This window comes from Hyphomonas sp., from assembly GCF_041398465.1.
In the GTDB taxonomy this organism is placed as follows: Bacteria; Pseudomonadota; Alphaproteobacteria; order Caulobacterales; family Hyphomonadaceae; genus Hyphomonas.
Map to the genome: position 1 here is coordinate 453,773 of NZ_JAWKUS010000003.1, position 50,538 is coordinate 504,310.

The following is a 50,538-nucleotide window of genomic DNA, read 5'->3' on the forward strand; positions in this document are numbered from 1 at the left end:
CTGGCACGTCGGCTCTATTCAGATGCAGAGCAGAGCGTCACCCATCTCTCGACACTGGAAGCCCGCCTGCGCGATCTGCCCCAGCAGACGGTTCGGTTTCATTGCGCCCCCGACGTTCTGGTTCACGGGATCGCTCCGGACCTGAGCCGCGTACGCCGGAAGTCTGCGACTTTGACCTTCAGTTTCACCGATACCGCTGAAGACAGCGACATTGCCTATTTGTCGGAAGGCTGCGTTCCGGGCAATCATACGTTCATTCCCCTGGCTGAAGAACCCTTCTGCGTCGCTGTCGCGCGGTTCCACCCGCTCGCCTCCCTGTCCCGGTTACACCTGGACGATCTGCGGGAGTATCCTCTGATACACCGCCCCTATTGTCCGAATGCGGATCATATGCAGCTGACCCCCTCTCTCGTTTCCCCCGTCGCGCAGGCCATGAATGATACACAACTTCTGGAGCTGGTGGCTGCCGGGCTTGGGATCGCTTTTGTGCCACGCTCCCATGGTGATGGACGTGACGACATCACGATTTTGCCTCTGCGCGACGTGGAGACAGGGACACGCAGAATCGGCATTTCGCATCGCAAGACAGCCTTCGCGAAGGAACTGGCCCAGGAGCTGACACTTACCCGTCCAACGAACTGATGGCGCCAGCCGTAAGGCGCTGGCCCCGAAAGTGCCCTCAGCTGCCAAATTTTGTGTCCTGCCGGGCACATACTGACCTGAAACGTCCCTGACGGGATTGGCTTTTCCTGTCGGCACCCCATCTCTCCCGTATCCCGAAATCCGAGAGTGAGGCGGCCCGTTTGGCGCTATTCCTGTTCCTTTGCAGCCTGGTCGTCTTTACCAGCTTTGCCATGATGCCGCTGGCGCGCCGTGCGGGTGCACCTTTCCTGCTCCTGGCCCTGCTCATCGGCATGCTGCTCGGAGAGGATGGTCCCGGCGGGATACAGTTCAGCAATTTCAGCCTGGCCTTTGACCTGGGCAGCGTGGCACTCGCGGTCATCCTGTTTGCCGGCGGGCTGGAGGCCGAGCGCTCGGTCTTCCGCACAGCGGGCATTCCGGCTGTCAGCCTGGCCACACTCGGTGTGCTGATCACAGGCGCTGTGACCGGGATCGCCGCCACCTTCATCCTGAACCTGCCCTGGCTGCAGGGCCTGCTGCTGGGCGCCGCCGTTGCCTCGACCGATGCCGCAGCGACGTTCCTGCTGGTCCAGCAGAGCGGCGTGAACCTGCGCCAGAAACTGCGGGACACGCTAATGCTGGAATCCGGGATCAACGACCCGATGGCCATCTTCCTCACCGTCTCCCTCACCATGCTGGTCGCGGCCCAGCCTGCGGGCGCGGCAACGGACCTTGCGGGCTTTGCCCTCTTCCTTGCCCAGCAGGCCGGGATCGGCCTTGTGGCCGGGCTTGGTGGCGGACGACTGCTCGCCTGGCTGACGGACCGGCTGAGCCTGCCCATGGGCACTTATCCGGCGATGACCCTTTCCGGCGCGCTGACCATCTATGCGGGCACCACACTTCTGGGCGGCAGCGGCTTCCTGGCGGTCTATCTCGCCGGGTTCATGCTGAAGGCCTATCTGCGCCGTCCGATCGACCGGATCGAGGATTTCAACGAGGCTTTCCAGTGGCTGTGCCAGATGGTGCTCTTCCTGATGCTGGGCCTTTTGGTGACGCCGAGCGCACTGCTGAAGGATTTCTGGCCGGCGATTGCCTGCGCTGGGGTTCTCATGCTGGTTGCCCGCCCGCTGGCCGTGTTCGCCAGCGTGGGCTGGATGGGCTTTTCGCTGAAGGAAAACATTTTCCTCAGCTGGGTCGGCCTGCGCGGGGCCGTTCCCGTGCTGCTGGCCATCTACCCCGTCATTGCGCCCGGGCCGGTGACAGTCGGCTTTTTCAACATCGTCTTCGTCATCGTCACGGTGTCCCTGATTGCGCAGGGCTGGACGATTTCACAGGCGGCGCGCTGGCTGAAGCTCGGCGATGTACCGGAGCCCCAGACAGCACAGGCTGAGCCTGCCCGGACCTAGCCGATCCGCGCTTCGAGATCTTCCAGGAAGAGTTTCACCCGCTTGGCATTGGCGCCAAGATCCGACAGGCCGACGCGGCTGACGGAGCGGACGTCGATGCGGGATCCGCTTTCACCTTCTGGCAGCACACGGATCATGATGTCATCCTTGAACTCGAACCAGAAGGAGGTTTCCGTCGCCTCGATACGGCCTTCTTCAGGTTCGGCGGTGACAATCGTCCAGCCTTTGGCATTCACCGTATCGAGCGCGGCCTGGTAAGCCATATCGAATGGAACGGATGGCAGGACCAGCGTTTCCAGATGCGGATACGGCGCGGAGACTTCCTTCTTCTGGCGCTCCGGATTGAACTCCGCCTCTTCCTGCACTTCGGAAACGAGGCGGCCTTCCATGCCGGGCCAGCTGCCCTTGGCCCGGTCGCTGATCACCGGGGCTTCCTCGATCTCATTCCCGGCATCTGTCGACGCACGGGCGGAGAGGAGCGCCGCGGTGGGCATGATCGGATGGGTCCAGTCGGTCTGGATATCGTGCAGCGGCGGCAGGCGTTTCGCATTTTCCTTCGTCGCATAGAGCCGCCCCATGGAGAGGCCCGAGACGAGCAAGGCTGCCAGCGCCAGCATGAAGGGCCTTTTGCGCGGGGCCATCACCAGCGACACGATGATCGCGAGCGCCGAAATGGCCAGTGCCGACATGACGATCTTCGGGCCCCAGCCCATGGCCAGCTTGCTGAAGCCGACCCGCCACCCCCAGAGGCCGAGCTTTGTGCCCCCGGCGGCGATGAAGAACCACAAGGCGCCGAAGACCGCAAAGGCCAGCGCAAAAGCCGAAAACCGGCCGCGCCAGCCGCCATTCTCGTCCGTATTGGTCATGGGGGACCCTCCCTGCTATTGTGCTGAGGCATAGCCTGCCCCGGCCCGCTTGTCGCCCCTTCAGGATCAAGAGTGCGTGATCCGGCCGTAACGCTTTGAGCAGCAGTTTTGCCCGGAAACGCCCCTGGCGCTCCGGCAAATGAACCTGATTGTGGGTGAGGTCAGCTGGAATCCGGCCAGCTTTTCAGCGCCTCGATCAGCTGCGCGGTCAGCCCGCCGGAAACGAGGGCGATGGCCGCGGGCATGCGGTGCGTATTCGGGATGGGCGGCACATGCGGCCGGGCTTCACCGGCGGCCTGCCAGCGCTGGATGGTGCGGGCGAGGCAGCGCGCGCGGCGCTTATGGTGTTTCATCGTGTCCAACATGGCCTGCCAGCGGGCGATCAGCGGCGCGGCGGGCACAGGTCCGCGCATAGGGGCAACCACCGGCCCTTTCAGGAAATGCGGGCACGGGCGTGATGGCGCGGGCACCATGGTGAAGACATAGCGGTAGTCCGCATCCGGTTTCTTCGGCTCGTAATAATTGCTGCCGATGCGCGGCTTCAGAGGTGCCAGCTCCATCCGCAGTGCCACCAGGAAGATCAGACGGCGGAGCAGCACAGCGAGGCGCTTCAGCTCCGCCCGCACCTTCCGGTTCACCGATTTCGCAATCGTCTCAGGCGTCTTGAACAGATCCACGTTCACGCCCGCTTCCGCAATGGCGCGGGCGATCGTGTAAAAGGCCTGAGAGAAGAAATCAGTGCGGTCTGTCATGGCGCGGAGCGTGCCATGGGGACCTATCCGGGAGGATAGAGGCAGCCGTTTTCCGCGTGCTGTGTAATAGGTCCGGGCGCGAGATGGTGGGTATCGCGCCGCTCAATCCACCCTGCCTTGCTGTTAGCTGTGAGAATTTTTCGCCGCCAACTCAAGCTCAGATATTCACAAATCGAGAAGGGTAATCGTGGCGAAGATGTCGAGTTTGATTATGTTCGACCAGTGCTCAACCGGAACCGCGTTTATCTGGCTTCCTTGAATATAGGGTTTATGAATACTTTGTATCCCCTGATAAAAGAGCGAACCAATAACCATATCATCGACGTTTATTCTCCGCACGCTCGTCGGATCGTCCGAGTTGAGGAGTTCAACACTTATCGCCGGCGGAACGGGCGGTTGATTGGGAAAATTCTCTTCGCTTTGTCCCAGATCCAGAGCAAATTTCAGTAGAACGTCGGTTCCCTCAATCTTCCTGGAAAGAGGTGACTTGCCACTAAGCAGCATTTCCCCCCCCGGCTTGAATCCCATCCGCTGACCGATCTCCTTTATGTAATGGCCCATCTCTTTTTTCTTGAAGACGATGCCCACGTCCGTCTCTGGAAGCAGATGAAGTTCCGAAAGTTTTTGCTCTTCAATCGGCCCGTAGAGGCGTTTATGCGTTTCTTGCCATCCAAGAGAGCGTTCTCTCCGACGAAACTGAAACAGGTAATCATAATAAGGTTGAGTGGCGGGGACGCTGGGTTTTTGGTCAATCCAATTTGCAATTCTTGCGATAGCTCTAGAGTCGGATTCTTTCAGAAATTCCTCCGCGCTAAACGCGTTCTCGCAAAGCTCGCTCGCAATCTGGGCATGAAGATCTATCACGCCAAATCCCATGTTCCTGAACTTCGCGCGCAGCAAATCGGGACGTTTCCAAAATCTTAAATCAATAAAACTGCTCAACCCTATGCCTCCATATCTCTAACCAAATTTCGGAATTTTTTTGCCCCCCAGGGATGGGAATAGGGACAGGTACATCGTTTTTGGGATTTATGTATTTATCCAAAGGATTTGGAGCGGGGACATAGAACGGGTTTCGATATTGAGGACGGACAACGTCATAGACGATGACTCCACCTCTAGAATAGGAGAACGTGTAAGCAAGCGTAGGGTGGGTTGAGGCGAAGCCGATACCCACCAGCTGTGCCGGCATCCTAAAACATGTTTGTGGTGCGCCCCGCATGACTTGCCATGACCATACCGGACTATACCGGATCATGAGCGGTTTACGGCAGGGCGGAAGCTGAACTCCCCGCCCCCGCCCCCGCCCCGTAAATCTCCGGAATTGCGGGAAGGGCATTTCTCTGAGACATTGAAAGAAACAGAGGAGGTATTATTATGCGCAAACTGAGTATCATTCTCATTCCGCTGGCCCTTGCCGGGTGTGAGGGGATGGAAGTCCGGGAGTCACAAAAGGCCCCGCTGTCGCAGCAAATCTCGGAAGGGCGCGGTGTCGCCTCTGCCGTCTGCGCCAATTGCCATGGCCTCGACCAGCAGGATGCCCTGCGCGCCGATACGCCGGCCCTGCGTCATGTGCTGAACAATTACGATGCCGACACGCTGCATGAGAATTTCGAGGAAGGCCTGAAAGTGGGCCACCCGGACATGCCGCAATTCCATTTCGGCCCGCTGGGCGCAGATGTGCTGCTGACCTACCTGAAGAGCATTCAGGAGCCGCAGCCGGCCGAAGGCTGATGCCCTGACCGCAAGGTGCCCTGCGTAATTTTCACCGATTGCGCACAGGGCCGCATCGGGTGATCATCAGGGCCATGTTCCGAAAAGGAGAGCGCCATGCGCCGCCTGATGATTGCCCTTGTGCCCCTCGCCCTGGCGGCCTGCGCCCAGACCCCGCCGGGCGTGACCGAAGAGATTGAAGGGATCGAAGTCTCGCCGGAAGAAAATCTCGGCCTGACTGGCCTGCCCCTGGCCGAGGAAATCGAGCTTGGCCGCCAGATCGCGTCATCCCAGTGCGCCGACTGCCATGGCCTCGACAAGGAAGACTCCCGGCGGCCGGAAGCCCCGGCGCTGCGCCACGTGCTGGCCGACTATGATGGCGACGCCCTGGCAGAAGATTTCCGCGACGGACTGAAAGTCGGCCACCCGGAAATGCCGCAATTCCAGTTCGGGCCGAAAAGCACCGACCTGTTGCTGAGCTACCTGATCAGCATTCAGGAAGCAGACCCAGCTATTCACGTCTCCGACGAGGGCTGAGACCAGCGCGGCGGTACGCCTTACCTCGTCTGGCCGCCATCCACTGGCAGCACGGCGCCGGCGATGAAACTGGCAAGCGGACTCAGCAGGTAGGCGGCGGCGGAGCCGATTTCGTCCGGCCGGCCGAAACGCTGCAGCGGCACTTCACGGCGGATCCAGCGGGTCCACGCATCGCCGCGCGGCCCGGTGGAACGCTCTTCCCAATCCCCGCCCGGGAAGATGATGTTGCCGGGGGCAATCGCGTTGACGCGCACGCCGGAGGGGCCTGCGATACGGGCCAGTTCCTTGGCGAGATGGTTCATCGCCGCCTTCGACGTGCCATAGGTGACCGGCGTGCCAAGCGCGCCGAGCCCGGCAATGGACGAGATCATCAGGATCGAGCCTTCGCCGCGCGGCTCCATCTTGCGCAGGCTGGAGCGGGCGAGGCGGAAGGCGCTGTCGAGATTCTGCTGCAGGCCCGCCGTCCAGGTATCGTCGTCCACCTCATATCCGGGCGGACACGGATGAAGCCCGACATTGGCCACCGCGCCCCAGAGGGGATCGAACTCATGCTCGATCGCCTCGACCATGTCGTCGATGGTGCGGCTGTCGCGCAGATCCCCTGCCCGGGCCCAGACGCGATGCTCGCCATATTCGGCCGCGAGGCGGGCACGCTGGGTTTCCAGCGCCTCTTCCCCGCGTGCCGCCATGGCAACCTTTGCGCCTTCGGCCAGCAGGGCCTCGACGATGCCAAGGCCGATGCCGCGGCTCGCGCCGGCGACAAAGACCACTTTATCCTTCAGGCCGAGATCCATCGCGCTTACGCCGTCGGCAGCTTGTAGTCCTTGAACGACTCGCGCAGGGCCAGCTTGTTGATCTTGCCCGTAGCGCCCAGCGGAATGGCATCGACGAAGGCGATATCATCCGGGGTCCACCATTTGGCGATCTTGCCTTCCAGCGCCGCGAAGATTTCTTCCTTGGTCGGATTTTCACCTTCGGCCGGCTGGATGATCAGCAGCGGGCGCTCATCCCATTTCGGGTGATAGACACCGATGGCCGCAGCGTTCGCCACTTTCGGGTGGCCGACAGCGATGTTCTCGATGTCGATGGAGGAGATCCACTCCCCGCCGGACTTGATGACGTCCTTGGCGCGGTCAGTGATCTGCATGGTGCCGTACTGGTCCATGTTCGCCACGTCCCCGGTGTCGAACCAGTCGTTCTCGTCCACCACGGTGCCACCGGCGCCCTTGAAATAGGCCCGGGCAATACCGGGGCCGCGCACGAGGAGACGGCCGGAGGTTTCACCATCCCAGGCAACGTCCTGATGCTCGTCATCGACGATCTTCAGTTCGACGCCGAAAGGCGGTCGGCCCTGCTTCAGCTTCTGCTTCATGCGGGTGTCGATGTCTGCATTCACCATGTGCGGCGGCAGGGTTCCCAGCGTGCCGAGCGGCGAGGTTTCCGTCATGCCCCAAGCGTGGACGACGTCGACTTCATAGTCTTCCTCGAAGGCGCGCAGGATCCGCTCCGGCACGGCCGAACCGCCGATGATGACCTTTTTCAGGTGCGGCAGTTTCAGATCGTTCTGCTGAAGGTGGGTCAGCAGCATCAGCCACACGGTCGGCACGGCGGCGGTGATCGTCACCTTCTCCGTGTCGAGCAGTTCGTAGATCGAGGCGCCATCCATCTGCGCGCCCGGCATCACCATGTTCGCGCCGGTCGCCGGGCAGCTGAAGGTCAGCCCCCAGGCATTGGCGTGGAACATCGGCACCACGGGCAGAACCACATCGTTCGCACCCATGCCGATGGCATCTTTCTGCATGGTGATGAACGTGTGCAGCACGTTGGAACGGTGCGAATAGAGCACGCCTTTCGGGTTGCCCGTCGTGCCGGACGTGTAGCAGAGGCCGCAGGCGGTATCTTCCGGGAAGTCGCCCCAGCGCACATTGGTAGAGCGGCCGTCGATCCAGATGTCGAACGGCACGGCGCCCAGCGTGTTTTCCGGCATCGTGTCGGCACCGGCATAGATGACGAAGGACTTCACCGTCGGGATCTCGTCCTTGATGGTTTCGACAACCGGCAGGAAGCTCTTGTCGAAGATCAGAACCTTGTCTTCGGCATGGTTGATGATCCAGGCGATCTGTTCCGGGTGGAGGCGCGGGTTGACCGTGTGCAGCACGGCACCGATGCCCATGGCGCCATACCAGGAGGCCATGTGACGCTCGGAGTTCCAGCCGAGGGTGGCAACGCGGTCACCAAAGCCGATGCCCTCATCCTTCAGCGCCGTGGAAACCTGTTTCGACATGTCGAACAGGTCAGCATAGGTGATCCGTTCGATGTTGCCTTCCACGCGGCGGGTGATGATTTCGCGGGTCGGGTTGATCCGTTTGGCATGCTCCAGAATCTTGTTCGTGGTAAGTTGCCAGTCCTGCATCAGGCCTTTCATGCCGTATCCTCCTCTTCCGCCGCTTTGGCGTCATTGTCCTGTAACCGAAGTGTGTGTATTCGCGCGGGTGACGCTAGGCAAGGAATTGAGGGTCGCACCATGAAAAGATTTGCATTTTCTGTGATATCTCTTGCAGTTACGGCTTGTGGAGCGCCTCAGGCAAGTGGGCCGGAAGCCGCCGCAGATGCCGCAAGCATTGCCCCCTCTGCGCTCCCTCTACCGGAATATTTTGACTGCCTTCGCGAGAATAAGGGCATGGTCATTGCCGCACACCGCGGCGGGCCGGACACAGGCTTCCCCGAGAATGCCATCGAGACTTTCCAGCATGGCTTCGACCGCGGCATCCGCGTCTTCGAAATCGACATCGCCGAAACCAAAGACGGCGTGCTGACCCTGATGCATGACGACCGCCTGAACCGCACCACGACCGGCAGTGGCTATGTCTCCGACACCGACTGGGAGACGATGAGTGGCCTGGAACTGGAAGACAATGACGGGCGCCGCACCGGCTTCCATCCGCCGAAATTCACCGATGCGCTGCTCTGGGCGAAGAAGACCGGCGCCGTGCTGGAGCTGGACAAGAAGCCGACCACCAGCTTCCGCAACATCGCCGCCGCCGTGAGGGCCGCAGGCGCGGAAGAGAATGTGATCTTCATCTCCTATAATGACGACCAGGCCGCCGAAATTGCCGCCATCGACCCGGGCGTCATGATGACCGCCTCCGCTTTTGGCGACCGCGATGTAGCGAAACTGGAAGACCGGGGCGTCGATGCCACGCGCCTCATCGGCTGGACCGGAACGAATGAACCGAAACCAGCCGCCTGGGCCCGGCTGGAGCAAGTGGGCGTGGAGCCGGCCTTCGGCACGCTGGGCCGGGCTGGCGAACGGCTTGACGATGTCTATCTCGCCGATGGCGACGGCTCGGAATATGACGCCCTCGCCGCCGATGGCCTTGTCCTTCTGGCAACGGACGAGCCCTATCGTGTGGCAGACCTGATCGAAGCCGACGATATCGGCCGCGAGGCCTGCGGGCGCTAGCCCCCCTCCGTCAGCCGGCTTCGCCGTCTGCCACCTCCCCCGCTTCGCAGGGGAGGATAGGCCTGACGCATGCACTGCACTTCATCCTCCACCGCTTGCGGGGGAGGTGCTGAGCGCAGCGAAGCGGAGGGGGCCTGCTGACTCTCTCTGGCGCTAGGCCTTCGCCGCCACCGCGCGCTGCCACAGGACGAAGATCACCGGCACGACAAGCTCAATGCCCATGCCGACGACGAGGTCCTGCGAGGGCGCGCCCAGCGTCATGTAGGAAACGACACGGCCGAGACCGCCAATGAAGATGGCCGCGCTGACCAGCAGCATCGTGTGGCCATGCTTTTCAATGGCCGGAATGATGGACCAGATCATGAAGCTGACAACCAGGTACATGCCCGAAAAGTACCGGTACTGATTGTCGAGATCGACGGTGACACCCTCCGGCGACAGGCGCCCTGCCCCGGCCAGGAACCCAAGCAGCGCAAACGCCACGGGAATGAGTGAAAAGACGCCGAGCGCGATCTGCAAGCCACGTTTCATGAAATACCTCCCCTGATGCGCGGCCAGGTATTGCCACGCGACATGCCAATAGATAGCCGCCACTACACCCGCATGGCAATGATTGACGTTGCGTCCCGGAAGGATTATGTGACGCGCAGGTTCAGGACACCTGCCGCTCGCGAGACACCTGTCTTACGGTGAAGATCCTCCGGTGCAAAAGCACCGCGACATGCGAAAGACGGAACACCGGTCCATCCGGCAGTCCCGCGGCAAGGCGAGCCCCGCTGAAAAGCGACTGCCCGGACAAGGATGATTCCGATGTCTTACATATCGATCTCAAATCGCGACCAGGCCAAGGCCCGTGCGCGTGAATTGCGGGCGGAACTGGCAGCAGCCGGTGCGCCCATCTCTCATTCCGAAGCGCTGGAACATGTCGCGAAGGAACTTGGCTACCGCGACTGGAACACGGCTTCAGCCCGCCTGTCGAACATGCCGGAAGTGTTGCTGCAGGTCGGCGACCAGGTGGCGGGCCGTTACCTGAAGCAGGCCTTCGATGGCCGCGTGCTGGCGGTGCGCGAAATGGCGGGCGGCTCGGCTTTCGAGGTGACGCTGGAGTTCGACGCCCCGGTCGACGTGGTCGAGTTCGAGAGCTTCTCGGCCTTCCGTAAACGGGTCACGGCGACGGTCTCCTCGGCTGGCGTTTCGTTCTCGAAGACAAGCGATGGCGTGCCACATCTCGTGGTGGAACGCACTTCGATCGGTCTGGTCTGATGGTTTATCTGGCTCCGACACAGGAACTCGGCCGGCGCTTCGTGATGCGGGGACTGACCGGGAATGTCATCATGCTGAACCTGATCCGCCTGCGGACAGTGGCTGATTATTCGGACTTTCCGGACCTCGCGCCGGAAAATCCGGTCAGCGGGCGGGCGGCGTATGATCTCTATATCGAACATACGCTGCCCTACCTTGAGAAAAGCGGCGGCCGGCTGGACTTCCTCGCCGAAGGCGGCAGCTGGCTGATCGGCCCGGAAGACGAACGCTGGGACCTTGCCCTGCTGGTACGCCAGAAGGACATGGAAACCTTCTTCGGCTTCGAACAGGACCCGGATTACATGAAGATCCTGGGTCACCGCACCGCGGCGGTCGAGGATTCACGGTTGCTGCCGCTGGCGGAACGTCCGCCGGACCAGTGCTGATGCTTCAGTCCTGATACGTCAGGGGTAAAGACGCCCGGTTTCCCAGCCCTCGCCTTTCCGCGTGAATTTCAGGCGGTCATGCATGCGGAAGGCCTGGTCCTGCCAGAACTCGATCTCGGTCGGGGTCAGGCGGAAGCCGCCCCAGAATTCGGGACGCGGAATGTCCGGCCCGTCGCCATAGATTTCCGAGAGCTCAGCAATGCGCTGCTCGAAGGCGGCGCGGTCGGCCAGCGGGCGTGACTGGTCTGACGCGATGGCGCTGATACGGCTCTGCGCGGCGCGGGTGCCGAAATATTCGTCGGCCTCGGCATCGGTCACACGGGAAACCGTGCCCCGGATGCGGACCTGACGGCGCAGGCTTTTCCAGTGGAAGCCGAGCGCGGCGACCGGGTTTGCCTTCAGCTGCTGACCCTTGTTGCTCTCCAGATTGGTGAAGAAGACGAAGCCCGCAGGCGTCACTTCCTTCAGCAGAACGATGCGCACATCCGGCATGCCGCCGGCATCGACCGTGGCGAGCGACATGGCGTTGGAGTCATTCAGCTCCTTCGCGCGGGCCTCGGCCATCCAGTCATTGAACAGGGCGAACGGGTCCGCCGCGTTCGGGATCAGCGGCTTGCCCGTCGGGTCAGTCGCATAATCGGCAGCTGTCGGGCTGGGCGGAATGATGGCCTTGTCGGTGGGGCTGGTCATGCGGGAATATCCCTTTGTGGCGGCCTTTTACGGTCTGAATCTGTCGCCGATATAGGCCATCCGGGACGGAATGCCCACTGTGACACCTACGTATATGGGTGCTTCCCGATCCTGCCACCTGCGGCATCGGCGCAGCACGGCTTGCCCTCGGGCAACAAATTCGCCATGTGGAGGCCACAGAATTCAGCTCTGCAAGAAGGACCTCCCTCGTGAAACAGCCTGTCAAAGTTGCCGTCACCGGTGCCGCTGGCCAGATCGGTTACGCCCTCCTCTTCCGTATCGCTGCTGGCGACATGCTGGGGCCAGACCAGCCGGTTGACCTTCACCTGCTGGAAATCACCCCGGCGCTCGGCGCCCTGAACGGCGTCGTGATGGAACTCAACGACTGCGCCTTCCCGCTGCTGAACAACATCGTCGCCACCGACGATCCGAATGTTGCCTTCAAGGACGCGGACTTCTGCCTCCTCGTCGGCGCCATGCCGCGCAAAGAGGGCATGGAACGCAAGGACCTCCTGTCGGCAAACGGCGGCATCTTCGGCCCGCAGGGCAAGGCGATCAACGATCACGCCTCCCGCGATGTGAAAGTGCTCGTCGTCGGCAACCCGGCGAACACCAACGCCCTGATCGCCCAGCAGAACGCCCCGGATCTTGATCCGAAATGCTTCACCGCCATGGTCCGCCTGGACCACAACCGCGCGATGAGCCAGCTGGCCGAGAAGACCGGCACGCACAACACCGACGTCAAGAACATCGTGATCTGGGGCAACCACTCGGCCACCCAGTATCCGGACATCCATCACGCCACCGTCAAAGGCGAAGCCGCCAAGCCGATGGTCGACGATGCCTGGTACACCGGCACCTTCATCCCCGACGTTCAGCAGCGCGGCGCGGCGATCATCAAGGCGCGCGGCGCCTCCTCTGCTGCTTCGGCTGCCTCGGCCGCCATCGACCACATGCGCAGCTGGGCCCTCGGCACGCCGGAAGGCGAATGGGTGTCCATGGGCATCCCGTCGGACGGCTCCTACGGCATCAAACCGGGCGTGATCTACGGCTATCCGTGCACCTGCAAGGACGGCAAGTACGAGATCGTGCAGGGCCTCGAGATCAACGACTTCTCGCGCGCCAAGATGGACGCCACCGACGCCGAACTGCGTGAAGAACGCGCCGCCGTCGAGCACCTGTTCAGCTAAGCGCTGACAGGCCTTCAAGGGCAGCCATGTCTCACAACACGTTCGGCCACCTTTTCCGTGTGACGACCTGGGGCGAAAGCCACGGGCCGGCCCTCGGATGCGTGGTCGATGGCTGCCCGCCCGGCCTGCCGCTGGATGAAGCCTTCATCCAGCAATTCCTGGACAAACGCCGCCCCGGCACGTCGCGCTTCGTCACGCAGCGCCAGGAGCCGGACGCGGTGAAAATCCTCTCCGGTGTCTTCGAAGACGACCGCACAGGTGGGCCCGTCACCACGGGCACGCCCATCTCGCTGATGATCGAGAACACCGACCAGCGCTCAAAAGACTATGGCGAGATCCGCGACCGGTACCGCCCGGGCCATGCCGACTATCCCTATGACGCCAAATATGGCGTGCGCGACTATCGCGGCGGCGGACGGTCCTCGGCGCGTGAAACCGCTGCACGCGTCGCGGCTGGCGCCGTGGCGCGGCGCGCGCTGGGTGACGGCATCGTGATCCGCGGCGCTGTCGTGCAGATCGGCCCGCATGCCATCAACCGGGACAACTGGAACTGGGACATTGTCGAGGAGAATCCCTTCTGGTGCCCGGACGCGGACATGGTGCCCAAATGGGAAGAGTTCCTGGACGCCACCCGCAAGGCAGGCAGCTCAACAGGCGCCGTGGTTGAGGTGCAGGCCAGCGGCGTGCCCGCTGGCTGGGGCGCGCCCATCTATGGCAAGCTGGACGGTGAACTCGCGGGCGCGATGATGAGCATCAATGCCGTCAAAGGCGTCGAGATCGGCGCGGGCTTCGGCGCGGCCAGCCTCTCCGGCGAGGAAAACGCCGATCAGATGCGCGCAGGCAATGACGGCCCCCTCTTCCTGTCGAACAATAATGGCGGTGTGGCTGGCGGCATTTCCACCGGCCAGGACGTAATCGTGCGCATCGCAATCAAGCCGACATCCTCCATCCTGAACGAAGTCCAGTCCGTCACCCGCGACGGCGAGAATGTGGACGTGCGCACCAAGGGCCGCCACGATCCGTGCGTCGGCATCCGCGCCGTGCCCGTGGCTGAAGCCATGATGGCCTGCGTGCTGGCCGACCAGAAACTGCGCCACCGCGGCCAGACCGGGCGCTGAATCCCCTCCTCCCCAAAAAAAGTCCCCGGCGCCGCAGCACCGGGGACAGTGTATTCCCGTTGGAGAGGTGGGAAGCTTAGAATTTCATGACGCCGCCGACGGAGATCACGTCGGCATCGGTGTCGTCGCCTTCGTAACGAGTGACATCGGCGCGCAGGCCGAACTTGTCGTTCAGGAAGACCTTGCCGCCAACGCCATAGGCGAAGCCGTCATCGTCACCCGACGCACCGCCCACACCCGGGACGTCGACATTGTACTCACTGGTGGCGTAACCGGCGCGGGCGAACAGGTCGACACGCTCGGCAACCGGCATCTGGACAACACCGAAGGCTGCCAGCGAATTGTCGAGTTCGACATTGGCAGCGCCGACATCGTCGTCACCGATACCGATCGAGGCTTCACCTTCCACACCGACATGCGGGTTGAAGAAATAGGTACCGCGGGCGGTCAGGGCGTCGAGGTTCGCGCTGTCGGCGTCGAAGTGTGAGTAAGCAGCGCCAAGTTCCACATTACCTTCAGCAAAGGCGGGGGCCACAACGGCGATGGCGGCGAGCGAAGCGAGTGCAAGTTTCATGTTTTTACTCCATTGTCCGCAAGATTGCGTGGCCCTGAATTAGGTCTGCCGCATCCGGAAAACAGCTTACGGAAACACAATCTTCGCATGCTGTGATCTACCTGTGGCTGCGCCACAACACTTTGTGAAACCTCAGTAATTTACTGAATTTTGAGTGGCAGAAACGCGGCGCACGCCTATGCCGCAAGCCTGCCACAATCCGGTCACGCATCAATCACAGGGCTTAATTGCAGGCCTTGTCAGAGAGGGCGCCGCCAGGTGGTGACTTTGGTCAGGAATGCAAGGATTTCGCGCTCTTTGGCAAAGCCCTGCCCTATCGCGGCCGCATCCACATCCCAGGAAAGGTAGGAATTGTAATACGGCTCATGAAAGCCATGCGGGAAATATTCCAGCACGCCGTCAATGCCCTCATAGTCACCGAACTGAACGCTGTCGGCCAGAACGAACAGGCCGCCCGGCTTCAGCACACGGAATACTTCCGCCAGAATGGCCGGGCGCACTTCCGGCGGCAATTCGTGAAACAGGAAGATGGAGACAACAATGTCCCGCGAGTCATCCGGCAACGGCATCGCTTCTGCCGCTTCATGGAAGACCTCTACTTGCGGCCAAGGCGCAAGACGTTTCCGCGCGGCGTCGGTATAGTTCGGGGACAGATCAAGCCCGGCAGCCTGCAGGCGGGGCCAGACATTCATCACCCTCTTTAGGAACCGTCCATTGCCGCAGGCAACGTCCAGCAGGGACACGCCGCGTTGATCCCGCCCTTTCAGTTCGCGCGCGATTTCCGCCAGCGCCGCGCGGCGCATCGCGTCCGCCGTCCCGGTGAAAAGAGCTTCGACCTGCGTGTCATAAAGCTCCGCGCTCTCATCGCTGAACCATCCGCCGGACTGGTAATGGAAATTCTGGCGGTAATAGTCGGGGTAGCGGTTGGAGCCTTCCGGCAGCGTCGCCTGGACTTCGGTGGCATTGCGGGCCTGACGCCGCCGCTCAACCGCCTCGACATCCGCCTGGAACGCGCGGGCAGATTTCAAGGCATTGGGAAGGTGAGCGATGCTCACATCGCGCGGCGGCGGATAGAGCCCTGCCTCCACATTGCGCCGGTCCTGCAGGAAAAGGTCGAAATAGGCCTTGCGGAGCTGCGCCATGTCCGGCTTGCCGCGTGTGGGAGTGAAATCCGGGTCATCCGGCCGGTAAAAGCCGGTCGTGCGCGACTTGGCCGCCCGCATCTGCGCGGCATACCAGGCCGAGCGCATGCCCTGCGCCGCCGCGTAACGGGCGCGTCCTGCTGCAAGGGCGGCACGGTCGAAAAGTCCCATGGCATGAATATGTGACCACTGCAGGCGCACGTCCAGACTTTGGGCCGCCTTCAGGTCCGGTTCAGGTTGGCTTTGCCACTCTGCCGCTCAGACTGGTGGTTCTGCGGCCACCGGAATAGGAGAAAACGAGATGGTGAAGTCTCTTCTGATTGGCGGAATCGCCCTGACGGCCATGGTTGCCGCCCCGCTTGCCGCTTCTGCGCAGGCCTATGGCTATGGCACGCCCTACAATTCGGCCTGCGAACGCCAGAACAAGGACAACAAGACAGCCGGCACGGTGATCGGCGCCATTGTCGGCGCAGCAGCTGGTGGCGCGATCGGCAACAATGTCGGCGATAATGACAGCCGCTGGCACTATAACCGCTATGGCCGTCATGGCCGCTACGGCTATTGGGACAAGGGCAACAATGACGGCGAAGTGGTCGCCGGTGCCCTGCTCGGCGCAATCGTCGGCGGCGTGGCGGGCAATGCAATGGCCTCCAACAGCGCCACACCCTGCCAGACGGCAACGCCCTATGGCGGCAGCTTCCGCGCAGACTACGGGGCTTACCCCTATGTCTCATCGCAATATTCCGGCAGCTCGATCCCGCAGACCACGCAGGGCCTTTATGGCAGCCCGCAGGACCTGCGCAGCCATCCGGGCCGCGCGGCAACGCCCGCTCCGGTCAGCTATCCGGCCTATCCAAGCTATCCGGAAACCCCTGCCCCGCGCGCGTCCGCCCCGGCCCCTCAGCCTGAGGAATGCCGCACCGTTTGGCGCGAAGTCACCCTGCCGGACGGACAAGTGGTCCGCGATCCGGCCACGGCCTGCCGCGAGGGCTATAATGGGGCGTGGGAAATCGTCGGCGAAGACGAGCTCTACGGCGGCTATTAAGCCTTCACCGCATGGAACAGGCGTTCGGCATTGCCGTCGCCGCCGGAAATCGGGCTGGCCGTCCAGGCATGGATGGGCCAGCCTTTTTCTTTCATCCAGGCTTCAAACCGCACCGCCGCAGCATCGGCGGCGGCAAGGTCGGTGACGATACCGCCCTTGCCGACATGATCGCGGCCGACCTGGAACTGCGGCTTGAACAGACCAACGAAATCCGCCCCCGGTGCAGCGAGCGACAGCGGCACCTCCAGCAACTTCTCCAGCGAGATGAAACTCGCATCACAAACCAGAAGCGTCGGGGCCTCCGGCAGTCTGTCTGGGGTCAGGCTGCGCGCGTCGGTGGCTTCCAGATTGGTGACACGCGGGTCGGCCGCGATCCGCGGATGCAGCTGCCCGCGCCCGACATCCACGGCGGTCACATGCCGGGCGCCGTTCAGCAGAAGCACTTCAGTGAAGCCGCCGGTCGAGGCACCGATGTCCAGACATGCCTGCCCTGCAGGGTCGATACCGAATGCCTCCAGCCCGTGCGCCAGTTTCAACCCGCCCCGCGAAACATAAGGGTGCGCCGGGTCGGCCTCGATCACGGCATCGGCCGAGATGTCCTGCGCGGGCTTGGTCACCTGCACGCCATCTGCGCGCACAAGGCCCGCTTCAATGGCAGCGCGGGCACTGGCGCGGCTTTCGAACAGGCCAAGTGTCACAAGGAGGCGATCTGCACGATCTTTCATGGAACGGGCTTTCCTGACACGCGTTGCAAACATGCTATAGCAAAGACCCGCAAAGAGGAGACTCCCCATGATCAGCCGCATAGCCCTACTCGGATCTGCCATCGCCCTCGGCGCCTGCGCCAGCGTTGCACAAGCCACACCTCAGGAAGCAGCCCCGCCTGCAACCACGGAAGACGCATCTCCAGCCATGCCGATGGACATGCCGGGTCATGAAGGCATGATGGACCATCAGGGCATGATGCCGGATATGCCCGGCCCGGACGAAGGCGTCTTCCCGAGCATGGCGCACGGCACGGCCGACATGATCGGTCTCGAAGGCCAGAGCATCGGGTCCGCCAACCTGCTTGACGGCCCGAACGGGCTGATGATCCGCGTCGAACTGGCGCCCGGAAGCCTGACACCCGGCTGGCACGGTATCCACCTCCACGCGACCGGCGACTGTTCAGACATCGGCATGTACAAGATGTCCGGCGGCCATGTCGGCAAGATGGAAGGCGGCCACGGCCTGCTGAACCCCAAGGGCCCGGAAAATGGCGACCTGCCGAACATCTGGGCCGCCGCCGATGGCTCGGCCGGTTATGAGGCCTTCACCACGCTCGACACGCTGGGTGCCCTCGTCGATGAAGACGGCTCTGCCATCATCATCCATGAAGGCGAAGACGATCACATGACCCAGCCGATCGGCGGCGCCGGTGCCCGGGTTGCCTGCGGCGTGATCAAGTAAGGTCCGCGCTCAATCTGCGGAGCGTGTCGGCGCCCATCTTCGCATGACGGGGATGATCGCGCCGGCCCGTCTCCAGCAGGAGGACCCCATACATGACGGCCCAGCCCCGCGCCCGGGCGAGTGTCGCCTCGCTCATGCCATAGGCGTCGATAGCCGCACGCCGGGCGTCGGCAGATTCGAACAGGCCCCAGATGGAGGCGAGGTCACTCGCTGGATCGCCCGCGCAGATGTCCCCCCAATCGATGAACGCGGCAAGTTTCCCATTCCGGACAAGGACGTTTCTTGCATGCACATCGCCCGCCACCCAGAGGCGCGGCAAGTCAATCGGCGCGGCAAGTCCCGCGCCCCATGCCTGCCGGATCTCCGGTGTGATCGCATGCGTTTCCTCGGCAAGCAGAGCCATGCGCCGCTCTATGTCCTCAAGCTTGTTACTGAGCGGACATCCCCGCACATCGCTGGAGGGTGCGTCATCCGGCGCCAGCCGGTGCAAGGCTTTCAGGAAGCCGGCCAGAACCGGGGCCTCTGACACATCTGGCGGGGTAAGATCGGCCGTCTCCCCTTCGATCCATCGCAGTACGCTCCATACATAAGGATATGCGTCCTGCGGCTGGCCCGTGCGCAGAGGCACCGGCACTGGCAACGGTAACCGGGGCGCCAGCTGCGGCAGCCAGCGCTGTTCGTTGCGCAGCAGCTGGTCGGCCACTGTCCGGCGCGGCAGGCGCAGGACGAGATCGTCGCCGAGGCGTACCATCACATTGTCCCACCCCTCCCCGGCGAACCGGACCGGCAGCCCGACAAGGTCAGGGTGCTGCGTCTGCAACAGGTCGCAGACCAGGTCTTCAGTGATGTCGACCTCGGCGGCCGGGGACCCTTGTGTCATTTGTCTGTGCCCTTGCGCTGCCGCCCGCTCCGTTCCACTTTGCCCGGCCATAAAGCAAAAAGAGAATCGGAGCGAAACAAATGGCACGGATTACAAGACGGGGCGTCTTGCTTGGTGGCGCGGCAATGAGCGCTTTGGCCGCCTGCGGCCAGACCGGAACCCAGACGGCACCGGAAGCCGCTGTTGGCACCGCAGCGACACCGGCCGCAGCCCCTGTCTCGCCCGCTTCTTCCGCCCCGGCCGGCTGGATCGACGGCACGGAAATGGCGGCGCGCATTGCCAGCGGAGAAACCACCTCGCTGGCCGAGGTCAACGCTGCCATCGCGCGTACCAATGCCGTGAATGGCCAGCTGAATGCCATTGCTTCCGAAATCTTCGACACCGCCCGCGCCGAAGCGGGCCATACGCCTGCCGGACCGTTCCAGGGCGTCCCGACCTTCATCAAGGACCTGCACAACTGGAATGGCGCTGAGACCTGGTATGGCAGCCGGGCCTTCAAGGGCTACAACCCTGGCAAGGACGATCCCCTGCCCGCCAAATGGCGCGCCGAAGGCGTGGTCGTGCTGGGCAAGTCCACCTCCCCGGAAATGGGCCTGATGGCGTCCAGCGAGGCGCTGGTGACCGGCGAGACCTGCAATCCGTGGGATACGACCCGCATCGTCGGCGGCTCGTCCGGCGGTGCTGCGGCGCTTGTTGCCGCACGCGTGGTACCGTTTGCCCATGCCAGCGATGGCGGCGGCTCCATCCGTATCCCGGCCAGCACCTGCGGCGTCTTCGGCCTGAAGCCGTCCCGCGGCCAGCTGCCCGCCCATGGGCCGGAAGCCCCACCAGTGGACATTTCCGTCCAGCACGCCGTCACGATTTCCGTGCGCGACTCCATCAACCTGTTCCGGGACACGCAGGTGAATGATGGCACCTATGCGCCGCTCGCCGCAGACCTGAAGCCTGTCGGCCGCCGCCTGAAAATCGGGTTCACTACCGACGCCTATGCCGGCACGCCGGTTGCGCCGGAGACGAAAGCCGCGCTGGAAGATGTGGCCAAACTCTGCACCGATCTCGGACATGAAGTCGTCGCCTGGAAAGCGCCTTTCTCCGGTGCCGAATTCATCGATCACTTCCTGCTCTACTGGGCAGCCGGCGCTGCCGAATTCGCCCAGCAGGCGAGCGATTTTTCCGGCAAGCCCGTCGGCCCGGACATTGTCGAACCCTGGACGCTGGGCCTGACGAACATGTTCCTGTCCCGCAAGGACGAGATGGACGAGACCGTTGCCTGGCTGAAGAATTTCGAGTCCGTGTACGACAGCGGTTTCGCAGACGTCGATGTCCTGCTGACCCCGACGACCGGCAGCCCGGCCGTCAAACTTGGTGAGCAGGCCCCGACAGTCGATTACGAAATCCTGTATGACCGCATCATCACCTTTGCGGCCTTTACCGCACCGATGAACGTGGCGGGTGCCGCCTCGATGAGTGTGCCGCTGGCATGGACCGAGGGCGGCCTCCCGGTCGGTGCCATGTTCTCCGGCAAGCGCGGCGACGACCAGCTGCTGTTCGAACTGGCGCTGGAACTTGAGCAGGCTCGTCCGTGGGCTGGCAAAGTTCCCCCGGTGTCCGCGTTCTAAAGGGAGACAGCGGTGGAGCCCGGAAACAATGAACCGCTTCTGTTCGGCTTCGGTTTCAACGAGGCCGGGCTCCCGACGCCCCTGACCTGGGACGATGTGCTGGAGGGCAAGCTGGCTGCGTTCAAGCGCGCCTGGCTCCACCTCGACCGGCAGTCCGCCCAGGCTCAGGGCTGGCTTTACCGCAAGAGCGGCCTGGACAGGGTGACGGTTCAGGCCCTTTTGCAGGAAGAAACCCGCCCGCGGGCCGCACGCCATGGGCACGGCTACCTGATCAATCTGCGCGGGCCCAACCTCAATGAAGGCGCCGATGTCGAGGACCTCGTCACGCTGCGGATGTGGGCGGGCGAAAATCTGCTTATCACCTTGCGGGCACGGCCTGTCCGGTCCGCCAGCGATGTCCGCAAACTGGTGGAAGACGGCGACATTCCGACCTCGACCGGCGCGCTTGTGGCCAGTATCGCCGACCGGCTGACCGACCGTATGGAAACCGTGCTGGACGAATTCGATGACGAAGCCGACCGGTATGAAGATGAACTGCTGGACCCGAGGGTCAACCTCGACCGCTCCGTCCTGCCGGAGTTCCGCCGCCGCATCCTGCAGGTGCGCCGCCACATCACGCCGCAGCGGGAAGCCCTGAACACGCTGGTGCGCGATGGCGGCCAGTCTGGCCTGTTCTCCGACACGGACCTTCTCTATCTGCGCGAAGCCGCCGACCGCATGACCCGCCTGACAGAATTGCTGGAAACCATCCGGGATCGTTCCAGTGTTCTGTATGAAGAGGCGGCTCAGGAGGGTACGGAAGAAACCAATCGCCGCCTGTTCGTGCTGGCGATCCTGTCCGCGATCTTCCTTCCGATCAGTTTTGTGACCGGTCTATTTGGCGTCAATCTGGGCGGTATTCCGGGCTCCGGCAGCCCTGTCGCCTTCCTTACGCTGGTGGCTGCCCTGGCTGCTTCGGTTGTTGTCACACTGGTCCTATTGCGTTGGCAACGCTGGATTTAATCCGCGACGGATTTCCTTTTTCCTTACGTTAGAGATTAACCAACGCTTGCAGCTTGTTGGTAAACTGATCCCGTCTGTTTGCCGTATGGCAAGATGGGGGGTGTTAAGGAAATTTGCGCGCGGCGGTTCTTCATGCGACCTGCCGCCCTATATCTGCTATTCGTCCGCGGGAAGGACATCCTGACGTGAACCGTTCGACTATCATCGCCGCAACGATCCTCGTTGTCATTGTCGCCTATTTCGGGCTGCGCAGCGTGATGCGTGGAAGCATTTCCTCGCACAAGGAAGAAGCCGTGGCGGAACGCACGGATGATATACCGTCTGCCGTGATCCAGGTCCTCAATGCTGAGCCGCACCTGATGCAGATCACCGCCAAGGGCCGGACCGAACCGGACAAGAGCGTCACGGTAAAAGCCGGAACGACCGGCACGGTCGTGTCGACGCCCGCCAAGGAAGGCAGCTTCGTCAAGGCCGGCACCCTGCTTTGCGGCCTCGATGTGGAAGCCCGCTCCGCCCGTGTCAAAGAGGCTGAAGCCCAGCGCGCTTCGGCTGAAGTGAGCTACGAAGCCGCCGCCAGCCTTGCCGAAAAAGGTCTCGGCCCGGTCAATCAGGCAACCGCCGCGAAAGCCCAGCTCGATGCTGCCGAAGCCGCGGTGAACGCAGCGAAAGTGGAACTTGGCAAAACTCAGATCCGCGCGCCGTTCGATGGCATTTTCGAAACACGCCTTGCCGAGGCCGGTGACTTCCTGTCCCCCGGTCAGGCCTGCGGCGTCCTGGTGGACATGGATCCGGTTATCGTCTCGGTGCAGGTTTCCGAAGCCGAAGCGGGCAAACTGAAAACCGGCATGACCGGTGAAACCCTTCTGGCCGATGGCCGCCGCTTCCCGGCTACGCTGCGCTATGTCGCGCGGACTGCCTCCGACACGACGCGGACCTTCCTCGTCGAAGCCAAACTCGACACGGGCGATGAGATCGTGGCGGCAGGTGTGACGTCCCAGCTGGTCCTCCCGGTCGGCGATGTTCAGGCCACGAAGATTTCGGCCGGCCTGCTTACCCTCTCCGATGCCGGCCAACTGGGCGTGCGCTATGTCGATGACACCGACACCGTTCGCTTTGCCCCCGTCAATGTGATCGACGAGACACCGAATGGCACCTGGGTCACCGGCCTGCCGGAGCGGACCAGCATCATTTCACTTGGACAGGATTATCTGTCTGAAGGCGCAAGTGTGAAACCTGTACCCGCCGGCGGGGCCCAGCCATGACGAGCATCGTTGACGGCGCCATCGGCCGGGCACGCATGGTGCTCGCCATCCTGATCTGCGCGGTCATCGCAGGCACCGTCACCTATGTGAAACTGCCGAAAGAAGCGGACCCGGACATTCCGATCCCGTTCGTGGTCATTACCGTGCCGCTGGCCGGTGTGACGCCGGAGGATGCCGAGCGGCTTCTGGTGCGCCCGATCGAGCAGGAAATCCAGTCCATCGAAGGCCTGAAGACCTTCAATGGGTACGGCTCCGAAGGTGCCGGCACGTTGCTGCTGGAATTCGAGATTGATGTCGATGTCGACCAGGCCGTGCTGGACGTCAAAGACAAGGTCGACCTCGCAAAACGCTTCTTCCCGCAGGATGCGCGCGAGCCGGTCATTCAGGAATTCAACGCCTCGCAGTTCCCCGTGATGGTGGTGAACCTCTACGGCGAGGCGCCGGTGCGCGGCCTGAACGACATTGCCGAAAAGCTGCAGGACAAGCTGGAGCGCAATGCCGGCATCCTCGAAGCGCGGATCCAGGGCCAGCGCGAGGATGTGCTGGAGATCGTCATCGATCCGGCAATGCTCGAGACCTACAACATCTCCTATCAGGAGATTTACAACATTGTTTCGTCGAACAATCAGCTGGTTCCGGCTGGTGAAATCGACACGGGCGACGGCAGCTTCGCCGTCAAGGTGCCGGGCCTGATCCGCACCGCCGAAGACGCGCTGAACCTGCCGATCAAGCGCACGGAAAATGCCGTCGTCACGCTGCAGGACGTCGCTGAAATCCGCCGTACCTACAAGGACGCAACGGGCTATGCGACCTTCAACGGCAAACCGGCCATGCTGATTGAAGTGGTCAAACGCTCCGGCGCGAACGTTCTGGATACGGCGAATTTCGTCCGCGACACGATCGCCGAGGAACAGAAGTCCTGGCCCGCAACCGTGCGGGCAACAATCACATCGGATACGTCCGAACAGATCGGCAACCAGCTGGGCCAGCTGCAAAGTTCGATCGTGACAGCGGTGCTGCTGGTGATGATTATTGTCGTCGCCGCGCTCGGCTGGCGCTCTGCCCTTCTGGTCGGCATCTCGATCCCGGCCTCTTTCGTGATGGCCTTCCTGCTGCTCGGCACGTTCGGTTTCACGATCAACATGATGGTCATGTTCGGCATGGTCATCGCCGTCGGTATTCTTGTCGACGGCGCCATCGTCGTCACCGAATATGCCGACCGCAAGATGGCTGAAGGCCTGGAGCGCAAGGACGCCTACGCCATGGCGGGCAAGCGCATGTTCTGGCCGGTCGTCTCCTCCACGCTGACGACGCTGGCGGCTTTCGTGCCGTTCCTGTTCTGGAACTCCATGCCCGGCAAGTTCATGGCCTACCTGCCGCTCACGCTGATCTGCGTTCTGACGGCGTCACTGGTCATGGCGCTGATCTTCCTGCCGGTGCTTGGCTCCGTGATGGGCGCACGCCCGGAAGGTACCGACGCTGACCTTGCTGCCCTTGCCGCTGACGCTGACCCGGAACAGGCCACTGGCTGGCTCGGCACCTATGTGCGGCTGGTCAAGTCGCTGATCGCCCGTCCGTGGATGGTGTCGGGCGTCGCCATCGGTTCGGTGATCCTGATCTTCATGTGGTTCGGCTCGTCCGGCCACCGGTCTGAATTCTTCCTCGACATCGAGCCGGAACAGGCTTTCGTCTTCGTTCAGGCGCAGGGTGCGCTCTCCGCGGAAGAAGAGAAAGAACTTGTGCAGCGCGCCGAACGGGCCGTCGCAGACATTGACGGGGTCGAATCCATTTCGTCACGTTCGGGGTCTTCCGGCGGTAGTGGCGGCGTCAGCTTCGATGGCGCAAACGACCAGCCGCTGGATACAATCGGGCGCCTGCTGCTCGATCTCGCCACCGCCGACGGCACCCATGACGGACGCAAGACACTGGAAGCCGTGCGCGCCCGCTTGCTGCAGGTGCCGGGACTGAAATTCCAGATCCAGGCGCGCGAACAGGGCCCGCCGGCCGGCAAGGACCTGCAGATCGCGCTCCTCTCCGACAATCAGGCAGAGCTGGACGATGCCACCGCCCGTCTTCGCGCCTATATCGATGAGCGCGGCGACCTGCGCGAGATTGACGACACACGGCCCCTGCCCGGCATCGAATACCGCCTTCAGGTCGACCGCGCGGAAGCTGGCAAATACGGCCTCGATGTCGCCCAGATCGGTGCAGCGGTGCAGCTTGTGACGAACGGTATTCTGGTCGGCCGCTACCGTCCGGACGATGCCGATGATGAAGTCGACATTCGGGTCCGTTTCCCGAAAGATGATCGCAGTGCCTCCGCCATCGACACGCTGCGTGTCGCCACCCCGAACGGCAATGTTCCGCTGAACCTGTTTGTGGACCGCATTCCGGCACCACGCGTCAGCCAGATCGAACGCCTGGACGGCAAGCGCGTCTACTATGTGCGCGGCAACGCCAGGGAACAGGGCGCCGGCGCTGCCATCGTTGAAGATGTTCGCAACTGGATCGCTCAGGCCGGTTTCAGCTCCGACGTGGAAGTGCGCTTCGAAGGTGCAGACGAGGACACAAAGGAAGCCAATGCCTTCTTCAGCGGCGCCGCCATGGCTGCCCTGTTCATGATGGCCGTGATCCTCCTATGGGAGTTCAACAATTTCTGGCAGGTCATCCTCACGCTGTCGGCGGTCATCATTTCCACATCCGGCGTTCTGGTCGGCATCCAGCTGGTGCTGCCCTATATGTCGATCCTGATGATCGGTACCGGGATCGTTGCCCTCGCCGGGATCGTGGTGAACAACAATATCGTTCTCATCGACACCTACAACCGGCTTCGCAAGGATGGCCGGACACCAGAAGAAGCCTCCATTGCGACGGCGGCCCAGCGGATCCGCCCTATCCTTCTGACCACCGGCACGACGATTTGCGGCCTGCTGCCGATGGTGTTCGAGATGAGCGTGAATTTCGGTGAAGGCGCCATCAATTTCGGCGGCTCGGAAGCCGAGTGGTGGGTGCAGCTGGCCACAGCGGTTGTCTTCGGCCTCGCCTTCTCAACGATCATGATCCTGCTGGTCACGCCGGTCTGGCTTCTGGTGCCACACCGGACGGGCAAAATGATCCGCCGGATTTCGGCTCGCATTCGCGGCCAGCGCCCAGCAGACGAAGTCCGTCTCCTGCAAAATGGCGAACCGGCCAATGACAAGGCCGAGGACGATAAGTCAGACAGCGCCCTGCCAGCGGCGGAATAGGCCACTTCACAAGCTGAGCGGAAGATGAACGCGCCATTCGGTATGCGTTCGGCGCTGGCGTGTCACACAGGACCTTGCAGCGCCGGGGCCTTCGCGTTCCCTCCCTGACGCCCCGCCTGGTCCTCCCCTGACAGGCCGCCCGGCGCTGCCCTCCTATTCCCGGTTCAGGCTTGAGAGACGAAGGTCGCGATGACTTTCTTGCGGCCGGACTTCTCGAAATCGACGGTCAGCTTGTTACCCTCGCTGAAGGCGACGCGGCCATAGCCGAACTTGTCGTGGAAGACGCGCTGGCCTTTGCGGAACGCTTCCGGCCCGCCGCTCGTCGCGGTGAGGTTCGACGCATCGCGCGGGGCGCCCGTCGTTGGGTACTTGCCAGCGTTTTCCTTCAGCCGTTTCCAGCCGGGGCTGGAATAGTCGCTGCGTTCACCAAGGTCTTCGATAGAGCCGCTGAAGGCATCCTCCCCGCCCGGCATGCCGGAATAACCGGTTTCCGAAATCACCTCGACATTCTCGTGCGGCAGTTCGTCGACAAAGCGGGACGGCATGACGCTCTGCCAGCGGCCATATATCTGCCGGTTGGCGACGAAGGAGATGTAAGCCAGTTCCCGCGCCCGGGTGATGCCGACATAGGCGAGGCGCCGCTCTTCCTCGAGGCCTTTCAGGCCGCTCTCATCAAGGCTGCGGCGGGAGGGAAAAACTTCCTCCTCCCAGCCTGGCAGGAAGACAACCGGCCATTCGAGGCCCTTGGCGGCGTGCAGGGTGAGGATCTGCACCTGATCCTCATCTGCCCCGCCTGTGGACGCATCCATGACCAGTTCCACATGCTCCAGAAAGCCCGCCAACGAGTCGAATTCGCCCATCGCGCGGACCAGTTCCTTGAGGTTGTCGAGCCGTGTCTGCGCCTGCGGGCTGCGGTCCTTCTGCAGCATGTCGGTATAGCCGGACTCTTCGAGGATCACCTCCGCCAGCTCCGTATGCGGCATGCCATTGTTCAGCCGGTCCCGCCACATATTGATCTGGTCGATAAACTGGGTGAGGCCGCGCTTGGCCGCGCCTTTCACTTCATCGGTCTGCAGGACCATGGGCGTCAGCACAAACAGGCTGCGCCCGTCGGCCCGCGCATAAGCTTGCAGTTTCGCCAGCGTCGTGTTGCCGACCCCGCGCTTCGGCTGGTTCACGACGCGCTCGAAAGCAAGATCGTCGTCCGGTGAGCGGATCAGGCGCAGATAGGCCATCGCATCGCGAATCTCGGCGCGCTCAAAGAAGCGCGGGCCACCGATCACACGGTACGGAATGCCCAGCAGGATGAAACGTTCCTCGAAGGCCCGCATCTGCCAGGAGGCGCGTACCAGCACGGCGCAATCCTCATGCTTGCCGCCGCCACGCACCCAGCTTTCAATATCGTCCGCGATCAGACGGCTCTCGGCCTCACCATCCCAGAGGCCGCGCACTTTTACCTTGGCGGCGTCGATATTCTCAACCGCATTGTCATCGCCGACATAAAGCGTCTTGCCGAGGCGGCCGCGATTGTGTGCGATGACGGATGAGGCCGCCGCGAGGATGTGTTTGGTAGAGCGATAATTCCGCTCCAGCCGGATCACTTTCGCGCCAGGGAAGTCCTTCTCGAAGCGCAGGATGTTGTCCACTTCCGCCCCGCGCCAGCCATAGATGGACTGGTCGTCATCTCCCACGCAGCAGATGTTCTGCGAACCCTGCGCCAGCAGGCGCAGCCAGAGATACTGCGCCACGTTCGTATCCTGATACTCGTCCACCAGGATGTAACGGAATTTCGACTGGAAATCCTTCAGCAGGTCCGGGTTCTGCTGGAAGATCGTGATGTTGTGGATCAGCAGGTCACCGAAATCGCAGGCATTCAGAACTTTCAGGCGCGCCTGATAGATTTCATAGCATTTGATGCCCTTGCCATCGGCAAACTGGAAGGCCTCGTCGGCGGGCACCCGGTCCGGCGTCAGGGCGCGGTTCTTCCAGCCATCGATCAGGCCAGCCAGGAAGCGCGGCGTCCAGCGCTTCGGGTCGATGTCCTCGGCCACGATGATCTGCTTGCACAGGCGCACCTGGTCGTCCGTATCAAGAATGGTGAAGGAGGATTTCAGCCCCACAAGTTCGGCATGCTGGCGCAGGATCTGCGCGCTGATCGAGTGGAACGTGCCGAGCCAGCGCAGCCCCTCCCCTGCATCGCCGATCAGGCGCAGCGCCCGCTCGCGCATCTCCCGCGCGGCCTTGTTGGTAAAAGTCACCGTCAGGGTCTGCGACGGCCAGGCAAGGCGCGAGCCGATGATGTGCGCAAGCCGAGCCGTCAGCACGCGGGTCTTGCCCGTGCCGGCACCGGCAAGCACCAGCAGCGGGCCCTCCGTAGTCATCACGGCGTCGCGCTGTTCGGGATTCAGGCCATTCAGATACGAGGCATCGCCCTGCGCGGCCGGTGGGCGCGGCGCAGCCATCTGACTGATCGAGAGACGATTCGGATTGGAACTCATCAGGAACATATAGCAAGGGATTGGCGCGATGGGCAGGGCTTCAGGCAGGCTGGAATACCGCACCGCCAATCGGACCGCCGGTTGCAGCGGATGTGAGCTTATGGCTTACTCCCTTTGATTAAAACGGAGGCGCTTAAGGGTGAAGCTCATCATCTGTTCGCTGTTACTTGGATTGTCGTCCCAGCTCATTCCCGGGATAGCTTGGTGCGACACACCCCTGACCGAAGAATTCCTCCTCCGGTATGGAGAAACGGCCACTGTATTTTCCAGCTCCCATGAAGGTGCCGCAGACACATTTCCTGTCTTCAGGATCTGCAACACAACATCCGCAGAAGCGGGACAGACAACAATTGAAGTGGTTCTTTCACCGCAGCAATCAGTTGGCGCCACTCATCCTCAAGTCAAACACATCAAACTGGAGCGCTTTGACTGTGTGTTTGCACAAGCCGGGCAGATTGACCTCCAAACCGATCCGGTATTTGCACACGACAGCCTCAGGGTCGCGATAGACGGCCCGCATGCTGCCTCACTCATCGCCTCCGTAACACTGGTAAGCCAATGATGTCGCGCCACCTACAGGTCTCTCTAGTTGCCCTTGCCTTCATGCCACAGCTTGCGTGGGCGGCAGCCACGAATGGCGCGGGCAAACAGGCTGGGCACCCTAAGGAAAATATATGTGTGGTCATCGATGACAGATCCGCCCTTGCTTGCGCAGGCGGAGATCCTGAAGTGGCGGACAAAGCCAGGGCATGGATGGAAGAGCGCGCCGCAAGCCTCCGGGCCAAACCCGACCCGAGTGCAGAAGATGAGGCCCTTCTGCAGGATTACGAGGCTTACTTATCCGGCCCGGACAACATCGTCACGATAAAACCCCTGCCCCATTGATCTGCTGACTCTCATGGAGGCATAGCAACGCTATGACCAAAAAACTAAACCCTATCGCGCGGCTGGATGAGCTGCCGCTGGAGCCTTTCGAACAGGGCGAGCATTACCGTTCACTCGACGCCGATATTTCGGATCGCGTGGGCCTCACGCAAATCGGCGCGGCGCTCTGCATCGTGCCGCCGGGCAAGTCCGCCTGCCCTTTCCATAACCACCACGCCGAGGACGAGATGTTCGTCATACTGGAAGGCGAAGATACCTATCGCTTCGGGGCGGACAGCTATGGTGTGCAGGCAGGCGATGTGCTCGGCGCCCCACGAGGCGGCCCCGCCCATGCCCACAAGCTGACGAACACAGGCAGCATTCCGCTGAAATACGTCGCCATTTCCAGCAAGTCAGATACGGAGATCTGCGAGTATCCGGACAGTGGCAAGTTCCTCGCGACGACCCGCCTGCCCGGCAAGCGCGAACGGATGTTCCGTTATGTCGGAAGACAGGAAAGCGAAGTCGACTATTGGGAGGGGGAAACCTCCGCCGACTAGGCTCTCTTCCAAAAAAAAGGCCCCGCCACCGCGCAAGAGAGTGAGATTGCGCAATCGCGGAGCCAGATTGGGAACGCCGGTGTGTAAGCGTCCTGAGGGAGGCAATGCTTCAGCCTGCAATCATGTCCCTGAGGTGGGGTATCCAAAGCCCGAAGCAACTGTTTGCTGCACCGGCAAGAAAGCCACATTTTCCCTCATTCGGCAAGTACTTATTCCCCCTTTAGTAGAGCGTCGCCAGCGCAGCGGCATCATAGTCGCTGATTTCGCCGGTCCGGCCGTCCTTGACCTTGGTCACCCAATGCGGGTCCTGCAGCAGGGCCCGGCCAACCGCGACGAGGTCAAACTCCCCGCGCGACAGGCGTTCTTCCAGATCTTCCAGAGAGCGCTGGCCGGAGCCCTGCCCCTGGAACGCACCGATGAAGTCACCCGAAAGGCCTACGGAACCAACGGTGATGGTCGGCAGGCCGGTCAGTTTCTTGGCCCAGCCGGCGCCATTCAGGCCATTCTCGCCGTCGATTTCCGGGAATTCCGGCTCCCAATAGCGGCGTTGGGAAACGTGCAGGCAATCGACGCCGGCATCGACGAAGACTTTCAGGAACTCTTCCAGCGCCTGCGGCGTGGTGGCGAGGCGCGCGGTGTATTCCTGCTGTTTCCACTGCGAATAACGCAGAATGATCGCCATGTCCGGACCAACCTTCTTTCGCACTTCGCGGATGATGTCGCCGGCAAAGGTCGCGCGTTCCGGCAGCGAGCCACCATACCGGTCGGAGCGCCTGTTCATCACATCCCAGAAGAATTCATCGATCAGGTAGCCATGCGCGCCGTGCAGCTCGATACAGTCGAAGCCAACTTTCTGCGCATCCGCGGCCGCCTCGGCAAAGGCCATGACCATATCATCAACGTCCGCGCTGGTCGGTTCAGGCAGCACCTGCTTGCCAGTGTGGGTGACGCCCGACGGGCCATCGGTCGGCGCATCGGGGTCCGGTCCGGTGCCCGGTTTGCGCATCATGCCCTGGTGCCAGATCTGCGGCGCGATCTTGCCGTGATTGGCATGGACCTTCTCGACAACATTCTTCCAGCCGGCCAGCGCGTCGGCCTTGTAGATGTTCGGGACGTTCGGGTCGTTGGAGGCCCCGCCCCGGCGCACTGTCGTGCCTTCGGTGACGATCAGGCCGACATCGGAAGCGGCACGGCGGGCATAATAATCCGCCACATCTTCGCCCGGCACACCGCCCGGGGATTTCGAGCGCGTCATGGGCGCCATAACGACCCGGTTGGGCAGTTCCATGTTTTTCAGTTTGAACGGGGTGAACAGCGGACTCGTCATTGGGCTACAGCCTCCTCAGCAGGACAGCCGGACAGTTGGCGGCGGATGACGCTTCCGTCAAGAAGCGCGCTGGATGGGAGGGGTAAAGGGTCGCTTGAGCGAATGTTAACAGTGTACGCTTTGGCGCTCAGGCTGCGTCCCCGCGGCAGCTGCGTGAACGCCACAGGCGCGCCTCCTTAAGGTAGGACCAGCCAAACGCCTCTTCCGAATCCCCGAACCGGTTCAGGTGATCCAGCTTTTCCAGCGCCTCGTCCAGCGTCGGCTTGTGACCCGGCTCGATCCACCACATGACGAAGTGCATCTTGTCCATGACTTCGAACCACTCCTGGCGGCGCTCATAGAACTGGCGGTGCACCGTGTTCCAGACGAAGTTCTCCAGCGTCTCCACCGATTCCCACACGGTCAGGTTCGAGACGAACTGCGGATCGCCGCCGATCTTGGTCTCGGTATTGCCGGTGCCCGGTTCGCCCGATCCTTCCATCATCCAGACAAAGCCCGGCATGCGCTTGCCCATGCCGTTGATCAGGTCCAGTGCGTTCATGAATTCCGCCACGCGCGGATCGTCCGTGGGGGCCAGAAGCCGGCCGATATTCAGCTCTGCGAGGTGACGGGTCATACAGGTCTCCTGTGTCGGGCTCGCTGATATTGGCCCGCTCGTCTTCCACTGCCAGCAGAAATCCGGCCGGAAGCGGGTTTTTCGCCTCCCTGCTGCAATGTTAATCTGAGGTTCAGTCCGAAGCCGCAGGAATACGCCAGATATTTCAAGGATCACCCGCATGTGCCGTTTCTTCTCTGCCTGCCTGCTGCTCGCCCTGCCCCTGATGGCGGCCTGCACAACGCCCGGATACGACTATCGCGCCCGCATGGTGCCGACCTTCCCCGAAGCGGCGGCCTATCGCGATGTCCAGGTCGGCCAGTTCCGCGGACCGGCGGGCAATGTCGCCGGGGAAGAATTTGCCCGGATGCTGGACGATGTGGTTCTGGACGGCAGCTACTGGTTCGGCATTGGCGGCCCGGGCCAGCCGCAAGGCATCTATGAAGGCTATGTCGAGATCGAGAATTGGGAAGGCGAAACCCGGTTCGAGCGTGACCGTAAGTGCGTCGAATATGACGCGCCATTCGACTGCGAACACCGCGCCATCGTCGAAACCGAATGTACCGAGGAAACCGTGGAAGTGATCGTCACCGCCCGGCTGGTGGATCTGGAAACGGGCCGGGTGGTTTTCAGCCACAATCAGGGCGGCGGCGCCAATCAGGAATCCTGTGTCGACATCCGCGAATATGAAGATGATGGCCGCGAACTCGGCGTCTGGCGCGATCCGATCCGCTCGAGCTACGATCCACGCGACGCGCCCTATGGCATGATCGCGGATGCCACGGTCGAAGCCGTGCGCCGGTTCCGGACGGACATCGCCCCTTATGACGCGACCGTTCGCGCCGAAATCATGACCGAAGGCCTGATCCCGGAGGAGCAGAACGATCCCCGCTTTGCTGCCGCGGTGAAAGCGACCAAGCGCGGCGAAATGCTGGGCGCGTGCGCGCAATGGGATGAGCTCGGGCGGGAATGGCCGGACGCCCCGGCAGTCCTGCACAATCTGGGCGCCTGCGCTGAGGCGCGCGGCGACATGGAAACGGCCCAGCTGCGTTACGCCCGCGCCGCAGACCTCGCAAGCCGCATTCCCCTGCTGAAAGACAAGAAGGCCCGCCCGATCTTCGATGCGCTGGAACGCGTCTCAGGCCGCCGGATGGATGACACATTCCTGGACAATGTCACCCACGAACCGGACTGGCCCATGAAAGAAGAAGACGAACAAGAGCCCGGCAGCTGAGCCTTAGTGGCCGAGGAGCATGTAGGACAGAGAGCCCTGGTATTCCGCGGCTTCCGCGATCAGGCCCCATGCGATGCCGGCACCGAATGATGCGGCACAGAAGACGAGTTTCTTAGCGATCCCAGCCATTTGGGTCCTCCCGGATTGGAACAGCGTTTCCGGGAGCGCTGCAAGGTGCGGGCCGGGTTGAGGCGGCCTGCTTATTGTATTGGCAGGGTCAGCCTTCGCCCTCGGGCGCATCTTTCAGGCGATGCCCCTCGGTCAGCTTCGACAGCTTGTCGGCTCGGGCCTTATCCAGCTGTCTGTCGGCTTTCGGGCGGCCGAATTTGGCGCGGTTTTCCTTTGCCTTCTGTTCCTTTTCGGCTTTGGCTTTGGCCTTGCGGAACTTGTTCAGATTGACCGGGTCGCTCATCCTTTGTCCCCTATTCGAACACTGCCAGGCGGGCATCCAGCCCTGCTTTTACCGCCGGCCACTCACTGGCCAGAATGGAAAAGACAACGGTGGAACGCAACACACCGTTCGGCAGGATGCGATTGTCGCGCAAAACGCCCTCATGCACCCCACCGAGCTTTTTCACAGCCGCCTGCGAGCGTGTATTGCGCTGGTCGACATTGAACTGCACGCGCAAGGCGCCGGACTCAAAGGCATGGGCCAGAAGCAGGCGCTTGGTAGCGGGGTTCACCTCCGTGCCCTGAGTATCCGCCGTATACATCGTCATGCCGATTTCGACATTCCGTGAAATGGCATCCGGGCTGAGATAGGTGGAGATCCCGGCAAAGGTCCCGTCAGGCCGTGAGACACGAAACGGGATCAGTTTGCCGTCAGCCGTGCGCGCCTCGATATTGGCGAGCCAGGCGCCGATCCAGTCCGATGGCGGATTGTAGTAGGGCCAGGTCTCGATCCGCTCGCCGAGCGTTTCCGCCATGTCCCGCAAGGCGGGGCCATCGCGGGCGACGTCGAACGACACGAGGGTGACGTGCCGGTCCGACAATTCACCGGCCCGCAGGTCCATCGCCTAGTCCTTGTGGGCGTCGCGCCACTGTTCCATGGCCAGCGAGATCGCGAAGGTTTCGCGGTATTTCGGGCTGGAGGCCGGACGCGGCGGCTTGGCGGCCGTCAGCGCCATGATCTCGGCCAGCTTGTTGTGCGCCGCGCCAGACTGGCCAGCGCCAATATAGGCATGCAGCTCGACCAGCGCCGAAGACAGCGGGTCATGTGCGCGGATGACGAAATAGGGCTCATCCTCGCCCAGCTTGTCCAGGACATCGAATTGGGAAGGATTGGATTTCGAGCCTACGGGAGGGGTCGCCATGGGTCAGCCTTTCTGGGCAGAAGTGATTCTCTGCCGGAAGAATAGCCTTCCCGCCCGTCCCCGTCAGCTGCGGAACGTGCGTAGATCAGTGCCCGCCGCCGAAGGCGCCGGTGCGGACGGAGTAATCCACGGCCAGCTCATAGTCCGGGTCATCGTCGGAATCGACCATCAGCTGCCCGGCCTTGGCCAGCAGCTTGTGGCAATCGCGCGAGAGGTGGCGCAGGCGCAGTGTTTTGCCGAGCGCTTCATATTTCGCCGCCAGATCCTCAATCGCCTGCAAGGCCGATTGATCGACCACGCGCGAGCGCATGAAGTCCACGATCACGACATCCGGATCGCTTTCGGGATGGAACAGCTCGGCGAACTTGTCGGTCGATCCGAAGAAGAGCGGGCCTTCGATCTCATAGACATGGGCGCCCGGCGTGCGCACGCTGTCGCGCTCGATCACATGGATGCGGCGGGCATTGTTCCAGGCATAGGCGAGCGCCGAGACGATGACGCCGACGATCACCGCCGTGGCAAGGTCATAGGCGACCGTCACGCCGGTCACCAGAACGATGACGATCGCATCGGTCAGCGGGATGCGGGTCATGATGCGCAAACTGTTCCAGGCGAACGTACCGATCACGACCATGAACATGACGCCCACCAGCGCCGCGAGCGGGATCTGCTCGATCAGGCTAGAGCCAACCAGAATGAAGGCCAGCAGGAACAAGGCCGCAGAGATGCCGGAGAGACGCGTACGCCCACCGGATTTCACATTGATCATCGACTGGCCGATCATGGCGCAGCCGCCCATTCCGCCGAAGAAGCCAGTGATCAGGTTCGCCGTGCCCTGCGCGACGCATTCCTGGCTCGCCCCGCCCCGCTTGTTCGTCATCTCACCCACGAGGTTCAGCGTCAGCAGGCTCTCGATCAGGCCGATGGCGGCGAGGATGAAGGCGTAAGGCAGGATGATCTTCAGCGTCTCGACATTCATCGGCACGCTCGGAATGTGGAATTGCGGCAGGCCGCCCTCGATGGAGGCCATGTCGCCTACGCGCGGCACGTCGAGGCCGAAGCCGATGACGACGGCTGCCACAATGCCGATCCCAGCCAGCGGCGCCGGAATCGCTTTGGTCAGTTTCGGCAGGCCCCAGATGATCGCCATGGTGAGCCCCACCAAGGCCAGCATCAGGAGCAGCGGCAGGCCACTCAGCCATTCGCCGCCAGCCATGCCATGCCCAGCAGCCTCTTCCGCACTGCCAGGCACCTGGAACTGCGTCAGCTGCGCCAGGAAGATCACGATGGCGAGGCCGTTGACGAAGCCGAGCATCACCGGATGCGGCACAAGGCGGATGAACTTGCCAAGCCGGAAAATGCCCGCCAGCAGCTGAAGGATGCCCATAAGCACAACCGTCGCGAACAGGTATTCCACGCCATGGGTTGCCACCAGCGACACCATCACCACGGCCAGCGCCCCGGTCGCGCCGGAAATCATGCCCGGGCGACCGCCGATCAGCGCTGTCACCAGCCCGACGATGAAGGCTGCGTATAGCCCCACCAACGGGTGCACATGGGCCACAAAGGCAAAGGCCACCGCCTCCGGCACAAGGGCCAGCGCCACGGTCAGACCGGCCAGAAGGTCGGTCTTGATCTGGGCAGGCGTGTAGGCCTTGAAATCGGGCTGTGAAAGGCCCTGCGCGCCGAGCCGGTCGGCGAACGCTGCAAAAGTCGATCTAACCACGGGAATATCGTCAGTTCTGTTTGAGGGAGCTGGCTTCTGGCGCCCCTATGGCCGCGTTCATGCTGCGGGGCAACACGGACGCGGCCAAAACGGCTGACTTTTATACGTGTGTTCGATCAGCTCGCGGCGACGATGCCGCCGTCACACGGGATCGTGTGGCCGTTGATATAGGCCGACGCCTGCGACGACAGGAACATGGCGAGGCCGGCAATGTCTTCCGGCTTGCCGACGCGGCCCGACGGGCTGCGCGAGCCGATGGCATCCCAGTCCACGCCTTCGGTCTGGCCTTTGTAGCCGACGCCAGTTGACAGCATGTAGGTCGGGAACGGCCCCGGCGCGATGCCGTTGACGAGGATGTTCTCCTTCGCGAGCTGCGAGCCCATGAAGCGCGTCAGGTGGATCACCGCGGCCTTGGACGTGCCATAGCAATACCCGCTCATCGGGCTGGTATGCATCCCGTCAATGGAGGCGATGTTGATGACGCGGGCCGGGCTGTCAGCGCTGGCCGACTTGCGCAGCAGCGGCATCAGTTTCTGGGTCAGGAAGAAGACGCCCTTCACATTTACGTCCATCACCTTGTCCCAGCCATGTTCCGGAAAATCGTCCAGCGAGGCGCCCCAGGCGACGCCGGCATTGTTGATCAGAACGTCGACTTTCTCTTCGCGCTTCGCGATCTCATTCGCGAGGTGCTCGACACCGACCATCTGGCCGACATCGGACGGGATCGCATAGATCTCACCGCCATACTCGCCTTTCAGGCGTTCGACCGTCTCCTCGCAGGCATCTGCCTTGCGGGACGAGATGATTACTTTCGCGCCATTGGCCAGGAACCCGGCAGCCAGCATTTCGCCGATCCCGCGCGACCCGCCCGTGATGACGACCGTCTTGCCTTTGACCGAATAGAGATTGCTGAAATCGATGCTCATATGGGTCTCCTCCTAAAAACAACCGGCCCCTCCGTGCAGGAGGGGCCGGTCAACAGCAAGTAAAAACTGGTCCGAGCGGACAGGATACAGCCTTAGCGCGGATCCGGGCCGATCATTTTCTCCGGGCGCACGATCGCGTCGAAGTCTTCGGCCGGGATGCCGTCCGCGATGGCTTCCTCGCGCAGCGTGGTGCCGTTCTTGTGGGCGGTCTTGGCGATCTTCGCGGCGCGGTCATAGCCGAACTTCTCTTTCAGCGGGGTGACCAGCATCAGCGAGTTCTTGAGGCCCTTCTCGATATTGTCGAGGCGCGGCTCGATGCCGACGACACAATTGTCGGTGAAGCTGATCGCGGCGTCTGCCAGTAGGCGCACGGACTGCAGGAAGTTGTAGGACATCATCGGGTTGAACACGTTCAGCTCGAAATGGCCCTGGCTGCCGGCAAAGCCGATGGCGGCGTTGTTGCCGTGGATGTGGGCACAGACCTGGGTCAGCGCTTCGCACTGGGTCGGGTTAACCTTGCCCGGCATGATCGAGCTGCCCGGCTCGTTCTCGGGCAGGGCCAGTTCGCCGAGGCCGGACCGGGGTCCGGAGCCGAGGAAGCGGATGTCGTTGGCGATCTTGAAGCAGGACATGGCGACCGTATTGATCGCGCCATGCGTCATCACCAGTGCATCATGCGCCGCCAGCGCCTCGAACTTGTTCGGAGCCGAGGTGAACGGCAGGCCGGTGATCTCTGCAATCTTCGAAGCCACGAGATCCGCAAAGCCTTCCGGCGAGGCGAGCCCCGTGCCGACGGCCGTGCCGCCCTGCGCCAGTTCCATCAGCATCGGCAGCGTCATCTCAATGCGCTTGATGCCGTTCTCGACCTGTTTGGCATAGCCGGAGAATTCCTGACCGAGCGTGACCGGGGTCGCGTCCTGCGTGTGCGTGCGGCCAATCTTGATAATGTCGGTCCAGGCCTTCGCCTTGGCGTCCAGCGCAGCGTGAAGGTGCTTCAGCGCCGGGATCAGGCGGTGCACGGTCTCTTCTGCGGCGGCGATATGCATCGCCGTCGGGAAGCAGTCGTTCGACGACTGGGACATGTTTACATGGTCGTTCGGGTGGACCGGCTTCTTGGAGCCCTTCTCGCCGCCCATGATCTCGATGGCGCGGTTCGAGATCACTTCGTTCGTGTTCATGTTGGACTGGGTGCCGGAGCCCGTCTGCCACACGACCAGCGGGAAGTGGGCGTTCAGCTTGCCCTCGATCACTTCCTCGGCGACCTGCTCGATCACCTTGCCGAGCGCCGGGTCCAGCTTGCCAAGCTCCATGTTCGCCTGCGCGGCGGCCTTCTTGACGATGCCAAGCGCGCGGATCACCGGCTCCGGCTGTTTCTCCCATCCGATCTTGAAGTTTCCGAGGCTGCGCTGGGCCTGGGCGCCCCAGTAGACGTCATCGGCGACCTCGATCGGTCCCATCGTATCGGTTTCGGTGCGGGTATTGGCCATGGGGCTCAGCTCCTTGATCTGCTGGCAGCGGACTAGCCCCAAGCCGGGCTGCAATCAACTGTTCCCGCCGCCGCAGCAAAGGATTCGGCCCGGATCGCCCCTCGCGCTTGCTGGCAGCTTCAGTTATGGGGAGGTATCGCCCGCGACCACTGGGAGGCCGGCATGGAAGACTATCTCGACAAGATCCTGCAGCCGGAAGTCCTTTTCACCCTGTTCGTGGTGTTCCTGTTCGGCCGCGCGACCGCTGGCGGCAGAAAGAAGGAGAACAGCCTCTCCCCCACCCCGCCGACCCCGGCAGAGGTCGATGCGGCATTGAAACGTGTGACCATGTCCAAATGGCTGGAAATCGATGCCGAGCTCGACGCCCGCAAGAAAATCCGCGCCATCAAGTTGCTGCGCGATGCGACCGGCCTTGGCCTGAAGGATTCCAAGGAAGCCATCGAGGAGCGCGAACGCAAACGCGACCTGAGGCTGTAGTGAACGGCGATTGGGTGAAATCCGGCAAGGTCCAGGCGCGCATCACTGAGGATGGCGCGCTGGAAGTGCGTTGCACGGGCCTCACCACGCAGACGAAATACTACAAGACGCTACTGAAGGAATTCTTCCGCAAGGACTTCCCGCCGCTGCGGCCTGGCTATGGCGAATATTCCGTACACATCATGATGGAATATACCGGCGACCCGCCCTGGATGGACCTCGACAATCTGGCCAAGGCCCTGCTCGACAGCCTCACCGGCAATGTCTTCGACGATGACCACCAAGTCGCCCGCCTGCTGGTCGAACGCCAGCAGGCGGAACGCGAAGGTATCTGGCTCCTCGCCGAGGCGATGGAATAGCCCCGGTCGCGCTTAGTTGAGCGTGTAGCCTTCCTGCTGAAGCAGGGCGCGCGCCGTCATGGCGGAAAGCACGATATTGACGCCCGGCAACAACATATCCTTCGTGACGTCATGCGCCGCAGCGGTCTGCCCGCACAGATCGAACGTCGCGCCTGCCGCCTGCAGTTCGGCAATCAGGTGCACATTCGGGTTAGCGCTGCCGCGTGCCTCATCAGTCAGCAGGTCCTTCCAGGCCCCGCCATGCAGGACGAGAACGACCTTCATGTTCTCAGGCGCAACACCGGCATCGGCATTCATGTTCAGGAAGCGCGCCGCGCTGTCGATGCCGCGATTGACGCCATCCTCCGGCCCGCCATCCGCAACATCGAAGATCACCTTGAATTCCGTGTCGGCCGGAAGGGTCACGCCTTCGACGGGAACGAACTTGCCAAAATCGGGAACGACTGTGCCAGCCTGGAAATCATCCATCCCCGCAAGGGCAGGCATGGCGAAAACAAGCAAGGCAGCAGCGCAGGCAGCGGTACGACGGATCATGGAAGTCTCTCCTCTTGATTGTGGGAGCCTACGCCTGCCGGGCTGCGACGTCGAGGCACGCTGTGCGTAAGGGATTCTGCGTACTCCGGGCGTTCGGTTCGGCTGCTAAGACCCGATCCATGAAACAGGCATGGACGACCTTCGCGGCGCGCCCCGTACCGCGCTATACGAGCTACCCGACTGCGGCAGACTTTGCGCCCGACGTGGCAGAGGCACAGGCCCGTGAATGGGCTACCTCCGTGGCCGTGGACGAGCCCATCTCAGTCTATATCCATGTGCCCTTCTGCGAGAAGCTCTGCTTTTATTGCGGCTGCGCCACCAGCGTACCGAACGGTTACGGCAGGATCGCCTCCTATCTGGAAACCCTGCACGAAGAGATCGACCTCTGGTCAGACGCGCTCGGCACACATGCCGGCATGTCCCAGCTTCACTTTGGCGGCGGCACACCCAATGCACTTTCACCCGAGGATTTCGGACAACTCGTCGAACATGCCCGCATCGCATTCGGCCGCCGGGCAGACCTTCAGGTCGCCGTCGAGATCGACCCGCGCACGCTGACGCCGGACTTCATCGACGCGATGGCCGCCGCCGGAGTTACTCGCGTCAGTTTCGGTGTGCAGACCCTGTCCCCGAAAGTCCAGGAAGCCGTCGGTCGTATCCAGCCGCGGGAATTGCTGGTGGACGGGATCGAGCGCCTGCGCGCCACCGGCATCACCGCCATCAACATGGACCTGATGTACGGCCTACCGCACCAGACGGTGGAAGACGTGGTCGAGGCGGCGCATTTCGCTGCTGACATGGGCGCCGCCCGGGTCTCTCTGTTCGGCTATGCGCATGTGCCATGGTTCGCAAAACACCAGTCCGCCATCGACGAGGCTGCCCTGCCTGGTCTTGAGGCCCGCTTCCAGCAGGCCGAGGCTGGCGCCGCGACCCTTATGAATGCCGGTTTCCATGCCATCGGACTGGACCATTTCGCTGCCCCCGGCGACTCGCTGACCCGCGCGGCACGCAATGGCACGCTCCATCGGAACTTTCAGGGCTATACGGATGATCCTTGCGACACGCTGGTTGGCATCGGCGCGACCTCGATCTCGCAGTTCCGGCAAGGCTATGTCCAGAACCTCAAGGCGCGCCCCCTCTGGCGGGCGGCGGTCGAAGGCAAGCACCTGCCGTCCGAACGCGGCATCGCGCTGACGGATGACGACCGCCTGCGCGCCCGCGTGATTGAAAAGCTCATGTGTCAGCTCTGGGTGGATGCGGACGCGACGTGCAAGGAGATGGGCGCAGCTCCCGGCGCGCTGGACGATGCGCTGGAAACCGCCCGTTTCCTTCAGTCGGCCGGCCTCTGCCGGATCGACGGCAACATCGTCAGCGTGCCGAAGGAGGCTCGCCTTCTCCTGCGCACAGTCGCACAATGTTTTGATGGTCGCTACAAGCCGGCCGAAGCGCGCCACGCCAAGGCAGTGTAGCGCGCCGGAAAGAGTTTCGCAGGTGCCTGAGTCCTACGCAGGCATTCATGCAAGGCCAGGTGCATGCAGGGCACCGGGGAATTGGTCAGGCATGGACCCCGTTACCCGACGGGGCCTGCGATATCTGCTTTTCCTGTCCTAGCCCTTCAGGCCCTTCGCATGATGGGCGATGTGATCGTCCATGAAGGTGGCGATGAAGTAATAGTCGTGGCCATAGCCTTCACGCATCCGGTAATCGAGCGCCTGGCCGTTCGCCGTACAGGCGTCGATGAAGATTTCCGGCTTCAGTTCTTTTTCGAGGAACGGGTCTGCCGTGCCGGTGTCGACCAGGATGCGGGTGCGGCTCTGGCATTCCTTCACCAGTTCGGTCGAGTCGTACTGCTCCCACGCCACAGAGACCGGGCCGAGATAGGCTTCGAACGCCTTCTGCCCCCATGGCACACGGGCCGGGCTGGTGATCGGGCTGAAGGCAGAACAGGTCTTGTAGGTATCCGGGTTTTTCAGGTGCAGCATGATCGCTCCATGCCCGCCCATGGAATGGCCGAAAATCCCCTGCCGCTCCATGTCGGCTTTCGGAAACTCCGCCGCGACCAGCTTCGGCAGCTCATCCGTGATGTACTGGTCCATCTTGAAGTGTTTCGCCCACGGCGCCTGTGTGGCGGTAAGGTAGAAGCCTGCCCCCTGCCCGAGGTCATAGCCGTCATCATCCGGCACGCCTTCCCCGCGCGGGCTGGTATCCGGCGCGATCACCATGATGCCATGTTCAGCTGCCGCGCGCTGCAGGCCGGACTTTTCCATCACATTCGCCCAGGTACAGGTCAGGCCGGAGAGATACCAGACCACCGGCACCGGGCCATCGGCGGCCTGTGGCGGCGTATAGACGGCAAACCGCATCGTACAGCCGAGCACGGCGGACTCATGATCGTACACGGAAAGGTTTCCGCCGAAGGATTTCCAGGAGGAGACTGAAGCAAGCTGGGTCATGGGAATTTACGGGATCCTGCGGCTGGGAGTGGAACACTGGCTGAGTGGGCAACACGATTGAGGCCCTCCCGTCAAGCGCCGCGGCCTGCGCGGCCTTTCCCCATGGAGGGGGCTTGAAGCACCCGCGCAGTTTGCGGCACAACCCCTGCCATAAAAGGGACAGGGAAACGCATATGGCCACCTATACGCTCTACGGCGCCGAAGTCAGCTATTTCACCGGCAAGGCGCGCGCCTACCTCCGCTGGCGCGGCGTGGACTTCGAGGAAGTCCTCTCCAGCCGGGACGTTTTCGCCTCCGTCATCCTGCCCAAGGTGGGCTGGCCGGTGATCCCGGTCGCCGCCATGCCGGATGGCGAGATCGTGCAGGACACGGCCGACATCATCGCCCATGTCGAGGCACGCGAGCAGCTGAAGCCCCCTGTCCAGCCGGAAGGCCCGCTGCAGCGCTTTGTCAACGAACTCCTGCACCTTTATGCCGATGAGTGGCTGGTGATCCCCGCCATGCACTATCGCTGGTCCTATTGCGAAGAGTGGGCCTATGCCGAGTTTGGCGCGCTGTCCGCGCCGGAGGCGAGCCCCGAGGAACAGTTCGAAATCGGCCGCAACATGGGCCAGATGTTCCGGGGGATGACGCCAATGCTGGGCGTCACGCCGGAAACCATTCCCGGCATCGAGGCTTCCTATGAAGCTTTCCTGGCGGATTTCACACGCCATCTGAAAGCTCACCCTTTCCTGCTGGGCAGACGGCCCTGCCTGGCGGACTTTGCCTTCATCGGCCCGCTTTATGCCCACCTCCTGCGCGATCCCGTGCCGGGTGAACTGATGCGCCGCATCGCCCCGCGCGTGGCGGACTGGGTGGCCAGCACCCACGCTGGCGCGAAAGACATCTCCCCCCTTCCGGCAGATGACAGCGTGCCCGAAACGCTGGTCCCCATCCTGCAGCGCCAGATGCGCGAACAGCTGCCCGCCCTGCAGGCCACGGCGGCCCTGTTTGAGGGCTGGCTGAAAATGGCCACGCCTGGCGCAGACCTACCCCGCGGCTTCGGCATGATCCCGATCACGATCGAGGGCCGCACCGCAGAAGCCGCCGCCCGCGCATTCCAGCTCTACCGCCTGCAGGGCGCGCTGGATGCCTATGCCGCGCTGGAGGGTGAGGAGAAGGTCCGCGCTGACGCGCTCCTCTCGGCCACAGGCGGCGAAGCCCTCTCAACACTCCAGCTGCCCGCCCGGCTCACCCGCCGGAATTACCGCCTCGCACTCGCCTGACAGCGCCGCTTCATCTGTCGCAGGCGCCGCACCTATGGCCGCCCCGTGCGCAGTGGTAGACATCGGACACTGACAGCTGTGAGGCATATCCATGGGACTATTCGACTGGCTTCTCGGCGGAGGCGGCAACAAAACCGCCATTTCCCAGATCGACCCGGCCACGGCGAATGACCGCGTGCGCAAGAAGGACCTGATCCTGGTCGATGTGCGCACCGAGAGCGAGTGGCAGCAGGGCGGCGTTCCCAAGGGCGCCCACACGATCACGCTGGGCGACCCGCGCCTGGTCGACACGGTCTATGGCCTGATGAAGGAAGACGCATCAAAGCCAGTAGCCGTGATCTGCCGGTCCGGCATGCGGTCTGGCCGGGCCGCGAAGCTGCTTGCAGCAGCCGGATTTACTGATGTCAGCAATGTGCGCGGCGGCATGATGGCATGGACGTCCGCGAACCTGCCGGTGAAACAATACCGCAGGTAATCAGCCGGGCCGGGGCCGCGGGAACGACACCGCAAAGCCATTCTCGATAAAGCCCTCATCGGGCTGGTTATGCGGCGAGCCAGCCTCTTCATAATAGTCGAGTGCAGGATAGCGCGCGCGGATTTCAGCTTTCAGCTCCGCCGTCAGCCCACTTTCCATGTGCGCCACCAGTGCCTTCGACCATTCGGCAAGCGACGTGACCCGGTTGCCCGCTTCGATGGCTCTGCAAATCACCCACCGGATCGTTTCCGATCCGACGGGCGACAAGTCCACCGGGGCCTCCGGGTCATGCCAATCCATTAGGGCTTGACGGCCAGGCACTCGATCTCAAGCGCGGCGCCGAGGGCAAGGCCGTTCGCACCGAAGGTGGACCGAGCCGGTTTCGGCTCCGGCAGCGCTGCAGTGTAAGCCGCGTTCATCTCGCCGAAATCGCTCATGTCGCCCAGAAAGACCGAACATTTCACGATGTCGCCAAGGTCCGCATCGAACTCGCCCAGCGTGCGTTCGATGTTCTCGAAGATCTGCGTCGTCTCCGGGCCGACGCCACCAGGCGCCAGCTCATTGGTCGCCGGGTCGATGCCCAGCTCGCCGGACAGATAGATCGTGTTGCCAACCTTCACCGCCTTGGAGAATGGCAGGCTCATGCCCGCCTTGGCGACGCCGACATAATGCTCGATCTCAGTCGAGGGCGCGACGGTCACATCCTTCACATCGGCCACCACACAGCCGCTGAGAACCGTTGCCGCGACTGCCACGGCGGCAAACCCGCCCATTCTGAACATGCGTTTCATACAAGTCTTTCCTATTGTCAGTGAATCCATTTTGGACGGTCTTCCCCGTCCATTTCTTCCTCGTCCTCTAAATAGGACGTAAACTGAACATCGTACCCGTAAGGTTCGTCTTCCTCCGGCTCTTCCGGGCTGGTGACGAAGACCTGCAGTTCGCCATCCGGGCGGAAGCCGAGGCTCTGCCCGATCTCGACGATCATGTCGGCGGCCTCTTCGGCATCCTTGGCCCAGGCCTTCATGGCCATGATATAGCGGCCGCGTTCGGTCTCGAACTCAAGGTTCGGCTCGAAGACCTCTCCATCGGCGAGCAATGTGAAGTGGGTAAAACCTGTCATGGGCCTGGCGCCCTTTCCGGCATCAGCTTGCGTGCAGACTACACGCAGTTGCACCCGCGCGAAACCGTTCACCAGTCCGGCGGATCGATGTCAATGATGTCAGCCCGGCGGAAGGTCACCTCTGCCCCCCATTTCAGCTGCGGCATGTCATCCGGGTCCTGCTTCACACAACCGGTCAGCCGCTCGCCGTCAATGCCGGTCACCTCAACGCGCAGAATTTCCCAATAATAGATACGTCCGCGCGGCCAGCCCTTGAAGGCGAGGCTCACGAAGTCGCCCGGCTTCAGCGCGGCAAGCCCTGCTTCGGAGGGCGGGTCCCAAGTGTCGGAGGGTTCGGGCTCGCTCAGCGGATCGACGATCCACCAGCGGCCGAAGCGGCGCCGGAATGCATCGTAGAGGTCTTCCCTACATCCCATTCCGGCGCCTTTCAGGTCAGTTTAGCCGCGGCACATGGCGCAGATCTTGTTGCCGTCCGGGTCGCGCAGGTAAGCGAGGTAGAGGCGCATGCCGCCACCTTCACGCCAGCCGGGCGGGTCCTCGATCGGCTGGCCGCCAGCCGCGACACCTGCGGCATGCCAGGCATCGGCCTGTTCCGGGTTCTCGGCTGCAAAGCCGATCGTGCCACCATTGGCGTGCGTGGCCGGCTCACCGTCGATCGGCGGGGTCACCAGGAAGGTGCCGCCATTGTGCAGATAGATCAGGCGACCCTTCGGGTCCGTGATCGCCTCGCGGCCGCCAATGGCCGTAAACAGGGCATCGTAGAATGCCTTGGATTTCGCAAGGTCGTTGGTGCCGACCATGACGTGACTGAACATGTGTGTTTCCTCCTGATGGATGGGGAATTAGTGCCCCAGCCATCACGCCAATGCCAGAGGGTTTCCAGCCTCCCGCTGCGTCAGGCCCCTGTTTTGTGATCAGCTGGAAGCAGCGCCCGCCAGCAAAGGCAGGAGATGGCTCATATAGTCCGCCTTGCCGATGGCCAGCCCTTCGGCCCGCAGGATGTCGTAGGCGGTCACAAGGTGGAAATAGAGGTTCGGCGTCAGCCACTCGTCGATATAGTCCTGCCCCGAGATCTTGAGCGTCGGGAAACCCGGGATTTCCAGCGTGGTCTGCCCGGTCACGAAATCATCCGACGTGCCGACCTGCGCCTCGACCCGCGCGATGGTCTCAGCGACCAGGGCCTTCAGGTCGGCAAAGCTAGCCTTGTCGGCCTCGAACTCCTTCACGGGCGTGCCGTTCAGCTTGCCCAGCAGAAGCTCGGCCTGACGGCAGGTAAACCAGACCTGATAGGGAAAGGCGTGCATGTCGGGCGCCAGACGCGCCGTCAGAAGCGCCCCCTTCTCCGGATCATCCGGAAACAACTCCGCCTCAGCCTTCCCGAGAAGGCCCTGAAGTGTTACCAGACGTGTACGGTAAATGTTGAGAGTGCGCTTGACGATGCTCATGTGTTTCTTCCCTTCAGTCCGGTCAGCGGTACCTCACATCAAATGTGGTCCACACTCGAGAACCGCAAGCGCCGCATTCCCATAAAATTATGCCGCGCCCCGCGCAAAGAAAAAACGAGCCCATAGGGATACCTGCCTTCGCAGGTATCCCGGAAGAGCATACCTCGGCGCTCCGGCCTTAGTAGACCACGACGCTACGGATACTCTCACCTGCGTGCATCAGGTCGAAGGCATCGTTGATTTTTTCCAGCGGCATGACATGGGTAATCATCGGGTCGATCTGGATCTTGCCGTTCATGTACCAGTCGACAATCTTCGGCACATCGGTGCGGCCCTTGGCGCCGCCGAAAGCCGTACCGCGCCAGTTGCGGCCCGTCACCAGCTGGAACGGACGTGTGCTGATTTCCTTGCCGGCTTCCGCCACACCGATGATGACCGAGGTGCCCCAGCCGCGATGGCAGCATTCCAGCGCCTGGCGCATCACGGTCGTGTTGCCGGTACAGTCGAAGGAGTAATCCGCGCCGCCATCGGTCAGCTCCACAAGGTGGGCCACCACGTCGGCAACATTCTTCGGGTTCACGAAGTGCGTCATGCCGAACTTGCGGCCCCACTCTTCCTTTGTGTCGTTGATGTCGACGCCGACGATCATGTCCGCGCCAGCCATCTTGGCGCCCTGAATCACGTTGAGGCCAATACCGCCGAGGCCAAAGACGACGACATTGTCGCCGACCTGGACCTTGGCCGTATTGACCACGGCGCCCACGCCCGTCGTCACGCCGCAGCCGACATAGCAGGCCTTGTCGAACGGCGCGTCCTCACGGATTTTCGCGACGGCGATCTCCGGCAGCACGGTGAAGTTCGAGAAGGTCGAGCAGCCCATGTAGTGATAGATCGTCTGGCCCTTGTAGCTGAACCGGCTGGTGCCGTCCGGCATCAGGCCCTTGCCCTGCGTGGCGCGGATCGCGGTGCAGAGGTTCGTCTTGCCGGAGAGGCAGCTTTTGCACTGGCGGCATTCCGGCGTGTAGAGCGGGATGACATGGTCGCCCGGCTTCACGCTGGTGACGCCCGCGCCAACCTCGCGCACGATGCCCGCGCCTTCATGGCCCAGCACGCTCGGGAAGATGCCTTCGCTGTCCAGCCCGTCCAGCGTGTAGGCGTCCGTGTGGCAGATGCCCGTCGCCATGATCTCGACCAGAACTTCGCCGGCCTTCGGGCCTTCCAGGTCAAGCTCGACGATTTCGAGCGGTTTCTTGGCTTCGAAGGCAACAGCGGCGCGGGTTTTCATCGGGGAACTCCATAATGTCTGGGTGCCATACTACTCTTGCGCTTACGGCGTTAAAGTAGGTAATCCGCAATTCATTGTTGCAGGACAGGGATAATGCGAAGCGATTGGGACGGGATTGAAGAGTTTGTCGCTGTGGCGACCTCCATGGGGTTCAAACCGGCGGCACAGGCGCTTGATGTTTCCACCTCCCATGTCAGCCGCGCCGTCACCCGGCTGGAGAATGCCATCGGCGCCCCGCTCTTCTACCGGACGACCCGGAAAGTCTCGCTCACGGACACTGGCCGGACGGTGCTCGCCCAATGCCGGCAGCTCATCCAGTCACGCGACGAATTGTTCGCCAATGTCAGCGGCGAAACAGCCCCTCAGGGTGAGATCAAGATCACCTGCTCCACCCTGCTGGGCGAACGATATATCTCCCCCATCGTCCGGGGCTTCTGCCAGGAGTTTCCCAGGGTCGAGGTGACGATGGATCTTTCCAACCGGCTGGTGGACCTGATTTCGGAAGGCTTCGACCTTGCCATCCGCACGGGCCAGCTTGAGGATTCCCGGCTTGTCGGCACCCGCGTTGCCACACGCCAGTTCGTGGTCTGCGCCTCTCCCGCTTATCTCGCGGCACACGGCCATCCCGGGAAGCTGGAGGAGCTGAAAGCCCACAATTGCCTGATCGGCTCTTCCGCCAACTGGGCGTTCACGCAGAATGGGCGGCACGAAACACTCCGTCCACGAGGCAATTGGCGCTGCAACTCAGCCGCCTCCGTGCTGGACGGCCTCCTCGCCGGAATCGGGATTGGCCAGCTGCCGCTTTTCTACGTTCTGCCCTATCTGCAAAATGGCACGCTCATCGAATTGTTCGAGGACCATCGCCCGGAACCGGAGCCGATCTGGGCCGTTTATCCGCAAGCGAGGCACCTGCAGCCCAAAGTCAGTCTCCTCATCGAGCGTATCCGCGCCCAGCTGCAACCGGCCTTTAGCGCGCCCCTCCCGCACCATTTGCAGATCTGACGATCTGCCACGAACGCACAGGGCTCGCGTCTTGTGATTTTACGCCTATAAGAGCGCCATGACTGAGCCGACGCCCGATTCCTTCTCCGTTGCCATTGCTGGCGTTGCCGGCCGCATGGGCCGCCAGCTGGCCGCTGTGTCCCACCGCCACGGGCTGACCGTTGCGGGCGGTACGGAAGTCGCCGGCTCGCCGCATCTCGACACCGACATCGGCGATCTGGCAGGCATCCCGAACCTCGGCGTCAAGCCCTCCTCCGACCCGGTCGTTGCCGCGGCCAAGGCCGATGTCTGGTTCGACTTCACCCGCCCCGCTGCCACGCTCGCGGCGCTGGAAGCGTTGAAACACACGCCTGTACGTGTTGCGATCATTGGCACAACAGGCTTCTCCCCCGCAGAGGAAAAAGCGCTGCAAACCGCCGCGCGCGATCTCGTTATCGTCAAGTCCGGCAGCTTCGCCCTCGGCATCAAGCTGCTGGAAACGCTGGTCCGCCGCGCCGCTGCCAGCCTCGGCCCCGACTGGGACATCGAAGTACTGGAGACCCACCACAACAAGAAGGTGGATGCGCCATCCGGCACCGCGCTGATGCTGGGCGAAGCCGCCGCCGAAGGCCGTGGCGGCACGCTCGATACGCTGCGCACCGGGCCTTATGATGGCCCGGATGCAGCCCGCGAGCCGGGCAAGATAGGCTTTTCCGTCCGCCGCATGGGCGGCGTGATCGGCGAACATTCGGTCAGCTTCGGCTCCGATACGGAGATCGTCACACTCAGCCACACCTCGCTGGACCGGGCGATGTTTGCCGAAGGCGCACTCAAGGCCGCGATCTGGGCCCTTGCCCGGAAGCCGGGCCTTTACAGCATGGATGACGTGCTGGGGCTTTCAGGCAACGGCGCCTGACAAAGCCGCACACCGCACAGCTGAATCCGGGTTGACGGCCATCCTCCCCATGGCAGCATGACAAGTTCGTCATCTTACCTGAAAGGGGCCGCATGATCGGCATCGTCGTCGTTAGCCACGGCAAACTCTCGAAGGAACTGGTCTCCGCGACGGAACACGTCGTCGGGGAACAGGCACGATTCAAGTCGATTTCCATCGAGGCCGAAGACGATATCGAAGCCCGGCGCGAGCAGATCCGCGACACGGCAAAGGCCTGCGATGTCGGCCTTGGCGTCATCATCCTGACAGACATGTTCGGCGGCACACCGTCGAACCTCGCCATGTCGATCATGAATTCGGGGAATATCGAGGTAATCTCTGGCGTGAACCTGCCCATGCTGATCAAGCTGGCTGAAGTCCGTGACGAACTCCCGCTCGGCGAAGCTGCCCGCAC

Annotated in this window: 57 protein-coding genes (1 of these 57 running past the window's edge); 27 read left to right on the forward strand and 30 right to left on the reverse strand. The window is 62.5% G+C overall.

The window, feature by feature from the left end; all coding sequences use genetic code 11:
• Together R3C98_RS12620 and R3C98_RS12625 are read left to right on the forward strand one after the other, a co-directional pair.
• On the forward strand, positions 1–642 hold the 3' portion of the coding sequence (locus R3C98_RS12620) for a LysR family transcriptional regulator (RefSeq protein ID WP_371314434.1). It extends 180 nt beyond the left edge of the window; 642 of the gene's 822 nt are visible here — the last part of the coding sequence; its start codon lies beyond the left edge, outside the window; the stop codon is at positions 640–642.
• A 161-nt stretch (positions 643–803) separates the two neighbouring features.
• The gene (locus tag R3C98_RS12625; RefSeq protein ID WP_371314436.1) at positions 804–2,027 is read left to right on the forward strand and encodes a potassium/proton antiporter; all 1,224 of its coding nucleotides are present in this window, start codon (positions 804–806) and stop codon (positions 2,025–2,027) included.
• Here R3C98_RS12625 and R3C98_RS12630 read toward each other — a convergent pair.
• The 3 genes from R3C98_RS12630 to R3C98_RS12640 form a co-directional block, all read right to left on the reverse strand.
• The gene (locus R3C98_RS12630) at positions 2,024–2,893 is read right to left on the reverse strand and encodes a DUF1499 domain-containing protein (protein ID WP_371314437.1); all 870 of its coding nucleotides are present in this window, start codon (positions 2,891–2,893) and stop codon (positions 2,024–2,026) included. The genes R3C98_RS12625 and R3C98_RS12630 overlap by 4 nt on opposite strands.
• 161 nt (positions 2,894–3,054) lie before the next feature.
• On the reverse strand, positions 3,055–3,645 hold the full coding sequence (locus R3C98_RS12635) for a hypothetical protein (RefSeq protein WP_371314438.1): 591 nt from the start codon (positions 3,643–3,645) through the stop codon (positions 3,055–3,057).
• 165 nt (positions 3,646–3,810) lie between these two features.
• On the reverse strand, positions 3,811–4,587 hold the full coding sequence (locus tag R3C98_RS12640; RefSeq protein WP_371314439.1) for a hypothetical protein: 777 nt from the start codon (positions 4,585–4,587) through the stop codon (positions 3,811–3,813).
• Positions 4,588–5,022: 435 nt separating this feature from the next.
• Here R3C98_RS12640 and R3C98_RS12645 point away from each other — a divergent pair, with 435 nt between their 5' ends.
• Together R3C98_RS12645 and R3C98_RS12650 are read left to right on the forward strand one after the other, a co-directional pair.
• Complete coding sequence (locus R3C98_RS12645; protein WP_371314440.1) at positions 5,023–5,379, forward strand: cytochrome c; 357 nt, start codon at positions 5,023–5,025, stop codon at positions 5,377–5,379.
• Between the two features lie 96 nt (positions 5,380–5,475).
• Positions 5,476–5,895 (forward strand): cytochrome c, encoded by a 420-nt coding sequence (locus tag R3C98_RS12650; protein WP_371314441.1) that lies wholly within the window; start codon positions 5,476–5,478, stop codon positions 5,893–5,895.
• Positions 5,896–5,915: 20 nt separating this feature from the next.
• Here the strand turns inward: R3C98_RS12650 and R3C98_RS12655 are convergent, their stop codons facing one another.
• Both R3C98_RS12655 and R3C98_RS12660 read right to left on the reverse strand, forming a co-directional pair.
• Positions 5,916–6,689, reverse strand: a complete 774-nt coding sequence (locus tag R3C98_RS12655) for an SDR family NAD(P)-dependent oxidoreductase (RefSeq protein WP_371314442.1) — start codon at positions 6,687–6,689, stop codon at positions 5,916–5,918.
• Positions 6,690–6,694: 5 nt separating this feature from the next.
• Positions 6,695–8,320 (reverse strand): long-chain-fatty-acid--CoA ligase, encoded by a 1,626-nt coding sequence (locus R3C98_RS12660; RefSeq protein WP_371314443.1) that lies wholly within the window; start codon positions 8,318–8,320, stop codon positions 6,695–6,697.
• Positions 8,321–8,575: 255 nt separating this feature from the next.
• On the opposite strand from R3C98_RS12660, the gene R3C98_RS12665 reads away from it, so the two are divergent.
• Positions 8,576–9,358 carry a glycerophosphodiester phosphodiesterase family protein gene (locus R3C98_RS12665; RefSeq protein ID WP_371314444.1) on the forward strand — a complete coding sequence of 261 codons (783 nt, stop codon included), beginning with the start codon at positions 8,576–8,578 and terminating at the stop codon, positions 9,356–9,358.
• 153 nt (positions 9,359–9,511) lie between these two features.
• On the opposite strand, the gene R3C98_RS12670 is transcribed toward R3C98_RS12665, so the two are convergent.
• Positions 9,512–9,889, reverse strand: a complete 378-nt coding sequence (locus tag R3C98_RS12670; RefSeq protein ID WP_371314445.1) for a DUF4345 domain-containing protein — start codon at positions 9,887–9,889, stop codon at positions 9,512–9,514.
• Positions 9,890–10,168: 279 nt separating this feature from the next.
• Here R3C98_RS12670 and R3C98_RS12675 point away from each other — a divergent pair, with 279 nt between their 5' ends.
• Both R3C98_RS12675 and R3C98_RS12680 read left to right on the forward strand, forming a co-directional pair.
• Complete coding sequence (locus R3C98_RS12675; RefSeq protein ID WP_371314446.1) at positions 10,169–10,621, forward strand: glyoxalase superfamily protein; 453 nt, start codon at positions 10,169–10,171, stop codon at positions 10,619–10,621.
• Entirely contained in the window at positions 10,621–11,046 is a 426-nt protein-coding gene (locus tag R3C98_RS12680) for a DUF1330 domain-containing protein (RefSeq protein ID WP_371314447.1), read from the forward strand. Before R3C98_RS12675 ends, R3C98_RS12680 begins: the two co-directional genes overlap by 1 nt.
• Before the next feature lie 18 nt (positions 11,047–11,064).
• Here the strand turns inward: R3C98_RS12680 and pdxH are convergent, their stop codons facing one another.
• Positions 11,065–11,736: a pyridoxamine 5'-phosphate oxidase gene (pdxH, locus tag R3C98_RS12685; RefSeq protein WP_371314448.1), complete on the reverse strand. Its 672-nt coding sequence runs from the start codon at positions 11,734–11,736 to the stop codon at positions 11,065–11,067.
• 209 nt (positions 11,737–11,945) lie between these two features.
• Here pdxH and R3C98_RS12690 point away from each other — a divergent pair, with 209 nt between their 5' ends.
• Positions 11,946–12,926 carry a malate dehydrogenase gene (locus tag R3C98_RS12690; RefSeq protein WP_347448954.1) on the forward strand — a complete coding sequence of 327 codons (981 nt, stop codon included), beginning with the start codon at positions 11,946–11,948 and terminating at the stop codon, positions 12,924–12,926.
• A gap of 26 nt (positions 12,927–12,952) precedes the next feature.
• Positions 12,953–14,044 carry a chorismate synthase gene (gene aroC, locus R3C98_RS12695; protein ID WP_371314449.1) on the forward strand — a complete coding sequence of 364 codons (1,092 nt, stop codon included), beginning with the start codon at positions 12,953–12,955 and terminating at the stop codon, positions 14,042–14,044.
• Between the two features lie 76 nt (positions 14,045–14,120).
• Here the strand turns inward: aroC and R3C98_RS12700 are convergent, their stop codons facing one another.
• Together R3C98_RS12700 and R3C98_RS12705 are read right to left on the reverse strand one after the other, a co-directional pair.
• Entirely contained in the window at positions 14,121–14,618 is a 498-nt protein-coding gene (locus R3C98_RS12700) for a porin family protein (RefSeq protein WP_347448956.1), read from the reverse strand.
• A 239-nt stretch (positions 14,619–14,857) separates the two neighbouring features.
• The gene (locus R3C98_RS12705) at positions 14,858–15,931 is read right to left on the reverse strand and encodes a class I SAM-dependent methyltransferase (RefSeq protein WP_371314450.1); all 1,074 of its coding nucleotides are present in this window, start codon (positions 15,929–15,931) and stop codon (positions 14,858–14,860) included.
• Positions 15,932–16,061: 130 nt separating this feature from the next.
• Here R3C98_RS12705 and R3C98_RS12710 point away from each other — a divergent pair, with 130 nt between their 5' ends.
• Entirely contained in the window at positions 16,062–16,805 is a 744-nt protein-coding gene (locus tag R3C98_RS12710) for a glycine zipper domain-containing protein (RefSeq protein WP_371314451.1), read from the forward strand.
• Here R3C98_RS12710 and R3C98_RS12715 read toward each other — a convergent pair.
• On the reverse strand, positions 16,802–17,530 hold the full coding sequence (locus R3C98_RS12715) for a TlyA family RNA methyltransferase (protein WP_371314453.1): 729 nt from the start codon (positions 17,528–17,530) through the stop codon (positions 16,802–16,804). The genes R3C98_RS12710 and R3C98_RS12715 overlap by 4 nt on opposite strands.
• A 67-nt stretch (positions 17,531–17,597) precedes the next feature.
• On the opposite strand from R3C98_RS12715, the gene R3C98_RS12720 reads away from it, so the two are divergent.
• Positions 17,598–18,254, forward strand: a complete 657-nt coding sequence (locus R3C98_RS12720) for a superoxide dismutase family protein (protein WP_371314454.1) — start codon at positions 17,598–17,600, stop codon at positions 18,252–18,254.
• Here R3C98_RS12720 and R3C98_RS12725 read toward each other — a convergent pair.
• Positions 18,247–19,134: an aminoglycoside phosphotransferase family protein gene (locus R3C98_RS12725; protein WP_371314455.1), complete on the reverse strand. Its 888-nt coding sequence runs from the start codon at positions 19,132–19,134 to the stop codon at positions 18,247–18,249. The genes R3C98_RS12720 and R3C98_RS12725 overlap by 8 nt on opposite strands.
• 80 nt (positions 19,135–19,214) lie before the next feature.
• Here R3C98_RS12725 and R3C98_RS12730 point away from each other — a divergent pair, with 80 nt between their 5' ends.
• From R3C98_RS12730 to R3C98_RS12745, 4 genes are all read left to right on the forward strand, one after another.
• Positions 19,215–20,753: an amidase family protein gene (locus tag R3C98_RS12730; RefSeq protein WP_371314456.1), complete on the forward strand. Its 1,539-nt coding sequence runs from the start codon at positions 19,215–19,217 to the stop codon at positions 20,751–20,753.
• A gap of 12 nt (positions 20,754–20,765) precedes the next feature.
• The gene (locus R3C98_RS12735) at positions 20,766–21,755 is read left to right on the forward strand and encodes a zinc transporter ZntB (protein ID WP_371314457.1); all 990 of its coding nucleotides are present in this window, start codon (positions 20,766–20,768) and stop codon (positions 21,753–21,755) included.
• 185 nt (positions 21,756–21,940) lie between these two features.
• Positions 21,941–23,017 carry an efflux RND transporter periplasmic adaptor subunit gene (locus tag R3C98_RS12740; RefSeq protein ID WP_371314458.1) on the forward strand — a complete coding sequence of 359 codons (1,077 nt, stop codon included), beginning with the start codon at positions 21,941–21,943 and terminating at the stop codon, positions 23,015–23,017.
• Positions 23,014–26,262: an efflux RND transporter permease subunit gene (locus R3C98_RS12745; protein ID WP_371314459.1), complete on the forward strand. Its 3,249-nt coding sequence runs from the start codon at positions 23,014–23,016 to the stop codon at positions 26,260–26,262. Before R3C98_RS12740 ends, R3C98_RS12745 begins: the two co-directional genes overlap by 4 nt.
• 164 nt (positions 26,263–26,426) lie before the next feature.
• Here R3C98_RS12745 and R3C98_RS12750 read toward each other — a convergent pair whose 3' ends face one another.
• The gene (locus tag R3C98_RS12750; protein ID WP_371314488.1) at positions 26,427–28,769 is read right to left on the reverse strand and encodes an ATP-dependent helicase; all 2,343 of its coding nucleotides are present in this window, start codon (positions 28,767–28,769) and stop codon (positions 26,427–26,429) included.
• Positions 28,770–28,899: 130 nt separating this feature from the next.
• On the opposite strand from R3C98_RS12750, the gene R3C98_RS12755 reads away from it, so the two are divergent.
• The 3 genes from R3C98_RS12755 to R3C98_RS12765 all read left to right on the forward strand — a co-directional run bounded on the left by R3C98_RS12755 (position 28,900) and on the right by R3C98_RS12765 (position 30,184).
• Positions 28,900–29,322: a hypothetical protein gene (locus R3C98_RS12755; RefSeq protein ID WP_371314460.1), complete on the forward strand. Its 423-nt coding sequence runs from the start codon at positions 28,900–28,902 to the stop codon at positions 29,320–29,322.
• 167 nt (positions 29,323–29,489) lie between these two features.
• Positions 29,490–29,645, forward strand: a complete 156-nt coding sequence (locus R3C98_RS12760; protein WP_371314461.1) for a hypothetical protein — start codon at positions 29,490–29,492, stop codon at positions 29,643–29,645.
• Positions 29,646–29,677: 32 nt separating this feature from the next.
• Entirely contained in the window at positions 29,678–30,184 is a 507-nt protein-coding gene (locus R3C98_RS12765) for a cupin domain-containing protein (RefSeq protein ID WP_371314462.1), read from the forward strand.
• A 220-nt stretch (positions 30,185–30,404) separates the two neighbouring features.
• On the opposite strand, the gene R3C98_RS12770 is transcribed toward R3C98_RS12765, so the two are convergent.
• Together R3C98_RS12770 and R3C98_RS12775 are read right to left on the reverse strand one after the other, a co-directional pair.
• Positions 30,405–31,511, reverse strand: coding sequence for an NADH:flavin oxidoreductase (locus R3C98_RS12770; RefSeq protein WP_371314463.1), 1,107 nt, complete (start codon positions 31,509–31,511; stop codon positions 30,405–30,407).
• A gap of 127 nt (positions 31,512–31,638) precedes the next feature.
• On the reverse strand, positions 31,639–32,127 hold the full coding sequence (locus R3C98_RS12775; RefSeq protein ID WP_035580467.1) for a DUF3291 domain-containing protein: 489 nt from the start codon (positions 32,125–32,127) through the stop codon (positions 31,639–31,641).
• Between the two features lie 160 nt (positions 32,128–32,287).
• Between R3C98_RS12775 and R3C98_RS12780 the strand changes: the two genes are divergently transcribed.
• The gene (locus tag R3C98_RS12780; RefSeq protein ID WP_371314464.1) at positions 32,288–33,340 is read left to right on the forward strand and encodes a hypothetical protein; all 1,053 of its coding nucleotides are present in this window, start codon (positions 32,288–32,290) and stop codon (positions 33,338–33,340) included.
• 3 nt (positions 33,341–33,343) lie between these two features.
• Here the strand turns inward: R3C98_RS12780 and R3C98_RS12785 are convergent, their stop codons facing one another.
• The 7 genes from R3C98_RS12785 to fumC all read right to left on the reverse strand — a co-directional run bounded on the left by R3C98_RS12785 (position 33,344) and on the right by fumC (position 38,792).
• The gene (locus R3C98_RS12785) at positions 33,344–33,469 is read right to left on the reverse strand and encodes a hypothetical protein (RefSeq protein ID WP_371314465.1); all 126 of its coding nucleotides are present in this window, start codon (positions 33,467–33,469) and stop codon (positions 33,344–33,346) included.
• Positions 33,470–33,557: 88 nt separating this feature from the next.
• Positions 33,558–33,752, reverse strand: a complete 195-nt coding sequence (locus tag R3C98_RS12790; protein WP_371314466.1) for a DUF4169 family protein — start codon at positions 33,750–33,752, stop codon at positions 33,558–33,560.
• 10 nt (positions 33,753–33,762) lie between these two features.
• Entirely contained in the window at positions 33,763–34,353 is a 591-nt protein-coding gene (locus R3C98_RS12795; RefSeq protein ID WP_371314467.1) for a GNAT family N-acetyltransferase, read from the reverse strand.
• A gap of 3 nt (positions 34,354–34,356) precedes the next feature.
• Complete coding sequence (locus R3C98_RS12800) at positions 34,357–34,653, reverse strand: hypothetical protein (protein ID WP_035580461.1); 297 nt, start codon at positions 34,651–34,653, stop codon at positions 34,357–34,359.
• Between the two features lie 85 nt (positions 34,654–34,738).
• Positions 34,739–36,379, reverse strand: a complete 1,641-nt coding sequence (locus tag R3C98_RS12805; protein ID WP_371314468.1) for a SulP family inorganic anion transporter — start codon at positions 36,377–36,379, stop codon at positions 34,739–34,741.
• Between the two features lie 116 nt (positions 36,380–36,495).
• Entirely contained in the window at positions 36,496–37,305 is an 810-nt protein-coding gene (locus R3C98_RS12810) for an SDR family oxidoreductase (protein ID WP_199285795.1), read from the reverse strand.
• A 92-nt stretch (positions 37,306–37,397) separates the two neighbouring features.
• Positions 37,398–38,792: a class II fumarate hydratase gene (gene fumC, locus R3C98_RS12815; RefSeq protein ID WP_371314469.1), complete on the reverse strand. Its 1,395-nt coding sequence runs from the start codon at positions 38,790–38,792 to the stop codon at positions 37,398–37,400.
• A gap of 162 nt (positions 38,793–38,954) precedes the next feature.
• On the opposite strand from fumC, the gene R3C98_RS12820 reads away from it, so the two are divergent.
• Together R3C98_RS12820 and R3C98_RS12825 are read left to right on the forward strand one after the other, a co-directional pair.
• Positions 38,955–39,269, forward strand: coding sequence for a ribosomal protein L7/L12 (locus R3C98_RS12820; RefSeq protein ID WP_347448975.1), 315 nt, complete (start codon positions 38,955–38,957; stop codon positions 39,267–39,269).
• Positions 39,269–39,628: a RusA family crossover junction endodeoxyribonuclease gene (locus tag R3C98_RS12825; protein ID WP_371314470.1), complete on the forward strand. Its 360-nt coding sequence runs from the start codon at positions 39,269–39,271 to the stop codon at positions 39,626–39,628. Before R3C98_RS12820 ends, R3C98_RS12825 begins: the two co-directional genes overlap by 1 nt.
• Positions 39,629–39,640: 12 nt before the next feature.
• Here the strand turns inward: R3C98_RS12825 and R3C98_RS12830 are convergent, their stop codons facing one another.
• Positions 39,641–40,162 (reverse strand): DsrE family protein, encoded by a 522-nt coding sequence (locus R3C98_RS12830; protein ID WP_371314471.1) that lies wholly within the window; start codon positions 40,160–40,162, stop codon positions 39,641–39,643.
• 119 nt (positions 40,163–40,281) lie between these two features.
• Between R3C98_RS12830 and hemN the strand changes: the two genes are divergently transcribed.
• Positions 40,282–41,631 carry an oxygen-independent coproporphyrinogen III oxidase gene (gene hemN / locus R3C98_RS12835; protein ID WP_371314472.1) on the forward strand — a complete coding sequence of 450 codons (1,350 nt, stop codon included), beginning with the start codon at positions 40,282–40,284 and terminating at the stop codon, positions 41,629–41,631.
• A gap of 138 nt (positions 41,632–41,769) precedes the next feature.
• On the opposite strand, the gene fghA is transcribed toward hemN, so the two are convergent.
• Positions 41,770–42,615, reverse strand: a complete 846-nt coding sequence (fghA, locus tag R3C98_RS12840; RefSeq protein ID WP_371314473.1) for an S-formylglutathione hydrolase — start codon at positions 42,613–42,615, stop codon at positions 41,770–41,772.
• A 173-nt stretch (positions 42,616–42,788) separates the two neighbouring features.
• Between fghA and R3C98_RS12845 the strand changes: the two genes are divergently transcribed.
• Both R3C98_RS12845 and R3C98_RS12850 read left to right on the forward strand, forming a co-directional pair.
• Positions 42,789–43,880, forward strand: a complete 1,092-nt coding sequence (locus R3C98_RS12845; RefSeq protein ID WP_371314474.1) for a glutathione S-transferase N-terminal domain-containing protein — start codon at positions 42,789–42,791, stop codon at positions 43,878–43,880.
• Between the two features lie 91 nt (positions 43,881–43,971).
• Complete coding sequence (locus tag R3C98_RS12850; RefSeq protein WP_371314475.1) at positions 43,972–44,355, forward strand: rhodanese-like domain-containing protein; 384 nt, start codon at positions 43,972–43,974, stop codon at positions 44,353–44,355.
• Here R3C98_RS12850 and R3C98_RS12855 read toward each other — a convergent pair whose 3' ends face one another.
• The 7 genes from R3C98_RS12855 to R3C98_RS12885 all read right to left on the reverse strand — a co-directional run bounded on the left by R3C98_RS12855 (position 44,356) and on the right by R3C98_RS12885 (position 48,208).
• Positions 44,356–44,628 carry a hypothetical protein gene (locus R3C98_RS12855; RefSeq protein ID WP_371314476.1) on the reverse strand — a complete coding sequence of 91 codons (273 nt, stop codon included), beginning with the start codon at positions 44,626–44,628 and terminating at the stop codon, positions 44,356–44,358.
• Positions 44,629–44,654: 26 nt separating this feature from the next.
• Entirely contained in the window at positions 44,655–45,146 is a 492-nt protein-coding gene (locus tag R3C98_RS12860) for a RidA family protein (RefSeq protein WP_371314477.1), read from the reverse strand.
• A gap of 17 nt (positions 45,147–45,163) precedes the next feature.
• Entirely contained in the window at positions 45,164–45,478 is a 315-nt protein-coding gene (locus R3C98_RS12865; RefSeq protein ID WP_371314478.1) for a hypothetical protein, read from the reverse strand.
• Between the two features lie 68 nt (positions 45,479–45,546).
• A complete protein-coding gene (locus tag R3C98_RS12870; protein WP_371314479.1) occupies positions 45,547–45,894 on the reverse strand; it encodes a hypothetical protein in 348 nt (115 codons plus the stop codon).
• A gap of 21 nt (positions 45,895–45,915) precedes the next feature.
• Positions 45,916–46,293, reverse strand: a complete 378-nt coding sequence (locus R3C98_RS12875; RefSeq protein WP_371314480.1) for a VOC family protein — start codon at positions 46,291–46,293, stop codon at positions 45,916–45,918.
• Positions 46,294–46,392: 99 nt separating this feature from the next.
• Entirely contained in the window at positions 46,393–46,923 is a 531-nt protein-coding gene (locus R3C98_RS12880; RefSeq protein WP_371314481.1) for a DUF1993 domain-containing protein, read from the reverse strand.
• A 178-nt stretch (positions 46,924–47,101) separates the two neighbouring features.
• On the reverse strand, positions 47,102–48,208 hold the full coding sequence (locus R3C98_RS12885; protein WP_371314482.1) for an S-(hydroxymethyl)glutathione dehydrogenase/class III alcohol dehydrogenase: 1,107 nt from the start codon (positions 48,206–48,208) through the stop codon (positions 47,102–47,104).
• A gap of 93 nt (positions 48,209–48,301) precedes the next feature.
• Here R3C98_RS12885 and R3C98_RS12890 point away from each other — a divergent pair, with 93 nt between their 5' ends.
• From R3C98_RS12890 to R3C98_RS12900, 3 genes are all read left to right on the forward strand, one after another.
• The gene (locus R3C98_RS12890) at positions 48,302–49,210 is read left to right on the forward strand and encodes a LysR family transcriptional regulator (protein WP_371314483.1); all 909 of its coding nucleotides are present in this window, start codon (positions 48,302–48,304) and stop codon (positions 49,208–49,210) included.
• Between the two features lie 58 nt (positions 49,211–49,268).
• Positions 49,269–50,105 (forward strand): 4-hydroxy-tetrahydrodipicolinate reductase, encoded by an 837-nt coding sequence (gene dapB, locus R3C98_RS12895; RefSeq protein WP_371314484.1) that lies wholly within the window; start codon positions 49,269–49,271, stop codon positions 50,103–50,105.
• Positions 50,106–50,197: 92 nt separating this feature from the next.
• Positions 50,198–50,538, forward strand: a 341-nt coding sequence (locus R3C98_RS12900; protein ID WP_371314485.1) for a PTS sugar transporter subunit IIA, incomplete at its 3' end; no start/stop codon positions are given.

Bases quoted from the DNA above. Each gene is read 5' to 3' on its own strand.
- R3C98_RS12750 (WP_371314488.1), bottom strand. From the start codon at position 28,769: ATGTTCCTGATGAGTTCCAATCCGAATCGTCTCTCGATCAGTCAGATG.
- R3C98_RS12865 (WP_371314478.1), bottom strand. From the start codon at position 45,478: ATGACAGGTTTTACCCACTTCACATTGCTCGCCGATGGAGAGGTCTTC.
- R3C98_RS12860 (WP_371314477.1), bottom strand. From the start codon at position 45,146: ATGAAACGCATGTTCAGAATGGGCGGGTTTGCCGCCGTGGCAGTCGCG.
- R3C98_RS12870 (WP_371314479.1), bottom strand. From the start codon at position 45,894: ATGGGATGTAGGGAAGACCTCTACGATGCATTCCGGCGCCGCTTCGGC.
- R3C98_RS12715 (WP_371314453.1), bottom strand. From the start codon at position 17,530: ATGAAAGATCGTGCAGATCGCCTCCTTGTGACACTTGGCCTGTTCGAA.
- R3C98_RS12795 (WP_371314467.1), bottom strand. From the start codon at position 34,353: ATGGACCTGCGGGCCGGTGAATTGTCGGACCGGCACGTCACCCTCGTG.
- fghA (WP_371314473.1), bottom strand. From the start codon at position 42,615: ATGACCCAGCTTGCTTCAGTCTCCTCCTGGAAATCCTTCGGCGGAAAC.
- R3C98_RS12770 (WP_371314463.1), bottom strand. From the start codon at position 31,511: ATGACGAGTCCGCTGTTCACCCCGTTCAAACTGAAAAACATGGAACTG.
- R3C98_RS12790 (WP_371314466.1), bottom strand. From the start codon at position 33,752: ATGAGCGACCCGGTCAATCTGAACAAGTTCCGCAAGGCCAAAGCCAAA.
- R3C98_RS12645 (WP_371314440.1), top strand. From the start codon at position 5,023: ATGCGCAAACTGAGTATCATTCTCATTCCGCTGGCCCTTGCCGGGTGT.
- R3C98_RS12830 (WP_371314471.1), bottom strand. From the start codon at position 40,162: ATGATCCGTCGTACCGCTGCCTGCGCTGCTGCCTTGCTTGTTTTCGCC.
- aroC (WP_371314449.1), top strand. From the start codon at position 12,953: ATGTCTCACAACACGTTCGGCCACCTTTTCCGTGTGACGACCTGGGGC.
- R3C98_RS12850 (WP_371314475.1), top strand. From the start codon at position 43,972: ATGGGACTATTCGACTGGCTTCTCGGCGGAGGCGGCAACAAAACCGCC.
- R3C98_RS12765 (WP_371314462.1), top strand. From the start codon at position 29,678: ATGACCAAAAAACTAAACCCTATCGCGCGGCTGGATGAGCTGCCGCTG.
- R3C98_RS12670 (WP_371314445.1), bottom strand. From the start codon at position 9,889: ATGAAACGTGGCTTGCAGATCGCGCTCGGCGTCTTTTCACTCATTCCC.
- R3C98_RS12655 (WP_371314442.1), bottom strand. From the start codon at position 6,689: ATGGATCTCGGCCTGAAGGATAAAGTGGTCTTTGTCGCCGGCGCGAGC.
- hemN (WP_371314472.1), top strand. From the start codon at position 40,282: ATGAAACAGGCATGGACGACCTTCGCGGCGCGCCCCGTACCGCGCTAT.
- R3C98_RS12725 (WP_371314455.1), bottom strand. From the start codon at position 19,134: ATGACACAAGGGTCCCCGGCCGCCGAGGTCGACATCACTGAAGACCTG.
- R3C98_RS12745 (WP_371314459.1), top strand. From the start codon at position 23,014: ATGACGAGCATCGTTGACGGCGCCATCGGCCGGGCACGCATGGTGCTC.
- R3C98_RS12650 (WP_371314441.1), top strand. From the start codon at position 5,476: ATGCGCCGCCTGATGATTGCCCTTGTGCCCCTCGCCCTGGCGGCCTGC.
- R3C98_RS12780 (WP_371314464.1), top strand. From the start codon at position 32,288: ATGTGCCGTTTCTTCTCTGCCTGCCTGCTGCTCGCCCTGCCCCTGATG.
- R3C98_RS12635 (WP_371314438.1), bottom strand. From the start codon at position 3,645: ATGACAGACCGCACTGATTTCTTCTCTCAGGCCTTTTACACGATCGCC.
- R3C98_RS12680 (WP_371314447.1), top strand. From the start codon at position 10,621: ATGGTTTATCTGGCTCCGACACAGGAACTCGGCCGGCGCTTCGTGATG.
- R3C98_RS12660 (WP_371314443.1), bottom strand. From the start codon at position 8,320: ATGAAAGGCCTGATGCAGGACTGGCAACTTACCACGAACAAGATTCTG.
- pdxH (WP_371314448.1), bottom strand. From the start codon at position 11,736: ATGACCAGCCCCACCGACAAGGCCATCATTCCGCCCAGCCCGACAGCT.
- R3C98_RS12890 (WP_371314483.1), top strand. From the start codon at position 48,302: ATGCGAAGCGATTGGGACGGGATTGAAGAGTTTGTCGCTGTGGCGACC.
- R3C98_RS12630 (WP_371314437.1), bottom strand. From the start codon at position 2,893: ATGACCAATACGGACGAGAATGGCGGCTGGCGCGGCCGGTTTTCGGCT.
- R3C98_RS12665 (WP_371314444.1), top strand. From the start codon at position 8,576: ATGGTCATTGCCGCACACCGCGGCGGGCCGGACACAGGCTTCCCCGAG.
- R3C98_RS12730 (WP_371314456.1), top strand. From the start codon at position 19,215: ATGGCACGGATTACAAGACGGGGCGTCTTGCTTGGTGGCGCGGCAATG.
- R3C98_RS12845 (WP_371314474.1), top strand. From the start codon at position 42,789: ATGGCCACCTATACGCTCTACGGCGCCGAAGTCAGCTATTTCACCGGC.
- R3C98_RS12705 (WP_371314450.1), bottom strand. From the start codon at position 15,931: ATGGGACTTTTCGACCGTGCCGCCCTTGCAGCAGGACGCGCCCGTTAC.
- R3C98_RS12820 (WP_347448975.1), top strand. From the start codon at position 38,955: ATGGAAGACTATCTCGACAAGATCCTGCAGCCGGAAGTCCTTTTCACC.
- dapB (WP_371314484.1), top strand. From the start codon at position 49,269: ATGACTGAGCCGACGCCCGATTCCTTCTCCGTTGCCATTGCTGGCGTT.
- R3C98_RS12885 (WP_371314482.1), bottom strand. From the start codon at position 48,208: ATGAAAACCCGCGCCGCTGTTGCCTTCGAAGCCAAGAAACCGCTCGAA.
- R3C98_RS12710 (WP_371314451.1), top strand. From the start codon at position 16,062: ATGGTGAAGTCTCTTCTGATTGGCGGAATCGCCCTGACGGCCATGGTT.
- R3C98_RS12675 (WP_371314446.1), top strand. From the start codon at position 10,169: ATGTCTTACATATCGATCTCAAATCGCGACCAGGCCAAGGCCCGTGCG.
- R3C98_RS12720 (WP_371314454.1), top strand. From the start codon at position 17,598: ATGATCAGCCGCATAGCCCTACTCGGATCTGCCATCGCCCTCGGCGCC.
- R3C98_RS12700 (WP_347448956.1), bottom strand. From the start codon at position 14,618: ATGAAACTTGCACTCGCTTCGCTCGCCGCCATCGCCGTTGTGGCCCCC.
- R3C98_RS12785 (WP_371314465.1), bottom strand. From the start codon at position 33,469: ATGGCTGGGATCGCTAAGAAACTCGTCTTCTGTGCCGCATCATTCGGT.
- R3C98_RS12875 (WP_371314480.1), bottom strand. From the start codon at position 46,293: ATGTTCAGTCACGTCATGGTCGGCACCAACGACCTTGCGAAATCCAAG.
- R3C98_RS12880 (WP_371314481.1), bottom strand. From the start codon at position 46,923: ATGAGCATCGTCAAGCGCACTCTCAACATTTACCGTACACGTCTGGTA.
- R3C98_RS12800 (WP_035580461.1), bottom strand. From the start codon at position 34,653: ATGGCGACCCCTCCCGTAGGCTCGAAATCCAATCCTTCCCAATTCGAT.
- R3C98_RS12810 (WP_199285795.1), bottom strand. From the start codon at position 37,305: ATGAGCATCGATTTCAGCAATCTCTATTCGGTCAAAGGCAAGACGGTC.
- fumC (WP_371314469.1), bottom strand. From the start codon at position 38,792: ATGGCCAATACCCGCACCGAAACCGATACGATGGGACCGATCGAGGTC.
- R3C98_RS12775 (WP_035580467.1), bottom strand. From the start codon at position 32,127: ATGACCCGTCACCTCGCAGAGCTGAATATCGGCCGGCTTCTGGCCCCC.